The organism is Streptomyces sp. AM25 (assembly GCF_058146165.1).
This window is the reverse complement of the sequence record NZ_JBKIWN010000026.1, coordinates 1-56,701: the sequence shown is the minus strand read 5'-3', so window position 1 is coordinate 56,701 and position 56,701 is coordinate 1. Positions and strand designations below refer to the sequence as shown.

The 56,701-nt window shown below is 71.0% G+C and carries 54 protein-coding genes and 2 pseudogenes (1 of these 56 cut by a window edge); 27 read left to right on the top strand and 29 right to left on the bottom strand.

The window, feature by feature from the left end; genetic code table 11:
- From ACLHRZ_RS29260 to ACLHRZ_RS29245, 4 genes are all read left to right on the top strand, one after another.
- A protein-coding gene (locus tag ACLHRZ_RS29260; RefSeq protein ID WP_490421562.1) for a lanthionine synthetase C family protein crosses the window boundary here: on the top strand, positions 1-1,203 show its 3' portion. The gene continues 36 nt to the left of window position 1, outside the view; the window shows 1,203 of its 1,239 coding nt (coding positions 37-1,239); its start codon lies beyond the left edge, outside the window; it ends in the stop codon at positions 1,201-1,203.
- A 216-nt stretch (positions 1,204-1,419) separates the two neighbouring features.
- Positions 1,420-2,502, top strand: coding sequence for an alpha/beta hydrolase (locus ACLHRZ_RS29255; RefSeq protein ID WP_490421561.1), 1,083 nt, complete (start codon positions 1,420-1,422; stop codon positions 2,500-2,502).
- 64 nt (positions 2,503-2,566) lie between these two features.
- Positions 2,567-3,223: an NADPH-dependent FMN reductase gene (locus ACLHRZ_RS29250; protein ID WP_490421560.1), complete on the top strand. Its 657-nt coding sequence runs from the start codon at positions 2,567-2,569 to the stop codon at positions 3,221-3,223.
- 133 nt (positions 3,224-3,356) lie between these two features.
- Complete coding sequence (locus ACLHRZ_RS29245; RefSeq protein ID WP_490421559.1) at positions 3,357-4,736, top strand: cytochrome P450; 1,380 nt, start codon at positions 3,357-3,359, stop codon at positions 4,734-4,736.
- Here the strand turns inward: ACLHRZ_RS29245 and ACLHRZ_RS29240 are convergent.
- Positions 4,733-6,313, bottom strand: coding sequence for a trypsin-like peptidase domain-containing protein (locus ACLHRZ_RS29240; RefSeq protein ID WP_490421558.1), 1,581 nt, complete (start codon positions 6,311-6,313; stop codon positions 4,733-4,735). The genes ACLHRZ_RS29245 and ACLHRZ_RS29240 overlap by 4 nt on opposite strands.
- 195 nt (positions 6,314-6,508) lie before the next feature.
- On the opposite strand from ACLHRZ_RS29240, the gene ACLHRZ_RS29235 reads away from it, so the two are divergent.
- The 5 genes from ACLHRZ_RS29235 (at position 6,509) to ACLHRZ_RS29215 (ending at position 13,431) form a co-directional block, all read left to right on the top strand.
- Complete coding sequence (locus ACLHRZ_RS29235; protein WP_490421557.1) at positions 6,509-7,039, top strand: SRPBCC family protein; 531 nt, start codon at positions 6,509-6,511, stop codon at positions 7,037-7,039.
- A gap of 442 nt (positions 7,040-7,481) precedes the next feature.
- Entirely contained in the window at positions 7,482-8,291 is an 810-nt protein-coding gene (locus ACLHRZ_RS29230) for a Tellurium resistance (protein ID WP_490421556.1), read from the top strand.
- Positions 8,292-8,347: 56 nt separating this feature from the next.
- On the top strand, positions 8,348-9,664 hold the full coding sequence (locus ACLHRZ_RS29225) for an NRAMP family divalent metal transporter (protein ID WP_490421555.1): 1,317 nt from the start codon (positions 8,348-8,350) through the stop codon (positions 9,662-9,664).
- A 61-nt stretch (positions 9,665-9,725) separates the two neighbouring features.
- Positions 9,726-10,043 (top strand): hypothetical protein, encoded by a 318-nt coding sequence (locus ACLHRZ_RS29220; protein ID WP_490421554.1) that lies wholly within the window; start codon positions 9,726-9,728, stop codon positions 10,041-10,043.
- 130 nt (positions 10,044-10,173) lie between these two features.
- On the top strand, positions 10,174-13,431 hold the full coding sequence (locus ACLHRZ_RS29215; protein ID WP_490421553.1) for a tetratricopeptide repeat protein: 3,258 nt from the start codon (positions 10,174-10,176) through the stop codon (positions 13,429-13,431).
- A gap of 72 nt (positions 13,432-13,503) precedes the next feature.
- Here ACLHRZ_RS29215 and ACLHRZ_RS29210 read toward each other — a convergent pair whose 3' ends face one another.
- A complete protein-coding gene (locus ACLHRZ_RS29210) occupies positions 13,504-14,946 on the bottom strand; it encodes a glycoside hydrolase family 47 protein (RefSeq protein ID WP_490421552.1) in 1,443 nt (480 codons plus the stop codon).
- A 149-nt stretch (positions 14,947-15,095) separates the two neighbouring features.
- On the opposite strand from ACLHRZ_RS29210, the gene ACLHRZ_RS29205 reads away from it, so the two are divergent.
- Positions 15,096-15,947 carry a class I SAM-dependent methyltransferase gene (locus ACLHRZ_RS29205; protein WP_490421551.1) on the top strand — a complete coding sequence of 284 codons (852 nt, stop codon included), beginning with the start codon at positions 15,096-15,098 and terminating at the stop codon, positions 15,945-15,947.
- 30 nt (positions 15,948-15,977) lie between these two features.
- Here ACLHRZ_RS29205 and ACLHRZ_RS29200 read toward each other — a convergent pair whose 3' ends face one another.
- The 7 genes from ACLHRZ_RS29200 to ACLHRZ_RS29170 all read right to left on the bottom strand — a co-directional run bounded on the left by ACLHRZ_RS29200 (position 15,978) and on the right by ACLHRZ_RS29170 (position 23,035).
- Positions 15,978-17,726 (bottom strand): TIGR03767 family metallophosphoesterase, encoded by a 1,749-nt coding sequence (locus ACLHRZ_RS29200; protein ID WP_490421550.1) that lies wholly within the window; start codon positions 17,724-17,726, stop codon positions 15,978-15,980.
- A gap of 200 nt (positions 17,727-17,926) precedes the next feature.
- Positions 17,927-19,045: an SMP-30/gluconolactonase/LRE family protein gene (locus ACLHRZ_RS29195; RefSeq protein ID WP_490421549.1), complete on the bottom strand. Its 1,119-nt coding sequence runs from the start codon at positions 19,043-19,045 to the stop codon at positions 17,927-17,929.
- 48 nt (positions 19,046-19,093) lie between these two features.
- Positions 19,094-19,204, bottom strand: a complete 111-nt coding sequence (locus tag ACLHRZ_RS29190; RefSeq protein ID WP_490421548.1) for an MFS transporter small subunit — start codon at positions 19,202-19,204, stop codon at positions 19,094-19,096.
- The gene (locus ACLHRZ_RS29185) at positions 19,201-20,556 is read right to left on the bottom strand and encodes an OFA family MFS transporter (RefSeq protein ID WP_490421547.1); all 1,356 of its coding nucleotides are present in this window, start codon (positions 20,554-20,556) and stop codon (positions 19,201-19,203) included. Before ACLHRZ_RS29185 ends, ACLHRZ_RS29190 begins: the two co-directional genes overlap by 4 nt.
- Positions 20,557-20,617: 61 nt before the next feature.
- Positions 20,618-20,806: a hypothetical protein gene (locus tag ACLHRZ_RS29180; RefSeq protein ID WP_490421546.1), complete on the bottom strand. Its 189-nt coding sequence runs from the start codon at positions 20,804-20,806 to the stop codon at positions 20,618-20,620.
- Between the two features lie 559 nt (positions 20,807-21,365).
- Positions 21,366-22,457, bottom strand: coding sequence for an AI-2E family transporter (locus ACLHRZ_RS29175; protein WP_490421545.1), 1,092 nt, complete (start codon positions 22,455-22,457; stop codon positions 21,366-21,368).
- A gap of 113 nt (positions 22,458-22,570) precedes the next feature.
- The gene (locus tag ACLHRZ_RS29170) at positions 22,571-23,035 is read right to left on the bottom strand and encodes a MarR family winged helix-turn-helix transcriptional regulator (RefSeq protein ID WP_490421544.1); all 465 of its coding nucleotides are present in this window, start codon (positions 23,033-23,035) and stop codon (positions 22,571-22,573) included.
- 78 nt (positions 23,036-23,113) lie between these two features.
- Between ACLHRZ_RS29170 and ACLHRZ_RS29165 the strand changes: the two genes are divergently transcribed.
- Complete coding sequence (locus ACLHRZ_RS29165; protein ID WP_490421543.1) at positions 23,114-23,959, top strand: SDR family NAD(P)-dependent oxidoreductase; 846 nt, start codon at positions 23,114-23,116, stop codon at positions 23,957-23,959.
- Between the two features lie 300 nt (positions 23,960-24,259).
- Here the strand turns inward: ACLHRZ_RS29165 and ACLHRZ_RS29160 are convergent.
- Both ACLHRZ_RS29160 and ACLHRZ_RS29155 read right to left on the bottom strand, forming a co-directional pair.
- Positions 24,260-24,355, bottom strand: a pseudogene (locus tag ACLHRZ_RS29160) (TraM recognition domain-containing protein); the annotation flags it as partial.
- 255 nt (positions 24,356-24,610) lie between these two features.
- Positions 24,611-24,886 (bottom strand): helix-turn-helix domain-containing protein, encoded by a 276-nt coding sequence (locus ACLHRZ_RS29155; protein ID WP_078870876.1) that lies wholly within the window; start codon positions 24,884-24,886, stop codon positions 24,611-24,613.
- A 634-nt stretch (positions 24,887-25,520) separates the two neighbouring features.
- On the opposite strand from ACLHRZ_RS29155, the gene ACLHRZ_RS29150 reads away from it, so the two are divergent.
- Positions 25,521-26,408: an endonuclease NucS domain-containing protein gene (locus tag ACLHRZ_RS29150; RefSeq protein WP_490421542.1), complete on the top strand. Its 888-nt coding sequence runs from the start codon at positions 25,521-25,523 to the stop codon at positions 26,406-26,408.
- Positions 26,409-26,564: 156 nt separating this feature from the next.
- Here the strand turns inward: ACLHRZ_RS29150 and ACLHRZ_RS29145 are convergent, their stop codons facing one another.
- From ACLHRZ_RS29145 to ACLHRZ_RS29060, 18 genes are all read right to left on the bottom strand, one after another.
- Positions 26,565-27,035, bottom strand: a complete 471-nt coding sequence (locus ACLHRZ_RS29145; protein WP_490421541.1) for a hypothetical protein — start codon at positions 27,033-27,035, stop codon at positions 26,565-26,567.
- 75 nt (positions 27,036-27,110) lie between these two features.
- A complete protein-coding gene (locus ACLHRZ_RS29140; RefSeq protein ID WP_490421540.1) occupies positions 27,111-28,292 on the bottom strand; it encodes a DnaB-like helicase N-terminal domain-containing protein in 1,182 nt (393 codons plus the stop codon).
- Positions 28,292-29,500: a DNA cytosine methyltransferase gene (locus ACLHRZ_RS29135; protein WP_490421539.1), complete on the bottom strand. Its 1,209-nt coding sequence runs from the start codon at positions 29,498-29,500 to the stop codon at positions 28,292-28,294. The genes ACLHRZ_RS29140 and ACLHRZ_RS29135 overlap by 1 nt, the downstream gene beginning before the upstream one ends.
- Complete coding sequence (locus ACLHRZ_RS29130; RefSeq protein WP_490421538.1) at positions 29,497-31,305, bottom strand: type IV secretory system conjugative DNA transfer family protein; 1,809 nt, start codon at positions 31,303-31,305, stop codon at positions 29,497-29,499. The genes ACLHRZ_RS29135 and ACLHRZ_RS29130 overlap by 4 nt, the downstream gene beginning before the upstream one ends.
- 651 nt (positions 31,306-31,956) lie before the next feature.
- Entirely contained in the window at positions 31,957-32,373 is a 417-nt protein-coding gene (locus ACLHRZ_RS29125) for a hypothetical protein (protein ID WP_358345598.1), read from the bottom strand.
- Positions 32,374-32,477: 104 nt separating this feature from the next.
- Positions 32,478-32,975 carry a hypothetical protein gene (locus ACLHRZ_RS29120; RefSeq protein WP_049714160.1) on the bottom strand — a complete coding sequence of 166 codons (498 nt, stop codon included), beginning with the start codon at positions 32,973-32,975 and terminating at the stop codon, positions 32,478-32,480.
- Between the two features lie 37 nt (positions 32,976-33,012).
- On the bottom strand, positions 33,013-33,390 hold the full coding sequence (locus ACLHRZ_RS29115; RefSeq protein WP_358345600.1) for a hypothetical protein: 378 nt from the start codon (positions 33,388-33,390) through the stop codon (positions 33,013-33,015).
- Between the two features lie 7 nt (positions 33,391-33,397).
- Entirely contained in the window at positions 33,398-33,850 is a 453-nt protein-coding gene (locus ACLHRZ_RS29110; protein WP_490421537.1) for a hypothetical protein, read from the bottom strand.
- Positions 33,851-33,940: 90 nt separating this feature from the next.
- Positions 33,941-35,059 carry a hypothetical protein gene (locus tag ACLHRZ_RS29105; protein ID WP_490421536.1) on the bottom strand — a complete coding sequence of 373 codons (1,119 nt, stop codon included), beginning with the start codon at positions 35,057-35,059 and terminating at the stop codon, positions 33,941-33,943.
- Positions 35,060-35,099: 40 nt separating this feature from the next.
- A complete protein-coding gene (locus ACLHRZ_RS29100) occupies positions 35,100-35,666 on the bottom strand; it encodes a hypothetical protein (RefSeq protein ID WP_490421535.1) in 567 nt (188 codons plus the stop codon).
- 207 nt (positions 35,667-35,873) lie between these two features.
- Entirely contained in the window at positions 35,874-36,437 is a 564-nt protein-coding gene (locus tag ACLHRZ_RS29095) for a hypothetical protein (RefSeq protein ID WP_490421534.1), read from the bottom strand.
- A gap of 18 nt (positions 36,438-36,455) precedes the next feature.
- The gene (locus tag ACLHRZ_RS29090; RefSeq protein ID WP_490421533.1) at positions 36,456-37,970 is read right to left on the bottom strand and encodes an ATP-binding protein; all 1,515 of its coding nucleotides are present in this window, start codon (positions 37,968-37,970) and stop codon (positions 36,456-36,458) included.
- Positions 37,971-38,003: 33 nt separating this feature from the next.
- Complete coding sequence (locus tag ACLHRZ_RS29085; RefSeq protein ID WP_490421532.1) at positions 38,004-38,486, bottom strand: DUF6238 family protein; 483 nt, start codon at positions 38,484-38,486, stop codon at positions 38,004-38,006.
- Positions 38,487-38,518: 32 nt separating this feature from the next.
- The gene (locus ACLHRZ_RS29080; RefSeq protein WP_490421531.1) at positions 38,519-39,988 is read right to left on the bottom strand and encodes an SCO6880 family protein; all 1,470 of its coding nucleotides are present in this window, start codon (positions 39,986-39,988) and stop codon (positions 38,519-38,521) included.
- 130 nt (positions 39,989-40,118) lie between these two features.
- Positions 40,119-41,582, bottom strand: a complete 1,464-nt coding sequence (locus tag ACLHRZ_RS29075; RefSeq protein WP_490421530.1) for an SCO6881 family protein — start codon at positions 41,580-41,582, stop codon at positions 40,119-40,121.
- 31 nt (positions 41,583-41,613) lie between these two features.
- On the bottom strand, positions 41,614-42,318 hold the full coding sequence (locus ACLHRZ_RS29070; RefSeq protein ID WP_490421529.1) for a hypothetical protein: 705 nt from the start codon (positions 42,316-42,318) through the stop codon (positions 41,614-41,616).
- A gap of 1 nt (position 42,319) precedes the next feature.
- Positions 42,320-42,628: a DUF6112 family protein gene (locus ACLHRZ_RS29065; RefSeq protein ID WP_049714171.1), complete on the bottom strand. Its 309-nt coding sequence runs from the start codon at positions 42,626-42,628 to the stop codon at positions 42,320-42,322.
- Positions 42,629-42,881: 253 nt separating this feature from the next.
- A complete protein-coding gene (locus ACLHRZ_RS29060; protein WP_490421584.1) occupies positions 42,882-44,045 on the bottom strand; it encodes a C40 family peptidase in 1,164 nt (387 codons plus the stop codon).
- Positions 44,046-44,543: 498 nt separating this feature from the next.
- Here ACLHRZ_RS29060 and ACLHRZ_RS29055 point away from each other — a divergent pair, with 498 nt between their 5' ends.
- The 15 genes and pseudogenes from ACLHRZ_RS29055 (at position 44,544) to ACLHRZ_RS28985 (ending at position 56,698) form a co-directional block, all read left to right on the top strand.
- Positions 44,544-45,305 (top strand): DNA-methyltransferase, encoded by a 762-nt coding sequence (locus tag ACLHRZ_RS29055; RefSeq protein ID WP_490421528.1) that lies wholly within the window; start codon positions 44,544-44,546, stop codon positions 45,303-45,305.
- Positions 45,306-45,511: 206 nt separating this feature from the next.
- Positions 45,512-46,081: a DUF4913 domain-containing protein gene (locus ACLHRZ_RS29050; RefSeq protein WP_490421527.1), complete on the top strand. Its 570-nt coding sequence runs from the start codon at positions 45,512-45,514 to the stop codon at positions 46,079-46,081.
- Positions 46,082-46,088: 7 nt separating this feature from the next.
- The gene (locus tag ACLHRZ_RS29045) at positions 46,089-46,580 is read left to right on the top strand and encodes a hypothetical protein (RefSeq protein WP_358345632.1); all 492 of its coding nucleotides are present in this window, start codon (positions 46,089-46,091) and stop codon (positions 46,578-46,580) included.
- Positions 46,577-47,191 (top strand): DUF3631 domain-containing protein, encoded by a 615-nt coding sequence (locus tag ACLHRZ_RS29040; protein ID WP_358345635.1) that lies wholly within the window; start codon positions 46,577-46,579, stop codon positions 47,189-47,191. Before ACLHRZ_RS29045 ends, ACLHRZ_RS29040 begins: the two co-directional genes overlap by 4 nt.
- On the top strand, positions 47,188-47,877 hold the full coding sequence (locus tag ACLHRZ_RS29035; RefSeq protein WP_358345638.1) for a hypothetical protein: 690 nt from the start codon (positions 47,188-47,190) through the stop codon (positions 47,875-47,877). The genes ACLHRZ_RS29040 and ACLHRZ_RS29035 overlap by 4 nt, the downstream gene beginning before the upstream one ends.
- Before the next feature lie 48 nt (positions 47,878-47,925).
- The gene (locus tag ACLHRZ_RS29030; protein ID WP_490421526.1) at positions 47,926-48,717 is read left to right on the top strand and encodes a hypothetical protein; all 792 of its coding nucleotides are present in this window, start codon (positions 47,926-47,928) and stop codon (positions 48,715-48,717) included.
- Positions 48,718-48,842: 125 nt separating this feature from the next.
- On the top strand, positions 48,843-49,334 hold the full coding sequence (locus ACLHRZ_RS29025) for a hypothetical protein (RefSeq protein ID WP_490421525.1): 492 nt from the start codon (positions 48,843-48,845) through the stop codon (positions 49,332-49,334).
- A 39-nt stretch (positions 49,335-49,373) separates the two neighbouring features.
- Entirely contained in the window at positions 49,374-49,796 is a 423-nt protein-coding gene (locus ACLHRZ_RS29020; protein WP_490421524.1) for a hypothetical protein, read from the top strand.
- A gap of 87 nt (positions 49,797-49,883) precedes the next feature.
- Positions 49,884-50,744, top strand: coding sequence for a winged helix-turn-helix transcriptional regulator (locus ACLHRZ_RS29015; protein ID WP_490421523.1), 861 nt, complete (start codon positions 49,884-49,886; stop codon positions 50,742-50,744).
- Positions 50,745-50,946: 202 nt separating this feature from the next.
- Positions 50,947-52,713 carry a SpaA isopeptide-forming pilin-related protein gene (locus ACLHRZ_RS29010; RefSeq protein WP_490421522.1) on the top strand — a complete coding sequence of 589 codons (1,767 nt, stop codon included), beginning with the start codon at positions 50,947-50,949 and terminating at the stop codon, positions 52,711-52,713.
- Positions 52,714-52,740: 27 nt separating this feature from the next.
- Positions 52,741-53,703 carry an SPDY domain-containing protein gene (locus tag ACLHRZ_RS29005; protein ID WP_490421583.1) on the top strand — a complete coding sequence of 321 codons (963 nt, stop codon included), beginning with the start codon at positions 52,741-52,743 and terminating at the stop codon, positions 53,701-53,703.
- A 245-nt stretch (positions 53,704-53,948) separates the two neighbouring features.
- Positions 53,949-54,293 (top strand): annotated as a pseudogene (locus ACLHRZ_RS29000) (SPDY domain-containing protein); the annotation flags it as partial.
- Positions 54,294-54,396: 103 nt separating this feature from the next.
- On the top strand, positions 54,397-54,657 hold the full coding sequence (locus ACLHRZ_RS28995) for a hypothetical protein (RefSeq protein ID WP_490421521.1): 261 nt from the start codon (positions 54,397-54,399) through the stop codon (positions 54,655-54,657).
- A gap of 31 nt (positions 54,658-54,688) precedes the next feature.
- A complete protein-coding gene (locus ACLHRZ_RS28990) occupies positions 54,689-55,453 on the top strand; it encodes an SPDY domain-containing protein (RefSeq protein ID WP_490421520.1) in 765 nt (254 codons plus the stop codon).
- 333 nt (positions 55,454-55,786) lie between these two features.
- A complete protein-coding gene (locus ACLHRZ_RS28985; RefSeq protein ID WP_490421519.1) occupies positions 55,787-56,698 on the top strand; it encodes a hypothetical protein in 912 nt (303 codons plus the stop codon).
- The last annotated feature ends 3 nt before the right edge of the window (positions 56,699-56,701 follow it).

The window sequence follows — 56,701 nt, the reverse complement described above, 5'->3', positions numbered from 1 at the left end:
GCGGTCGCGGGCCGGCTCGGCGACCCCGGCCGCATCCCCGGAGCCGTCTCGCTGGGCGAGGGCCACCCCGGGGTGGCCCTGCTGCACGCCAGGCTCGGGCGCGAGGACCCTGCCCGGCGCCCGGTGGCGCACGCCCACCTGGCCGCCGCGGTGTCCCGCCTCGGGAGCCCGCAGCCGGCTGTCGGGCTCTACTACGGTGTACCGGCCCTGGCCTTCGCCGTGCGCTCCGCGGTCGCGCGGCCGCAGGACTACGCCCGGCTCCTCCCGGCGCTGGACGAGCGCGTCGCCGGGCACGTGCGCTCCGTCCTGGCCCGGGAACGGGCCCGGCTGGCGGCCGGGACGGCCGGGCCCGCCATGGCCGACTACGACGTGATCGGCGGACTCGCGGGAATCGGCCGCTACTTGCTCGCCTGCGGCGCCGAGCAGAGGCAACTGCTCCGCGAAGTCCTCGCCCATTTCGTCGAGTTGAGCCGTCCATTGCGGAACGACGGCCGGACGGTCCCGGGTTGGCTGGTGTCCGGACCGCCGTCCCCGGCCGCGGCGGACAGTTACCCGCGCGGACACCTCAACCTCGGCCTCGCGCACGGCATTCCGGGCCCGCTGGCCCTGCTGGCCCTCGCCCAACGGGAGGGCGTCGTCGTGCCGGGGGCGGACGACGCCATGCGGCACATCGCGGGCTGGCTGCGGGAGCACCGCCTGCAGGACGGCGGGACCGCCTCCTCGTGGCCGGCCTGCCTGGACCCGGACCACCGCCACGGGCGCGACGGCGTCCATGCACCCCGGTCCCGCTCCGCGTGGTGCTACGGCACACCGGGCGTCGCCCGTGCCCTGCAGCTGGCGGGCCTGGCGCTGGGCGAGCCCGGGTGGCAGCGGGAGGCCGTCGACGCGGTGCTCGCCGTGCTGGAGCGACCGCGCCGGGAGTGGGGGCTCCCGGACGGCATGATCTGCCACGGGACCGCAGGGCTGCTCCAGGTCGTCACCCGGATGGCCCAGGACAGCGGTGACGTCCGGCTGCACGCCGCGCTCGGTCCGCTGGCCGCGGAGGTCATGGTGCACCGCGATCCGGCGCGGGAGTTCGTCTTCTCCTCCCTGTACGGCTTCCTGGAAGGGGCGGCGGGCACCGCCCTCGCGCTGGCCGACCACCTGGCGGGGCCGGTGCCGGACGGGGGGCTGCCCTGGGACGCGGCGCTGCTGATCGCCTAGGGCCTGTCCGATGGGTCAGTGCGGGCCCCGCGGCGTCTGGTGCGGTGCATCGCAAGGCGGAGCATCATCCGCGTACTGGGCATACTCGGGTGATGCGACAACGCGGCGAGGTGCCGTGCCGGGCGTCGTGGGGTCTGTGCTGACCCATCGGACAGGCCCTAGGGCCGCGGGTGCGCGCCGGGGGGCCGGCGGCGAGAATCCTCTTGGAGTATTGCGATGTCCTACTCGCCCGGCAGCACTCACCGATCGAAGGCGCGTGATCGAATATCACGCGCCAAGAAGTGGTGCGTGGTGCTGGCCTCCCTGGTGGTGCTCGGGCTCATCGCCTGGCCGGTGCTCGACCACTTCGGCGTCTTCCCGGACAAGGGCGAAACCATCCGGTTCGGCAGGAAGCCCAGTGGCGTTCAGGCCACGCAGAGCACCGACCCCCGGACGCTGATGCCCACCGGGCCCGAGGCGGACTTCCGGGAGGAGAGCACCCTGGACGACGGCACGAAGATCGCAGTGACGACCCTGCACGGAGCCAAGTCGGGTTTCACCGGCCCGGTGTGGGTGTGGGCCCCCAAGCAGTACGACGACCCGGCGTACGCGAAGAGCGGCTTCCCCGTGATGATCGCCCTGCCCGGGGGCGCGGGCTTCCCGAAGAACTACTGGATGGGCACCGACCTGCATCTGCAGACCTCCATCACCACGTGGGCCGAGGAGGGCAAGAGCCTCCCGTTCATCGTGGTCATGCCGGTGCTGAACCCGGTCCCCGAGAACAAGGGCGTGTACTACGACGCCAGCGACATCCCCGGCCAGCCGAAAATGGGCACCTGGCTCACCGAGGACGTCCCCGACCTGGTCAAGGCCAACTTCCGTACGCTGAAGGCGCGGGACGGCTGGTGCTTCATGGGCTCGTCCACCGGCGGCTTCGCGGGGCTGAAGTCCGTGCTGCAGAAGCCGGACAAGTTCAAGACCGTCATCGCCTCCGGCCCCGACATCGTGCCCGACTCCCGGCTGTGGGCCGGCCACGAGCAGGAGCGGCAGCAGAACAACCCGCAGGTGCTGGCGCGGGAGCTGATCGCCCGCGGCGGGCCGGACGTCTACATCGCCTTCCAGATCGGCACCAGGGAGAAGAAGGCCATGGCGGACGTGAAGCAGTTCATCGCCACCTACGGCAACACGGGCCCCGTCCACACGATGCTGCGCGAGATACCCAACGGCTCGCACAATGCACGGACGTACGTGCCCAGCATGGGGGACGGGCCCATCCAGTGGATCAGCTCGCACATGGAGGCACCGGTCCCGCACCCGTGACGGACTCACCGGACCGGCGTCCGCCGGGTCGCCGGGAGCCCCCGGCGGCGCCATGATGGGCCCCATGGCCACCGATGCGGCACCCGCCCCGATCCGGGTCCTGGTCCTGAGCGCCTCGCTGCGCGCCGACGCCCTCAACACCCGCCTCGCCGCGCTCCTGGCGCGCCTCGTCGAGGACACGGGCGCCGTGGCCGACACGGCCCGGCTGGCGGACTTCCCCATGCCCCTCTACGACGGCGACGTGGAGACGGCCGACGGCATCCCGCAGGGGGCCCGCGCCCTGTGCGAACGGCTGGACGCCTGCGACGCCTTCGTCATCTCCTCGCCGGAGTACAACGCCTCGGTGCCCGGGGTGCTGAAGAACGCCGTCGACTGGATCTCTCGGGTCCGGCCGCAGCCGTTCAAGGACAAACAGGCCCTGCTGGCCTCGGCCTCCCCCTCCATGGTCGGCGGCAACCGCGGGCTGTGGGCCCTGCGGGTCCCGCTCGAACACCTCGGCACACGCGTGTACCCCGACATGTTCAGCCTGGCCAAGGCGCACGAGATGCTCCAGGACGGGCAGTTGTCCGACAGCGGGCTGCAGGACCGGCTCGCGGAGACCGTGTCCTCGTTCCTGAGCCTGGTCGAGGCGGACACCCGCTACGTGTGCCTGCAGCGGCGCTGGTACGAGTTCCTCGGTGACCGCACGGACGCCCCGCTGACCCAGCGCGCCCAGGACTGACGAGCCGAGCGCTGCCCGCACTCCTGTGCCCGTATCACCCGATCTGCGTCTTTTGCCTGCGCCAACGGCACGCCACCATCAGGGGATCCACTGTCTGCCAGGGCGGCCACGCCGCCGCCCGGAGGTTCCCGCCATGGCCGCCGCCGCGCCCGCCGTCCTTCCGCTCCGTCCCGTCGCCGGCCCGCGCGGCCTGCCGCTGCTCGGAAACCTCCCCGCCTTCGGCCGGGACCCGCTGACCTTCCTCACCCGGCTGCGCGATGAGTACGGCGACGGCGTGACCTGGTCGCTGGGGCCCCTGCGCAGCCTGTTCGTCTCGCACCCCGAGCACATCGGCGAACTGCTGGGAGCGGTGGAGCAGACCTTCGACATCCTCGACGTGGGCTGGGCGTTCCGGCGCGTCGCCGGGCAGAGCGTCATCCTCAGCAAGGGCGCCGAGTGGCGCCGCAAACGCTCCCTGGTCCAGCCGACCGTCCGCCCCCGCCAAGTGCGCCTCTACGCGTCCACCATGGTCGACTGCGCGCAGGCCACTGCCGGCCGCTGGCGCGACGGCCAACGCATCGACGTGCTGCGGGAGATGGCGCTGCTCACCCAGCGCGTGGTGGTCCGCACCCTGTTCGGCAACGACATCGGCGACCAGAGCAGCGCGCTCGGCGACGCCATGATCGTGGCCCAGCACGAGGTCGGCGCCGAACTGCGGAGCATCAGCCTCTTCCTGCCCGGCTGGGTGCGCACCCCCGCACGCCGCCGCGTGGAGACCGCCGTGGCGGCCATCGATGCCGAGGTCCACCGGCTGATCGCCGAGCGCCGGTCCGCCGGAGCGGCCGCCGAGGACCGCGACGACCTGCTCAGCCGGCTGCTCGCGGCCCGGGACGAGGACGGCCGGCCGCTCTCCGCCCAGGAGGTGCGGGACGAGGCCGTCACGCTCTGGGCGGCCGGCCACGAGACCACGTCCACGGCCCTGACCTGGACCTGGTACCTGCTGGCCGGCGCCCCGCAGGTGCGGGCCCGGCTCGATGACGAACTGCGGCGGGTCCTCGGCGGCCGGCCGCCGGGCATCGACGACTACGAACGCCTGCCCTGGACCCAGCAGATCGTCAAGGAGTCGTTGCGGCTCTACCCGCCCGTCTGGCTGCACTCCGCCGTCGCCCGCAAGGGCGCCAGACTCGGCGGCCTGCCCGTCGCGGCCGGCACGAAGGTGTGGTGCAGCCAGTGGACCGCGCACCGCGACCCGCGCTGGTTCCCCGACCCGGGCGCCTTCCGCCCCGAGCGCTGGGACGCCCGCGCCGCCGAGGCGGTGCCCGCCCACGCCTGGTTCCCCTTCGGCGGGGGCCAGCGCACCTGCCTCGGGGCACGCTTCGCCCAGGTCGAGGCCGCGTTGCTGCTGGCCACGCTCGCCCAGCGCTTCCACGTGGACGTCGACCCCGGCCCGGTACGGCCGAAGGCCGCCCTGCTGATCCAGCCGGACGGCCCTCTGCGCGCCACGCTGCGCGCGGCGACGTCACCTGTGGATTAGGGGAGTTCGACGGTCTTCGGCGGCGTCGGGTTGTCCGCGTTGTCGTAGCCGATGGCGCAGTACGTCCACGGCCCCTCGGAAACCTTCAACGAGGCGGGTATGCCCAGGAAGTAGCGGTAGCCGTCGGGGTCGGCGCAGTGTGTCGTCGCCTTCGGGCCGTACTTGATCTTGTAACTGGTGATCTCGAAGGGGGCATAGACGGGGCGCACCCAGTACGTACTGGCGCCCGACTCGTCGTCGAAGCGCTGGACGTCCACCGCGGGGGCCACGGTCGGGGGAGTGTTGTCCACGCGCGCGTAGGTGTACGACGGGTACGCGAAGGACTTCGCCCAGGCGGGGCCCTGCGCGGTGGCGTCCGGGCCGCCGACGGCGCACAGCACGTACAGGTTGTCGTGCCTGGGCAGGAGTTCGGAGTAGTCGAGGCCCTTCGACGGCAGCTTCTGCGGGCGGGAGTAGCCCTCGGGCCGGGTGCAGTCGGTGGCGCCGAACGGGCCGCTCTTGAAGGCGACGTACGCGTGGCGCCCGCCGTCGGCCGGGGTGACGTGCGCGTCCCAGCGGGCCGGGCCGTGCGGCGTGGTGCTCTGGGTCTGCTGCCCGGACGAGGTCACCTCGACCTGCTCGCCCCGGTCCAGCCGGCAGCCCGGCCGGTCCAGCTGCAGGCCGGCGCCGTCCAGGCAGGAGGCGACGGCGTCGACCGGGGTGACGTAGACGGTGTCGTCCGCGGGCACGACCAGCCCCGCGGCGCTGCCCTCGCAGGGACGGCCCAGCCCGCAGCCGAAGTAGCCGGGCGTGGACACGGTGTTGAGCATGCCGACGATCTGCGTGCCGTCGGCGGTGGTGACGGCGCCGCCCGAGGAGCCGCCGCTGATGCCCCGGCAGTCGGTGCGCACGAAGTCCCGCCACAGCCAGGTGTATTCGTGCAGGGCCACCGAGGTGCCCGTGACCGCGCACTCGGACAGCCGCAGGAAGCGCTTCCCCTCCTCGACGCCGTCGGTCGGGGCGTGGGCGGCCTGCAGACGGACGCCCTGCGCGGGGCGGTGCGCGGCGGGCGTGCGGGGCGTCACGCCCAGCTTCGCCAGGTCGCCGTAGGTGGCGGAGACCCGGAGCACCGAGACGTCGATGCCCTTCATCGTCGCGTACACCACGCGCTCGACGGAGAACGTCTTCTGCTCCGCGGTGTTGTCGTGGAAGTAGGCGGGCGTGAAGGTCCAGCCCTCGGGAGCGGCCCGGTCGACGACGACCTCGTTGGTCTTCATCGAATCGCTCACGCAGTGCCCGTTGCTGAGGATCAGCGCCTTCTGCGCGGGGTCGGGCCGTGCGGAGGAGTGGATGACGGTGGCGGTGCAGGTCGTGCCGTCGCCCCCGACGAGGCGCCCGGTGGACCGGAACTTCTTGCCGGCGGCGGACCCGGAATCGATCAACGGCGCCGCCTGTGCGGCCCGTTCACGCCCCGGCTCCGCGGCGTGCGCCGTACCTCCCCATGACAGCCCGGCGACCACGAGCCCGGCCGCGCCTGCGGCAAGGGTGCTGCGGATGCCTGTGCGTATGCCTCTGCGGCGGGGAACGATGTCCCTCACGGCACTCTCCCTTGATCGTCTGCGGAATGGACGGCCCGACTGTGGCAGAGCAGTGTGGTCGGTTTCGACCGGCAGTGTCCGTTTTTGGTCAGCCGGGGAGGCGGGGTGTCCGGTGGAGTCGGCCAAAAAGGGCCGCAGGTGTGCCGAGTAGGGTCCGTGGTGACATGGTGTTCCTTGTGTGAAGGGGGAGATGGGATGCGCTATTCCGACGGCCCGGGCGTCGAGTGCGAGGTCTTCGTGGCGGCGGCCCCGCGCGTGGTGTGGGAGTTGGTGAGCGACATCGGTCTGCCGGCCCGGACAAGCCCCGAGCTGCAGCGGGTCGAATGGCTCGGCGGGGCCACGGGGCCCGTCGTGGGGGCGCGGTTCGCCGGGTACAACAGCCATCCGAAAGCGGGCGACTGGCGGACCGTCTCGCAGATCGTGGAGTGCGCCGAGGAGCGCGCCCTCGCCTGGGAGGTGATCGACGGGGAGGGCCGCTTCGGTGACGTCGTCGGCGACCCCGAACGGCCACTGGCCACCTGGCGGTTCACGCTGGAGCCGGAGGGCGGCGGGACGCGGCTGCGGCACTCCATGCGTGTCGGGCCCGGGAATTCCGGGCTCAGCGCGATCATTGCGCGGATGCCGGAACGGGAGGAGGAGCTGATCGCCGCCAGGCTGGCCGACCTGCGGACGGGGATCGAGGCCACGCTGAACGGTGTCAAGGCACTGGCAGAGACGGGTCGTTGACCCCGGTCCGGCGCGCTCGTGGCCGGAAGTGGCAGCGCGCGGGGTGCGGGCGGGCGCCGGTCGCCCGCACCCCGCGCCGGTGAATCACCCGCGTACGTGATCCCGGTGCATTGACAATTCCCGGATTTTAACCGCGGATTGCCGTCGGGGCCGCCGCAAGGGAATGCCCATTCGATAAATCCCGTGCCGGGACGGTGAATTCGGATTCCCATGTAAGTAGCGCCTTGCATGCGCTGCTGCGTATTCTTATACTCTCAGCTGTTCGCATGGTGGCCCCCTGTCACCGGGCGGTAATCAGCCGTTTTCGCCCCGGCCGGTTCTCCGGCGATTCCCGTATCGCCCCGCCCTCCCCTTTCCCGTCATGGACCGTCCCGCTCGCCGTGTCCGTCCCCGATCTGCCGTCCGGAGGCCATTGCCGTACGGGCAGAAAGGACAGTGGAAGATGACCTGGGAATACTGGCGCAGGACCAGGCCGGAACCCTCCGGCGCGCCCCTGCCCGCGCCGTCGCCGGAGGCGGGCGGCGGAAGCCTGTGGAGCTATCTCGTCCGCACAAGTCGCAGCAGTCCCCACGCCGGCACCTTCGGGGACCAGATGCACAACCGGCTGACCAAGGGACACCCGGTGGTCTCCCTCGCCGACCACGGGGCCACCGCCGGCACCCTGCGCGTGAACCTCACCTGGCAGACCCCGTCCGCCGACTTCCGCCCGGGGCGGGACGGTCTGCTGCCGCGCTGGTCCAAGCGCACCGGCCGGTGGGAGCAGCGGCAGGGCCCCGCCATGGTGACCGTCGACCTGGACCTGGCCTGCATGTACGAACTGGCCGACGGGCGGCGGGGCGTGGTGCAGCCGCTCGGCGACCTGAGCGGCGACCTGTACCACCCCCCGTACATCACACTCGGCGACGACAACCGCTTCGGCGCCGCATCGGGGGAGACCCTGTACATCAACCTGGACAAGGCCAGTCACTTCCGCCGTCTGCTGATCTTCGCCTACATCTACAGCGGTGCCCCCGCCTTCAGCCGCGTACACGCCGCCGTCAGCTTCCATCCGCCCACCGGGCAGCGCCTCGTCGTCGAACTCCGCGAACAGGCCCAGCACGCCCGCTCCTGCGCCGTGGCGCTCATCGAGAACCGCAACGGCCAGCTGACCATGCGCCGCGAGGCCCGGTACGTCTACGGATACCAGGCCGACCTCGACCGGCTCTACGGGTGGGGGCTGCAGTGGGCCCGCGGCCGCAAGGCCGCGCAGTAGCCATCGCATCACACGCAACAGGTCCTCGTCCCCCAGCGGTTGGGAGAGAACAGCCCATGTCGACCACGCCCGGATCGAGGACCAAGTCGTCCTCCTTCCTGTCCGGCATACAGAACCGGAGCCCGCGGGCCCAGAAGCAGCGGGCCTGGCCCGTCACCTGGCGCACCTACCTGCGCGCCCTCGGGCCCGGCCTGATAGCCGGCGCCTCCGACACCGACCCGACCACCGTCGCCACCCTAGCCGTCATCGGCGCCGGCACCGTCTACGACATGGGCTGGTGCGTCCTGCTGCTCTTCCCGCTCATCGGCGTCATCCAGTCGATCGCCACCCGCGTCGGCGTGGCCGGACGGCTCGATCTGCAGGAAGCCGTCTCCATGATGTACCGCCCGGCCGTCGGGCGGCTGCTCCTGGGGTCGATCCTGGCGGTCAACATCGTCACCATCGCCGCGGACCTGGAGGCCGGCTCCACCGCACTGGGCCTGCTCACCGGCCAGGACTGGCGCTGGTTCGCCGCCCCGCTCTCCCTCGTGCTGCTCGCGGCGGTGATGCTGCTCGGGTACCACGTGCTCCAACGCGCCCTGAAGTACCTGCTGCTCGTGCTCTTCGCCTACGCCGCCGCCGCGGTCCTCGCGCACCCCGACTGGGGCGCGGTCGCCCGCGGCAGCCTCATACCGCACGTGCACTGGAACAAGACATTCCTCTTCGACCTGCTGTCCCTCATCGGCACCACCGCCACCAGCTACGTCTACGTGTGGCAGACCATCTCCCAGTCCGAGGAGAAGGTCCCCTGGCACTGGCACCGCGTGCGGCAGTTCGACGCCCTGGCGGGAAGCCTCTTCGCCACGCTGGTCTTCTGGTTCATCCTCATCGCCACCGGGGCCACCCTGGGCGTCCACGGCCTGAGCGTCGACACCGCCCAGGACGCGGCCCAGTCCCTGCGGCCCGTGGCCGGGGCCTGGGCCAGTGAGCTCTTCGGCCTCGGCCTGCTGGCCTCCGCCCTGGTCGCCCTGCCCGTCATCACGGCCACCACCGCCTACGTCACCGGCGCCCACCTCAACTGGCGGCGCGGGCTGTCCCTGCGCCCGCGCGAGGCCCCCAAGTTCTTCGCCGCGATGGCCGCGTCCGTCCTGGTCGGCCTCGCGGCCACCTACGCGGAGATCCCGCCCATCCAGCTCCTGTACTGGGCCGGTGTGGTCGGCGCCATCGGCACCCCCATCGGCCTGTTCTTCCTCCTGCGGGCCGCCTCGCACCGCGAGCTGATGGACGGACACACCATCGGTCCCTGGACGAAGACCGCAGGCTGGGCCATCACCGTGCTGATCACCGTCGTCAGCGCGCTGGGCCTGTACCAGCTCGTCCTCACCGGCCCCTGAGCACCGGCCGGCACCGTCAACAGGCCGCTCCGGCAGGCCGGATGCGAAAGGGGCACCATCAGTGCCGCAAGGAGAGACGCCGAAGGCGGACGCCCCCGCCACGGGCATCGGCGCCGCCGTGTCCGAGATCGTGGGCCTGTACGCCGACCTGAGCGTGAGCGGGCACGGAGCCCGCAGAACACGGCTCCTCACCGAACTCGCCCGCGCCGGGCGCCGCCTGGCGGGCCTGGCAATCGTCTGCTCCGACGGGGGGAAGACCGCCCGGCGCAGCTCGCGCTGGCAGCGCAGGCGCATCCTGGCGGCGCGCGGAGCAGCCTGGATCATCTCCTCCACCAACCGTGCGCGCCCCCGCAAAGAAGACGAATCCGCAGGTGAATGAGGTGGGCCCGGGACACACCGGGCCTGCCCCGCCGACGAGTTGCCCGTAGCCCCGCCGTAGAGTCCTCCGACACGGAACACTTGGCAGTGGGAACAGCAGCGGGAAGAACACGCCGTCGGAGGGGGACCACATGCAGGGCTCAGTGACCGCGGTGCGGACGGACCACCGCAGGGACGTCGAAGAGCTGTTGGAACGCGCCGTCGAGGAGGAGGTGCGCCGCTCCGGCGGACGCACGGAAGGCGAGGCGCTGCTGCGCCGGGGGCGCGCCGAACTGGACTCCCTTGCCGCCGCGGCCGCGGAGGAGTACGCCGCCTACATCCGTGCCCTGGACGAGGAGGCCGCCTCCGTACGGCCGTTGGGATCCCGCCTCTCGCGGGCCTCGCTCGGCACCCCGGCCCTGGTCACCGCCGTGGCGGCGGTCGCCGCAGGCGCAGCCGACCTCGGCCTCGGGACCTCCGGCGGCACCGCGGTCGGCGCGGGGGCCGCCGCCGCCGTCGCGGGCGCCGCGGCCACCGTCCTCCGGCTCACCTCCGGGCACTGGTCGGCCGCGCACGGGCGCGCCGCACGGCGCGGACAGCCCGGCGGCGCCGAGCAGTTGCGGCTGCAGTGGCTGACGGCCGTCGAAGTCCGCGGCATCCGCCCCTTCCTGGACCACCAGCGCATGGTCACCGGCTCCACCCGCGGCCGCACCGCACGCCCCGACCGGACCGCGGCCGCCACCGGCCGCGGGCCGGCGCTGCGCGGCGTGGACCGCAGCGCGGCGGCCCAGCGGCGCAACGTCCTGGGCCGGACCTTCGACCATCTGCCCGAAGCCGTCGGCCCGTTCGCAGGCCGCCTCAAGGAGCTCAACAGCATCGGCCAGTGGGTGCAGCAGGCCCGCGCGAACACCGAGACCAAACCCACGGTCGTGGTGCTGTACGGCCTGCCCGGCTCCGGCCGCTCCACACTCGCCCTCCGGGCCGCCCACCACCTGCGCGACCAGTTCCGCGGCGTCGGCGTGGCCGACCTGCGGGGCGAGAGCCCCGACGAGCAGCCGCTGCCCGCCCGTGACGCACTGATGCAGCTGCTCAACCAGCTCGGCGCCCCTCGCGATCAACTCCTCTTCCGCGAGCGCTCCTCGCAGGAGCAGCACCTGCAGCGCCTGACCGAGCTGTACGACCAGCACCTCGCCGGCCTGCCCGCCGTGATCGTGCTCAACGACGCCTCCGACGCCGAGCAGGTGCGCCGGCTGATCCCGCAGCGCTCCGAGAGCCTGGTCCTGGTCACCGCCCGCACCCCGCTCTCCCTGCCGGAGAGCACCGCCGCCTGGACCTACGAACTGCCGCTCGGCCCGCTGGACGCGGCCGGCACCGAGGAACTGCTGCGCGCCGTCGCCGAGGAGCCCCCGCAGGACCCGTTCGAGGCGGACGCACTGGCCCGGGTGCGCGAGCTGTGCGGCGGCCTGCCGCTGGCCCTGCGGGTGGCCGGCTCCGCCCTGGGCCCGCGCACCCTGCACGTCCTCGGCGCCGAACTGGCCGCCTCCGGACAGCAGGACCCGGTGGAACGGGCCCTGTGGCTGCGCTACCTCGACCAGGGCGACGGATCCCGCAAGCTGCTGCGCCGGCTGTCCCTGGCCGGACGGGCCTCGCTGGGCCCGGCCGCCGCGGCCGCCCTGCTCGGCGAGGACGAGCAGGAGGCCGCGCACGGACTGGCCGCCCTGGCCCGCACCGGACTGATCGAGCCCGTCCGCGCCAACCGCTACCGCATGCACGACCTGGTGCGCACCTTCGCCCAGGCGCGGCTGGACGAGGAGGACACGCCGGCCGAGCGCGCCGCCGCCCAGGAACGGCTGTTCCGCAGCTACGCCGAACTGGCCGACTCGGTCATCCGCATGGTGGACGGCAAGACCTCCACCCGCGCCGACATGTTCGCCCGCGGCCCCGGCGGCGTCCACGGCTTCACCTCGCTGGACGCGGCACTGCGCTGGCTGGACGAGGAGTCCGGCTTCATCACGGCGGCCCTGCGGCACGCGGAGGGCGTGGAGCAGGCCGTGGTGCTGCACCTGCTGGGCGCGCTGTGCGACTACTGCCTGCTCCGCGGCGACCTGCACCGCCTCGGCGAACTGAGCGAGCTGACCCAGGCCATGGACCGGGGCCTGCTGATGCGCTCCGTGCAGTGGCGCACCGGTGTCGCCGCCCGCCAGCTCGGCGAGCTCGACAAGTCCCGCGCGACCCTGACCTCGGTGGTCGACCTGTACCTCGAGGCCCAGAACCAGGCCGGGGCCGCCCGGGCCCTGCGCGACCTGGGCGTCACCCTGCACCACCAGGGCCAGCTGCGCGAGGCGGGCGAAAAGCTGTGCGAGGCGCTGGAACTGCAGGCGTCCCCCGAGCTGAGCGGTGACCGGGCCTGGACGCTGCACGCGCTGGCGGCCGTCGAACGGGACCGCGGACGGCTCGCCGAGGCGGCGAAGATGCTGACCGACTCCCTGGAGCTGCACCGCGACAGCGAGAGCGTGCACGGCCAGGCATGGGCACATTTCCAGCTCGGCCAGGTGCAGTTGTGCCGCGGCCGCACCGAGCAGGGGCGGGAGGAGCTCGGCCAGGCGCTGGAGCTCTACCGGCGCACCCAGGACGCCCGCGGCGAGGCCTGGGCCCTGACCCAGCTCGCCCGCACCGCCCTGCTCGACGGGGACGCGGCCTCCGCCGCGGAGCAGTTCCGCCAGGCCGCGGCCCGGCACCGGCGGAACGAGGACGCCCGCGGCGAGGCCTGGACGCTGTACTACCTGGGCCAGTCCCTGGAGGAGCTCGGCGACCTGGCGTCCGCCGTGCGCGAACTGGAGCGGGCCCGCGTGATGTTCAACCGGATGCGGGACCAGTACGGGCTGGCCTGCACCCGGCACCACTCCGGCCGCGTCACCCGCGATCAGCGGGCGGCCCAGACGGGCTCGCTGCGCAACAGCGGCTTCGCACGGCAGCTGCTGCAGGAGGCCCGGTCGGACTTCCAGCGCGTCGGCGTCCCGCACGGCGAGGCCTGGTCCTGCGTGGAGCTCGCCGTCATCGACGCGGGCAACGACCGCACCGGCCCGGCACTGGAACTGGCCGACGAGGCAGTCCGGTTGTTCGCGGGCTACGGCGACCGGCGGGGGGCGGGCTGGGCGGGCTTCCTGCGCTGCACACTGCTCCCGTTCGCCTCGCCGGGCGGCACGGTGGTGGGGGCGGCGGTGGCCGAGGAGGAACTGGCGCAGCTGCGCCGGGAGCCGTCGCCGGACCCGGCTCTGGCCGAGGCCGCTGCGTCCTTCGCCCTGCTGTTGCAGCAGGGCATCGAGCCGGAACGCGGGTGGCAGGCCTGGCAGTTGGGGATGACGCCGGGGCGCAGGGCGCGGGATGTGATGGGGGTGGACGACGACTAGTCCGTCTGCGGGTCCGTCGCGGCTGGTCGCGCCCACGCGGCGGAGTCGTACAAGGACACAGCCCCGCGCCCCTTACGGGGCGCGGCGGAGGCCCCGTAGGATCTTGCCCTCCGTGCTGAGGTAGCCCCGCGCGTAGTCGAAGCGCGGGGCGTCGGCGAAGGTGAGGTAGAGCCACTTGAAGTTCTCGGCGAAGACGTACGCCGGGCAGTGGTCGCCCTTGGGCATGGGGTTGCGGGTGACGTCGGTGACGACCGTGTAGCCCCCGGGGACACGGTGGTGGGTGCGCAGGTTCTTGAAGTAGCGCCATGCCGCGGTGCGGTAGAAGGGGTCGCCGGTCTGCCAGTACAGCTCGAAGGCGCAGTTGGCGTACTCGGGGCGCAGCTGGTTGTGGGGGTCGACGACCTCGAGGTGCGCGTAGTCGATGAGTTCGGGGATGACGGCGTACTTGTCGAGGACCGCGGTCCAGGAGCGGAAGTAGTCCGCGGCCAGGGTGTTGTCCCCGCCGACCGGGAGGATGGCGACGGCCAGGGACGACTGGCGCCTGCTGAGCAGGTTTCCGGTGCGGTAGTCGACGTTCTTGAACCACAGCAGCTCGCCCACGCGTTCGGCCTGGTGCTTCTTGACCGCGGGTTCCAGGGTGCGGAACCAGTTCAGGCAGTCCTCGTCGCGGAACATCGCCCAGCCGCCCCACAGGTACTCGAAGAAGGAGTCCACCGGCGGGTTGAAGGAGACGGCCTCCCGGTCGGCCCAGCGGCCGGTCTCGACGTTGATGCTGGTGGCCAGCAGGTCGAGCGACGAGCGCCGCTGGTAGACCGCGCGCAGTGCCCGCTTGGCGGCCTTGCGGTAGCGGGAGTCGTGGGTGAGGTCGGACAGCACCCCGAATTCGAGGAGGTTGGTGCCGACCTCCGCGAGCGGCAGCACGGGCCCGGAGACCTCGCCCGTACGGAGGTTGACGTAGCGGTAGGGCATACCGGTCGGCGAGGTGGTGAAGGCGGGGAGCAGCCGGTCGGCCAGGTCGGTGCAGAGGTCGAGCAGGCCCTTCTCGCCGGTGGCCAGATGGCCGGCGAGCAGGCCCCCGACCATGCGGATGACCGTCTCGAAGACCTGGAAGTCGGCGTCGATGTCGAAGTCCAGGTGGCCGGTGATCCACCGCACGCACCGGTCGGCCTCCGCGTCCAGTTCCATCACGTAGTGCGTGTCGAGCGCCTCGACGATCGACAGCCCCACGGGGTGCCCGTGGGCGAAGAAGTCGCTGTGGCCCCCCGAGACCGGCCGCAGCTCGTCGTGCCCCCAGGCGAACCGCTTGTACCCCTCCCAGGCGTGGACGAACTCGGAGCGGATCTCGTGCGCCTTGTCCGGGTCCGGCTTGTGCCGGCGCGCCGCGCGGGGCAGCGGGTGGCGGGCCGAGGCCGCCGGCACGGGACGCAGGCCGCCTGCGACGGCACCGCCCGTGGCCGCGAGCGCCCGCAGCAGGCCGCGACGGGTGGCACTGGCGGTGAACGATCTGCTGATCACAACGGAGACCCTTCCTGACCACCGGTACCGGGCCCGGATCGTGATCGCAGTATGCGGGTGGCCGGGCCCGGTCCGCGGCAAGGCACGACGGGGCGGCCGGGTGCACCTGGCCTGTACCGCGCGGTCCCCGTTCGCAGTAGAAAGGGCGCATGACGACGGAAGAGCACGAGCCGACGACCGAGGACATGCTGCGGGCGAACGCCCGGAACTGGGACGCCCGCACCCCTGTGCACGTCGCCAGCGACTTCTACGGGCTGGACGGGTCCCGCTCCCCGGACGGCTGGTTCGCGCCCTTCGAGTGGGACGACCTCGGCGACCTGCACGGACGGGACGTGCTGCACCTGCAGTGCCACCTGGGCGTGGAGACTCAGGCGTTCGCCGGCCGCGGCGCCGCGAGCACCGTCGGGCTGGACTTCTCGGGGGCGTCCGTGGCCGAGGCGCGCAGGCTGGCCGCGGAGGCGGGGCGGGCGGTGGAGTACGTCCGGGCGGATGTCCACCGGGCCGTCGAGGCCGTCGGCGGGCGGCGGTTCGACGTGGTCTACACGGGCAAGGGCGCCCTGTGCTACCTGCCCGACCTGCACCGGTGGGCGGAGGTGGTCCGGGCCCTGCTGCGGCCGGGCGGGATGCTGTACGTGGCGGAGTTCCACCCGCTGCTCAACGCCCTGGGCCCGGTGCCCGTCCCCGGCGAGCACGAACTGCTGCTGCGCCACGACTACCTGGAGGGCCGGGGCCCGGACCGCCACGACTCCGTGCACACCTACACCGACGGCCCGCCCCTGCACGGGGACACGGTCAGCTACGAGTGGCGGCACGGCCTCGGCGAGGTCGTCGGCGCCGCGACCGCCGCGGGACTGACGGTGGACGTGCTGCGGGAGACGGACCTGCTGCCGTGGCGTCGCTTCCCCGCCATGGAGCCCGCCGGGAACGGCTGGTGGCGGCTGCCGGACGCCGCGCCGAGGATCCCGCTGCTGTTCGCGCTGCGTGCGGTGCTGCGCGGCTGATGCGGCTCCTCCCCGGCGCGGGGCCCCGGGTCAGCGGCCGGGCCTGGCCAGCAGCAGTTCGGTGTTGTGGTCGGCCGCGGCACCGAGCTTCTGCGCCGGGGTGGCGTACGGGTCGTTGAAGGAGAGCTCCCGGTACAGCGCGGCGAGGCCCGCGTCGGAGGTGTCGCCGAAGTCGGTCGCGTAGGGGGCGGCCGACTCCACCAGCGTGGTGAACAGCGACAGGGTGCCGTCGCCGTTGTCGGTGATCTCGATGATGCGGGCGTGCTGCGGGAAGTCGACGTGGGACGCCGTGTTGACCTCCCAGAAGGCACGTTCGGGCGTCGCGTGGCCGTGGGCGAGGATCTGGTTCTCGTGGGTGTGGCCGTTGACCCATGCGACGACGTTCGGGTAGCGCTGCAGCAGCGCCACCAGTTCGTTGCCGTCGTGCCGCTTCTCGAAGAGGTGGTGCGGGTCGGGCAGCAGGTTGCCCATGGTGCTGCTGGTGTGGTGGCTGAAGATCACGACCAACTGGTCGGACCGACCGCCGCGTACGACGCCGCCGTCGGTGTCGTACCAGCGGCTGCTGTGGGACCGCAGCACGGACTCCAGCCACGACAGCTGTGCCGTCCCGATCGAACCGTCCGCCCAGCCGGCCGGGTTGGTGGTGTCCAGGCTGATGCCCAGGACGCCGTCGGATATGGGGAAGGTGTAGTAGAGGTGCCCGCTGTCGACCGCGGAGTCGGTGAAGCCGTGCCCCACCGGGCCGGGGCCGGTGCGGGCGGGGTCCAGGTGGGCCTTGGCGAACTCGGCCGGGGTGAAGGGGGTGCGCCGCGGGTCGGGGGTGACGTGCCGGACGGGGCCGCCGCTCTTGAGCAGCTTGGTGAGGTGGAGGACGGCAGCGGCGGGGTCGTTGCGCAGGGCGTCGGCCAGCTTGGCCGCCTCGGTGTCGTCGATCCCCTCCAGCTTGCGGCCGCCGGTGTAGAGGGAGTGCAGCAGGCCGACGTCGGGCAGGGTGCCCTCGATGCTGTCGTCGTGGTTGCCGACGGTGCTGTACCACGGGGTGCGCAGGCCGGGCGCCTTGAAGGAACGTCCCGCCGCGGAGAGGAAGCCGGGTATCTCCGGGAAGCCCTTGGCCTTGTAGGAGTCCTGGAAGGACGCCTCGGGGTTCCAGTAGAGCGCGCTGCCGGAGTTCTGCACGCCCTCGTAGCGGCGGGGGTCGCCGCTGTTGGGGGTGATCTCGCCGCCGCTCATCACGGTGAGGTACCAGTCGAGTTCGATCTGCTCGTGGTTGTCGGTGTTGTCACCGGTCGCCATCACGAGCGAGAACGGGCTTCCCGTGAACGGGCCGCCGGGCAGCGCGTTGACCCGCTCGACGAGGGAGGAGGCCCCGCGCACGGTCAGCGACTCCTGCGGGCGGTGCGCGCTGTCCATGTACTTGGCCAGGTACTCGAAGCGCACCGGGGACTCGGTGTCCGCCAGGTGCAGGTCGGTGAACTGCACGAAGGACGCCAGCGCGGTGCGCTTCCCGTCGCGCGCCGCGGCCGCCGGGGCGAGCTCGGTGCGCACCACCAGCGGCCAGCCCGGCCCGGCCTGGAGGCGCTTGTACGGTCCGCCGCCGGTCGCCGTGGCGGCCTGTTCGAGGGTGGTGCCCGCGGTGCGGACGGCGCGGGCGGCGGTCGCGGCCATGGCGCGGTCGAGGGCGGCCGCAGACGCGAACCGGCTGCTGCCCAGCGACAGGGCCGTGGCGGCCGCCGCGGCCGCGGTGCCGGTGAGGAAGTGGCGTCTGCTGTATGCGGGCATGCCGCGTCTCCTGACGATCGGTCAGCAACGTGGCGTGCCGCAACGACGGTGGTCCGGCACGCATTTACTGGTGCGTAATGGTCGCCGGACAGCATGCTGAGCGGTGCTGGACGTTCCGTGAACGGTTCGCGAAGGAACGGTGAGGTGATCGTTGAGCGATGGTGACGCGGCAGCGTGAACGTCCAGAAGGGCCCGGCTTGTCAGGACTGCGGCACCGGTCCGGCGACGCCCAGGGACGACTCGACCAGGCTCCCCAGGTACAGCACGCCGTCGTGTTCGCACACGCTGGTGACGAAGCGGTAGCCGTCCGCCGGGCGCTGCAGGTCGTGCACCACGCGCCCGTCCGCGTCCAGGGCCATGACCCACGCCGTGCGCCTGGGCCCGGGGAACAGGGCGGTCGGCAGCTTCCAGAGCGCGCGACGCAGACCGGGAGGGGTGCGGTGCAGCAGGTCGAGCATCGGCTCCCGCGGACCGGTCATGGCCACCCAGATCAGACCGCCGGGCCCGGTGGAGATGTTGTCCGGGAACCCCGGAAGTTCGGCGAACAGTTCGCGCCGTCCCGCCTGGGGGCCCGTCAGCCACAGCCGCGTCAGCCGGTAGGCGCCGGTCTCGGCGACCACGACGAACGAGCCGTCGAGGGCCAGCGCCACGCCGTTCGCGAACTGCAGCCCGTCGAGCACCACGTCCGCGGTGCCCGCACCCGGCTCGTACCGGATCAGCCGCCCACTGCCCGTGTGCTCCAGCAGATCGCCCATCCAGTGCTCCAGCGGCAGACGGCTGGCGTCGCTGACGTACAGGGCGCCGTCCGGGGCCGCCACGACGTTGCTGCACACCGTCAGCGGCCGCCCGGCCGCCTCGCGCAGCAGGGTCTCGGTGCGCCCCGAGGCGGGGTCCGTGCGCAGCAGCCCCCGCTCCGCGTCGCACACCAGCAGCCGCCCGTCGGGCAGCGGGCACAGGCCCAGCGGACGGCCGCCGGTGTCGGTGACCGTGGACACCCGCCCGCTGACCGGGTCGACGCTCAGCACCCGCCCGTCCTCCACTCCGGTCAGCACCCGGCCCGCGGAGTCGACCCGGACGTCCTCCGGCGCTTTGCCGCCCAGCGGCAGCCGGCGCACGCGCGGCAGCGGCGGCCGGCTGACCTTGACGCGCGACCGCGGGGGACGGCCCGGCGGCTGCCAGACGACCGGGCGCAGGGCGGGCTTCTGCGGGAGCATGAGCGGGCCTTCCGTGGGCCGTGCGGGGGCGGACAGGCCGAACATACCCGCGCCGCGGTCCCGCTTCTTCCGGTTCGCCTCCGACGGCGCGTCAAGAACGTGCAAGCGCTCAGGGCAGCGGACGGGCTCACTCCCGCCATGCGGCGACGGCCGTCAGGCGAACAATTGCCGCAGCTTGAGGGTGAGTTCGTACACTCCGTACGCGAACGGGGCGCCCACCCACAGCCAGGCGAACACCAGCAGCACCTTGCGGGCGGCCGTCACGGTGCCACCCCCTCGTCCTCCAGGGCAGCAGGCCGGCCGCCGTCGTCGGGCGGTTCGTGGTGGCGCGGGTGGACCGGGCGGATGCACTCGTTGGCGGCGAAGCCCACGGCCAGCAGTCCGATCATGACGGCGAACGACGGGGCGTAGAGGGCGGGCCCGGTGCGGCCTGCGGACTTCCCCGCGTCGGCAATGGCGTTGACGATGAGCGGGCCGAGGATCCCCGCGGTGGACCAGGCGGTGAGCAGCCGTCCGTGGATCGCGCCGACCTGGTGTGTGCCGAAGAGGTCCCTGAGATAGGCGGGGACGGTGGCGAAGCCGCCGCCGTAGAAGGAGAGGACGACGGCGGTGCAGGCGATGAACAGGGGCTTGGAGGAGCCGCCGGACAGGGCGAGGAGCAGGTACATCAGGGCTCCTGCGCCCAGGTAGAGGCGGTAGGCGTTCTTGCGGCCGGTCAGGTCGGAGGCGGAGGACCAGCCGATCCGGCCCAGCATGTTGGCAAGTGAGAGCAGGCCGACGAAGCCGGCGGCAGCGGCGGTGCCGACCGGTGCGGAGGATGCGGCGAAGAAGTCCGTGATCATCGGTGCGGCCTTCTCGAGGATGCCGATGCCCGCGGTCACGTTCGTGCACAGCACGACCCACAGGCACCAGAACTGCGGGGTGCGCAGGGCGTTGCGGGCCGACACCTGCGCGGTGGTGACCAGAGGCCGCGGCGCGGCCGCGGCCCCCGGCGGCTGCCAGGAGCCGGGCGGGGTGCGGACCAGCAGGACGCCGAGGGTCATGAAGACGGCGTAGGCGAGGCCCATGACGAGGAAGGTCCGCGCGATCCCCGGTGCGTCCGCGCCGAACGCCGACAGCAGCGCGACCGACCAGGGGGAGGCGATGAGGGCGCCGCCGCCGAAGCCCATGATGGCGATGCCGGTGGCCATGCCGGGGCGGTCGGGGAACCACCGGATGAGTGTCGAGACCGGCGAGATGTAGCCGATGCCCAGCCCGATGCCACCGAGGAGGCCGTAGCCGGCCACGACGAGCGCGTACTGGCGGGTGGCCGCGCCGAGGGCGGCGACCAGGAAGCCGGAGGAGAAGTAGCCGGCCGAGACGAGCATCGACCGGCGCGGTCCGTGCCGTTCGACGAGGGTGCCGCCGAAGGCGGCGGAGAGGCCGAGCATCACGATCGCCACCTGGAACGGCAGCGCGGAGGCGGTGCCGGAGAGGCCGAGCGAGGACTCCAGCGGCGGTTTGAAGACGCTCCAGGCGTAGACCTGGCCGATGGCGAGATGGACGGACAGTGCGGCGGGCGGCACGAGCCAGCGGCTCCACCCCGGCGGCGCGGCAACGGGCGATCGGGCGGGCACGTTTCGGACGTTACTGTGCCCGGTCACGGCTGGGAAGAGCGCCCGATCCGCCGGACCCGCCCTAGATCTCCCCGCGCCACGCTGCCTTCAGTCGCTGCCACAGCCCTTGCTGAGGGCCGGAGGTGCTGCGGCCGACGTCCCCGGAGTCGTCCCGTGCCGGGCGGGGCACGGGTGTCGCGGTGTCGCCCTGCATGTCCTGTGCCGGCTGGGCGTGGGGCAGAGCAGGGCCGGTGTCGCCGTGGTCCGTCATGAGTGGACCGTACTGGATCCGTAGGCGGTACCGGGCGGTCCTGGTGATTCGGTAGTGCGGTGGCGCCGGGGCCGGTACGCTGGCCGGGCATGCTCTCGGGTGCGTATCAGAGGCCGCCCAGGGCATGAAGAAGGGCCCCCGCCCGGCCGGTATCCGAGCGAGGACCCAAGCGGATCAGTGACCCGCGCGTCCGCCCTCAGCTTGTCGGAGGGCGGACCAGGTCACTTCCGCAGAATCCACCTCCACAGTTCCCGGATCACCGCAGCGATCCGTTCCCACAGAGGCTTCTTCCTGTGGCGACCCCCCCATAGGGGCACCTCCTTGAAACGGGCCGCCGAAAATCCCGGTCGGTCGGCCGTCATCAGAGGCTCGGGCCGGGCCCCGAAGGAGTGGGGCCCGGAGGTTGCCTCTGATGGGAGGTGCACCAGCGAGGTGCGCCGTCGGCGATCCTACAGCTTCAGCAGCAGTGCGTGGTCCTCAACTCGACTGGTTGCAATGCTCACTTGACCCTCCGAATCCTCGAATTCGGTCCCTTTGCGTCCAGTTGTACGGACGTGCCTCACGCCGCATCGATCCGCGGGAACACCGAGTCGTCCAGCACGATGCCGATGCCGACGGCGACCGGGATGGCGATCAGCGCCCCGACGATGCCGAGCAGGGCGCCGCCGACCACCACCGCGACGACCGTGACGATGGGGTGCACGTTGACGGCGTAGCGCATCGCCTTCGGCATGATCAGGTAGTCCTCGGCGAGCCGGAAGCCGATGTAGAAGCACGCCGTGCCCACGGCGATCGGGAAGGACACCGAGAGGGCCACGAGGCTGACGACGATGCCGCCGATGGTCGATCCGATGACGGGGATCATGTCCATCAGCGCGACGAAGACGCCGAGTGCCGCCGCGTACGGCACGTCGAAGCCGATGCACCAGAAGAACGTGGCGAGTCCGGCGATGGCCGAGGTGACGGCGTTGCCGAGCATGTACCGCCCGACGCGCAGCAGGATCTCCTCGGTGAGCTGCACCGCCCCGGCCCGGCGGCTGAGCGGGACGAACCGGTAGGCGAACCGCTTGAGTTGCTCCATGCCGACCATGAAGTAGACGGTCAGCACGATGACCAGTGCGGTGCCGGTGACGGCGTTGATGACGACGTGGCCGGCTCCCAGGAGTCCGCCGACGACGGCCTTGCCCAGGTCGGAGCCGAACTGGCGGCGGGCCTTGGAGACGAGGTGGTAGCGGTCCTCCAGGCGGCCGAGGAAGGAGTGGTGGTCGTGCAGCTGGTCGAGCCACTGGGGCGCGGTGTGGACGAGCGAGGCGACCTCGCCGGAGACCGGGGGGATGACCAGCGCGAGGAACCCGGCCAGGACCGCCAGCAGGGCGAGGACGACCAGGGTCACCGCCCACCCCCGGCTCATCCGGCGCCGGGCCAGCCCGGCCACCACCGGCTCCAGGCTGATCGCCACGAACAGCGCCAGCAGCAGGAGCGTGAGGATGCCGCTGATGCGCAGCACGGTCTGCACGGCCAGGTAGGCCAGCGTCAGGCCCAGTCCGGCGCTGAAGCCGGCCGCGCACCACGAGGACACCGGCCGCACCCGCAGCCCGCGCTCCGAGCGGGGTTCCCGGCCCGGGCCTTGCGGGGCGTTGCTTGCCGGCATGCCGTCCTCTTCGATCACCGTCTGCGGGGAGTCGGGCCTCTACGTACCCTGCGGACGGCGCGGTGCACCGCCCGCCCGGCAAGACCACCTGCTGGGACGAGTGCCGGCGCCGGTCAGGGCGCGGGCGGCTGCTGCTTGAGCTTGGCCCAGACGGTCTCCAGCGCCTGGATGTCGCCGTCGTCGAGGCGGTCGTCGAACACCTCGGCCAGGGCCTCCCGGCGCGTGGCGTCCGCCGCGGCGAAGGCCTGCCGGCCGGACTCGGTGAGGGCGATCTGCACGGAGCGGGCGTCGGTGGGGGAGGGGATGCGGGCGACCAGGCCGCGTGCCTGCAGGGCGTCCACGACGCGGGAGACCTGGCTGCGGCTGAGCAGGGTCTTGGCGCCCAGGGCGGAGGCGGCCACGGGTTCGGGCTGCCGGCGCAGCCACAGCATGACCTCGAACCAGGACAGCGGGAGGTCGTGGGCCCGCATCAGCGCCTGGTCGACCCGGGCACTGAGAGTCGTGCCGGCCCACACCAGGCCGTAGAACGCGTGGTCGCGGGCGGGGAGTTCTCCCAGGGTGATGTCGGTGTGCGCCATGGGGCCAGTCTACGGGTTGCGTGCGTGCACACATAACTCTAGTGTGTGCGCACACACCTTGCTTCGTGAAGGAGACCCATGCCCCCCGTCAAGACCGTCCTGATCACCGGCACCTCCTCGGGCATCGGGCTGGCCGCCGCCGTGGCCGCCGCCCGCGCCGGGTGGACCGTGGTCGCCACCATGCGCGACACCGCCAAGGCGGGTGCGCTGCGCGCCGCCGCCACCGAGGCCGGGGTGGACGGCCGCGTCCACGTCGAGCGCCTCGACGTGACCGACCCCGCCTCCGTCGCCGCCTGCGTGGAGGCGGCCGTCGCCGCGCACGGCCGCCTGGACGCCGTCGTCAACAATGCAGGCGCCGGGCAGCTCGGCACCGTCGAGCAGAGCACCGTCGACGCCGTGCGGGCCGCAATGGAGGTCAACTTCTTCGGCGTCGTGGAGGTCACCCGGGCCGCCATGCCGCACCTGCGCGCCTCCGGCGGCCGCGTCGTCACCGTGACGAGCGTCGGCGGCGTCGTCGGGCAGCCCTTCAACGAGGCCTACTGCGCGGCCAAGTTCGCCGTCGAGGGCTTCATGGAGTCGCTGGCCCCCGTCGCCGTCACCGTCGGCGTCGGCGTCTCGGTGGTCGAACCGGGCGCGGTGGCCAGCGAGTTCGTGGCGAACGTGGGCGTCGACATGCCCGCGATGCTGGAGGAGGCGGGCCCGTACGCCCCCGCCCTGCAGGCCTACCTCGACCGCGCCCGCACGTCCTTCGGCGCCGCGCAGACCCCCGACGAGGCGGCCGCGGCCGTCGTGGACGTCCTCACCGCGGAGCGGCCGCCCTTCCGGGTGCAGACCTCCGACCGGGCCCGCGAGTTCGTCGGCACCAAGCTCTCCGACCTCGACGGCTCCGCGGTGCAGACCCTCACCGTGGGCTGGACGTCCTGACCGGCTGCGGCGCCGGACTCTCGGGGACGAGCCGGGCGAGCCCGGTGACCTTGTTCATCAAGGTGTCCAGCTAGCGGCGTTGACCTGCGGTGATGTGGCTGCATCTGTGGCTGGCCTGGGCAGATGAGCCTTTCAGAGTCTTTCGCGGGCGTGCCCTCTTATGCGGCCGATCCTCCCCACGCGCTCCCCGGCGGCGCGGAAACTCTCCAGATTCTCCCCAGGAAGGACGGCGCACTGGCAGCGGCACGCCGCGAACCATCATCGCCGTAGACACGCTGTGTGACTGCCATGGAGGGGGTTGGAGCCGATGACCTTGATGGTGGAGGCGGACCACGTGGTGTCCATCCCGGCGTCGCCCCACACTTGCTGGCCCTGGCGGTAGGACTGCAGGTGAGATGTGGGAGCGCTGTGACGGGCCAGAAGACGCCCCGGTACTGGTCTCGGGACCTGCCCTCGGTACCACCTGGCACAGGTCGTATAGACCGTCCACGGGCGTCCAGCAGGTCCATGAGAGGTGCTTAAAGCCAAGTTAGGACCCTTTTGTCTCGGGAGCTCTGCGCAGTTGGTGACACGCCTGTGACTGCTGTGATTGCTGGTGATACGACGAACCCCCGCCGAGTGGCCTACGGCGGGGGTTCGTCGCACTGCGGACTACGACGGCGCGCAGTGTTCGGTGCGGGCGCCGCTGTACTCCGGCTCTCCGCTGTCGAGTACACGGAGCAGGGAGGCGGTGACGACGCGCGTCTTACGGCCGATGCGTATCACGCGGCAGGGGAACTCCCCGTGACGAACCAAGTCGTAGCCCTTCGCCCGCGAGAACCCGAGGGCCTTGGACGCGTCCTCCACGCTTCCCGTACCGCTCCAGGTGGCGCGGATGTGCGTAGGGCTGTACTGGGCACCGTGCAGCTCGTCTGCCTGCCTGTGCATTGTGGATTCTCCAGTCGCTTTCAAAGTGGCGCTGCCTATGCGGCGTCAGTAGGTTTCAAAACTGCGGGGCGAACGACCTGTGGCTGCTCAGTGGGCCACGGTGCCGGGCATCGTGGTGACTGACGTAGGCGAGGTCATGCCCGCGTTGCCCTGGGGGTGATGCGCGGACCGAGGCCCAATGCTCTCGACTGCGCATTGGGTTTCACCCAGGGCGTGAGGCGGTTCTCCGTAACAGCACTGATGCCCAGAACGTCATGCTCGCTCTGTGGGAATTGGAGCGTGGCTGCGGACCTGTTCCGCGTGAACTAGGTGGACGGCGTGAAGCGCTGACGGAGGGTGTCAGGTGGCTGTTTTGGCGATGCCTTCCGACGTGTGGGCAGATAGTGGCGGTGGACTATCAATGATGCGCGGGATCACCGGTTTGGCTAACCGGTGATCCCGCGCTATGTTCCACCACTTCGAGGTAGCCTGCACGGTTCAACCTGGTGGGGCCACTTGCGTGGCCTGCCCTGGCTGGCATCTCCCGAGGCGGGCTCGATGCCGTGCATCACGAGGTGACAGCATCCCGGTAGGTGGTTAGCGGAAATACATCTCCCTTTGCTGACGTTGCGCTTATGCAGTTGAGGAGGGGGAGGTGTCGGGACTGAAGCTGTTCCACACGAAAGGTGCCGTGGCGGAGGTGACGTCGCGTCTTGCCGAGGTTGAGGCGGAGGTGCAGGCCCTCGTCGAGGGCAATCTCGAGGCGATACTCGGCGTGCGGTTTCTGGCGAGCGAGTACAGCACGGGCCCTGTACACGGAGGCCGGATCGACACCCTGGGTATTGACGAAAACGGTGCTCCGGTAATTATTGAGTTCAAGCGTGCGACTGACGCAGGTGTGGTCAACCAGGGTCTCTTCTACCTGTCGTGGCTCGTGGACCACAGGGCGGAGTTCGGGCACCTGGTGCGCGGCCGGTTCGGGGCAGCGGTCGCGGACCAGGTGCTGTGGAGCGCGCCCAGGCTGATCTGCGTTGCTGGCAACTTCACCCGCTACGACGTGCACGCCATCCGCGAGCACCGGCGCAGTATCGACCTGGTCCGCTACCGCTTCTTCGGCGAGGACCACTTCGGCCTGGAGACGGTCGCCTCCGTCGCTGCCCAGACGGCGCCCCCGGGTGTCCGGCGGGCGAGCGAGGCCGGAGTACCCAGTGCTCGCGTGGACAAGGGGGCGATGCAGGAGCTGTTCGCGGAGGTCGACCAGGCCCTGCTGGGCCTCGGTGGCGACATCACCACGGTGCAGCGCAAGACCTACCGCGCGTACCAGCGGCTGCGGAACTTCGCCTGTGTCTGCCCGCCGCAGCGGGACAAACTGCTCGTCTACCTCAAGGTCAACCCCAAGGAGGTCGACCTCGTCCCGGGATTCACCCGGGACGTGACGGGACTCGGCCACCACGGGACCGGCGACCTGGAGGTTCAACTGCGCACGGACCGGGACCTGGAGCGAGCCCAGGACCTGTTCCGCCTCAGCTACACCGCGGTATAGCTGAGGCGCCTCGGCCCTTCGAGCTTGGGACAGCCGGCGTATACCCTGACGCCGTGAAGTCGGAGCTGACACGGATGCGTGCGATCGTGTGGGGGCTGGCGGTCGGCACTGCCATCGGCCTTGCCGCGTTCTTGCCCGCTGCCCTCCGCTGATCCCCTAGACGAACCCGTCGCCGCGGGCTGCTTCCTGGGCGGCCAGGGCCTGCACGTCGAGTGCGTCGGCCAGCTCTTCCAGGTCCTGTGTGACGCCCCTGTGCAGGGGCGCGCGGTAGGAGGCGCTCAGTGCGCGCAGCATGCGCGAGACCTCGCTGGAGTCGAGCAGAACGACTTGGCTGTTCGCGGCGTGGAAGGTGCGGAGCTGGACGCTCCTCGGCCGGAACACGAAGCCGTTCGGCTGGTCCGCCGTCAAGTGGAGCAGCAAGGTCGCCGTATCGTCGCTGAGCGGGATTACCCTCTGGGCTCGCCGTTGTGCTCGGCGTTCGGCTACGTACTTGGTCAACGACGACACGATGACATCAGTGATCGTCCGGTCCTCCTTCTTGGCCTCCTTCTTCGCGTCCTGCCAGAGCGACTCCTTGATGCGGACGTTCCGCTTGGGAGTTTCACCGTCGCCCTTCGGCCTGCCCATGGCTGCCTCCCCGTTTATGTAGGGACAGTGTAGGTACAGATTCGGAACCAATCCACGCAGCACGGGGGTGCTGGTCTACCGCCTGCGGGTCGGCTGGGCGTTGGCGGTGAGGGGCGGCAGCGGGCGGCTGGTTGTGGCCGACCGGGGGCTTCGGTACACGCTGACGGAGGCCGGTGGCCCGGCGCGGGCGGCTGCCGGTGGGCGTGGCGCGTGGCGGGGTGCCGGTGAGTGATGTGGTGGGGTGGTGCGTTGCCAGCGGGCGCGGATGGTGGTGAGGTCGGCGAGAGCGCGGCGGCTGCCGGTGACGAGCTGGTGAGGGGTGTTGGCCGGGTCGTCGGTGAATGCCTGGATCCGCAGGGCGATGGTGTGCGCCCGGGCGAGCAGGGAGCGCTGGAGGACGCGTTCGCCCCAGTGTTCCGGTGAGCCGACGGGCGTGGAGAGCAAGGCGATCAGGTCGGCTGGGGTGATGTCCGTGGTGAGCAGGCCGCGGTGCTGAGCTTCCCAGAGCACGGTGACGGCGTCGACGGGATCGTCCCGGCGGGCCAGGGCGGTCAGGCACTGGAAGAGGGCGCCGTGCAGGGGCAGGACGAAGTCGTCAGGCTGCAGCCATCGCATGGTCTTGAGGCCGGAGGGGTGGGCGGTGGCGGACGCCAGCAACAGCCGTTCTTCCTCCACCGCATCCTCGCCGGCATGGTAGGGCCGGGTCGTGGGGGTCGGCGTGCGGGGGAGCGAGCCGGGGTGCGGGGCGAACTGGTCGGCGAGTTCGTCCAGGAACCGGGCTAGGGCATCGGCCTGGTCCAGGACAGCGGCGGCCGGGTCGGGGCCCGTGGTGTCGGTGGCCGACTGGGCCAGGCGCTGGGCACGTATGTGCAGGCTCCGGCGGGCGTGGTCGGCTCGGACTAGCCGCGCGTACGCGGCCGCGTGCCCGGCCCAGGGGCATGCGTGGACCAGGCTGTGCAGGTAGGCGGCGGTCAGGCCAGGGGCTTCGGGCCGGGCGGCGTGCAGAACGGCGTTCAGCCAGACCGGTTCCCTGGCATGCGCCTCGGCGGCGGGCGGGGGGATGGTGCGCATGGCCGCGAAGAGGACGGCGTGGGAGTGGTTGCCGAAGTGGCTGGGCTCCAGGGCGCCAACGGTCTTCAGCTGTTGCGGGTCGAGAAGGAGAGCGCCAAGCAGTGCCTGCTCGGCGTAGTACACCGGCTGCGGCGGAACCGGCTCGTCCAGGCCGCGGTCCTGCTGAGGGAGGGTGGAGTTGGGCATCAGGCCGCCAGGGCGAAGTCGTCGGGGCCCAGGGTTCTACCGAGGTGCGGGGCCAGGAGATGGGCCGCGAGTCGCGGGGGAACCGCGTTGCCGATCTGGGAGAACCGCTGGCCTTTATTGCCCTGCCACGGGTAGTCGGCGGGGAACGTCTGCAGCAGGCCGGCCTCGGCCGCGGTGATCCGGATCGGGTCCGGCATCGGACCGTCCTTGTGGATCTGCCCGTCGACGGGGTCGGCGACCCAGAGGCACTCGTTGGCGCGGTGACCGAAGAACAACGTCCCGGCCGGCTCGTCCAGACCCCGGACAGTGGCGTTGGCCTGGTTGTTGCTGCGCAGCGACCAGGCCCAGCGCGCCCCGGAAGGGCTCGCGACCGGCGCACGGGCGGAGGGCTTCTGCCCGGTGCTGCACGGGTGGCGTTTCCAGGTGCCGCGGTCGCGGGCGTCGGCGAGGGCCTTGCGGGAGCCAGAAGGGAACGGCTCGGGCCCTCCGCCAGGACCGCCGCCGGCACACACAGTCGGCACGGGACGGTCGGTGGCACCCCAGCCGAGCGCCTGGGCCATCGACACCCACCGAGCACGCCCCGGACCGAACAGCGACTCCGGCTCGGCGACCTTCGCGTGCGTGGGAACCGGTGGTTCGGCGGTGCGCGTGCGGGAGGCGAGCAGGATCGCCCGCCGTCTCGTCTGTGGCACACCGTAGTCGGCCGCATTAAGGATCCCCGTCCACACCGAGAAGCCCCAGCTGCGCAGGATCGCGGCGTACTGCCTCCATAGCGGAAGGACGTCCGGGACCTCTTCCATGGCCACCCACTCCGGTTCGCCTGCCTGGTTGAGGGCGTACAGGTAGCGCATTGGTTCGGCGGCCATCAGGGACCGCTCGTCCCGGCACGCGCCCAGGAGTCGGGTCCGGGTGTCGCGGCCCTGCGCGAGGTCGGTGACGGCCTGGTGCACGAGGGGCTGGTCCATCAGACCGAGGCGCATTCCAGCCATCGACCACGCCTGACACGGCGGGCTCGCGATTAGCCCTGTGGTCTTCCCGGTGAACGGCCACGTCGGATACTGCGCCACATCGGTTCGGATGGTGGTGTGCCCGGCGGCTGCCCGGGTCTTGCACGCCCACTCGTCCCATTCCAGGCCGACGTCGTGGGCGCCGAGGACGGTCAGGGCGTGCGACCAGCCGCCGGGGCCGGCGAACAGGTCCAGGATCATGCGGCCTGCCCGAAGTTGTCCTGCTTCGGTGCAGCCTTCGCGACGGCACGGGCGGTGATGGCCTGCGAGGTGCGCTGGGAGGCTGCGGAGAGTTCGGTGGCGCCGGGCTCCTTGTACCAGGGGCGCAGGGTGAGCATGGCGGCGCGCATGCCGGTGGCCAGGCAGATGGCGGTGCCCTTGGCGAGGGCCCGGATGGCGTCGGCGGGCAGGATCCTCTCCTGCCGCATGGAGACCGACTTGGAAGTGCCGGAGTCCGAGGTGGAGGTGGAGACGGTCTCGACGTCGTGGTCGCCGATCATCCGGGAGAGCTTGTCGGCGAAGTCCGGATCGTCGATGCCGGAGCCGATGACCTTGATGGTGGCCGCGCTCCACATCGCGTCCATGCCCGAGTCGCCCCAGACCTTCTGGCCCTGGCGGTAGGACTGCAGGATGGTGATCGGGATGATGCCGCGCGATCCCAAGTGGCTGTACAGGTCGGGTAGATCGCTGATCTTGCAGACGTTGGCTGCCTCGTCGAGGACCGCGAGCATCGGCGGGTCCAGGCGGCCTCCGGAACGTTCGGCGTGCGCGGTCGCCGTGCGCATCACCGAGTCCGCGCACGCGGCGATCAGCGCGCTCGCTCCGCCACCGCCGTCCTTCGACAGCAGGTACAAGGTGTCGCGTCCCTGGACGAACTCGGCGGGCCGGAATTCCGCGACGTCGTCCTGCGGGGTGATCCAGGCGGCGATATCGGCCGAGAGCAGGCAGGCCGCGTACTGGCGGGCGGTCTCGTAGATGCCGTCGCGGGTCTCGGGCGGGCCCTCGACGGTGCCCTTGAGCTGAGCGGCGACAGCGTCGAAACCGTGGTCACGCAGCAGGTCCAGCGGGGTGCGGTCGGCAGGGAAGGCCAGCCACTGCATCACGTCGGTGATCGGGCGCCGGTCCAGAGCGGCGGCCAGGAAGAGCTGGGCGAGGATGTTCTGCGCGGCCTTGGACCAGAAGTCGCCGGCATTGCTGCTGTCGACGGAGGCGGCGACGAAGTGGCCGGCCAGACGGCCGGCGCCTTCGAGGCTGGTGGCGTCAGCGAGGGGGTTCCACCACATCTCCCGCGGGGCGTGCGCGATCTGCTGAGGATCCATCGACCATGTCCGGCCCACCTTCCCCCGGGCCTCCAGCGTGGCCGTATAGGCGTCGCCCGCTGCCTTGTTGGACGTCAGCAGGACAGCACCCGGGGCGCCGAGAATCGCGGGGATGGCCAGGCAGGTCGTCTTGCCGGAGCGGGGGGCCATGATGGCCACAGCCACGTCCTCGTAGCCCATGCGGACTTCGTGGCGGGTGCCGGCGAGATCCCCGAGCAGCACTCCGGTCTGCTGCGGATCGATCTTCTTTGTCTCGCTCTTGGCCAGACTCGGCCGCAGCTCCTTGGCCTTGGCGGTGATCTGTCGGGCGAGCAGCGGCTCGACGTCCCGCCGGGTGGCCATCCCCTTGACGGCCTTGCCGCCCTTCGTGCCGTTCTTGTGGCGCATGTAGAGCCGCGCGGCGACGGCGGCGATGGTCACGAGGACGACGCTGGGGAAGACGAGGGTGCCGAGGTTCAGGGCGGTGTCGCCGGTCTCGGGCCAGAGGTCATGAGGGTGGAGGAGCGCGTCGGCGGGGCGGAAGGGGGCACGGGAGTCGGTGTCGGTGGTGAGGAAGGCGACGGCGTTGCCGCCGATCCAGGAGGCGGTGGCGAAGGGGACGAAAACGGCGATGGCGCCGATCAGGATCCGGAAGAGGAGGTCCGTGGCCGGGGAGGAGGACGCGGACGGGGACGTGCGAGGAGGCAAAGCGGATGGTCCTGTGGTGGTGTGGAAGGGGAGGGGGAGCGCGAGAGACGCGGGGGAATGCGCTGGGTTCAGCGGCCTCGGCGGCTGGGCGTGGGAGATACGGCGGCCGAGGCCGGGGGCGGGAGCGCCGTGAGAAAGGGCGAGCGGCGGTGAGCCGCTCCAGCACGCCGGTTCTGAGATGGACGGGGGCCGCAGCCCGGGGCTCGTTCGTGATGCGCAGACGTTGGTCGAGCAGGTGGATCAGACCGGCGGCGAGCCGATCCACCTCCTCGATCGCTACCGGGACGGGACCGTCAACATCGGCTGCTCACAACCCGGTTCGGAGGCCAGGAGGAGGTGTCGTGCCGGACGTTCGACTGGTCTCGTCGAGCGTGCCGAAGCCGGTGGCCAGAGGGATGCCCGTATGTCGGCGGCGCGTCGTGCATGCGGAGGCACAGCGGCTGATGCAGCGCTGGAGCAGTCGGCGCAGGCGGTAGAAGAGGTGGCACGTTAGCCGAGCTGCAGGTCCGGCGATCGTGGCGGAGCTGGGGAACATGTGAGGCGGGGGGAATCTGTGCGGCAGGGACGAGCGGGTGGGGTGTCGGGCTCCGCGGTCTGCAAGACGTCCTGCACAACGGTGTCGGCATCACCATCGCGGCTCCAGAGGGGGGATCAGGCCGCTAGGCCGTAGTCATCGCGATGCACGAGCTGGTCGAGCGCGGTGAAGCGGTACCAATCCCCTTCCGTACACCCGCGCTTGGGCAGTTGCGGCAGCAGCTCGGCGGCCAGGGCACGGAAGAACGCGACACAGTCGGGGCAGTGCCGCTCGACGTGGACCAGATAGCGCGGGTGCGCGGTGGTGAAGGTGTGGGCGCCGCCATGGGGATTGCGGGTGCGCCAGCCGTCCTGGCCGGTGGGCGTGTGCCAGGACGGCGCGACGACGGTCAGGTCGTCGCCATGGAGATCGCCACCCAGGCTGCCCCGGATGACCACGACGCGATCGCCGGGGGCGAAGTGGTCGTGCCGGACTTGCCGGCGGGGAGTGACGGTGTCGGTGGCGTGGACGGGAAGGGGAGCGGAGTCGGGCATCGACGGGTCCTCAGCGGTGGAACGGTGAGAAGGGGAACGCACGTCGGGGGTCGTGCGGCGAAGCCGGTTTCTTGAACCGGCCATAAGGGGCTATGTCTGCTCTGCTACACGTAAGGGTTCTCGGTCGGGCGGTCGGCGTCGGTCGCCGCCTCGAGCAGCTCCGGCAGATCGGCGCCGTCGGCATCGCGCTGATCGATCCACCACCCGGCCCGCGTGACCGTACGAACCTTCTCCTCGATCTCCGACCAGTCCGCGTCGTCGAGTTCACCTTCGACGGCCAGAGCGGTGTACGCGGCGGTCACCAGCTGGTGCCGGCACCGCACCGCCCAGCCCACCGCCTTTTCCGGTCCCTCCAGCGGCGGCATTGCGTAGCGCTGCTCCCACTCGGCGGCTGCTTCCTGCTCTTCGGCGCGCCGGGCGGCAAGCCACTGCTGCTTCTCGTCCGGGCTGCTTGCGCGGGCGGCTTTCCAGCAGTCGGAGCAGTCGCGGACCTCAAGCCAGCGGGCGAAGCCGGCGCGGCGGTCGGCAGCCCGATCGGACAGGTCATGGTCGACCTGGTGGCCGCACGTGTGGTCGATGGTCCAGTGAGTACGGACAGCCATGAAGTTCTCCAACTCGGTCGCGGTTTGAAGGGGATGGTCAGCGGCGGGGACGGTGGCCGGGCGGTGTGGCAGCACGCGGTGGCAGGCTGGGGCCGGGCGGGCCGAAGGGGTGCACGGTGTGCGGCCGAGACCCCGTCCCGCGGGGTGTGGGCGCGGGGGAGTGGGTGAGATCTTCGGTGAGCCGGACGACGTCGTCCCCGATCGCGTCCAGTGCGGCAGCGGCGTCGCGCAGCCGCCGGACGGCATTGCCGGGGGTGGGGCCGGGGTGCTCGTCGAACCAGATACTGGCTCGCTCCAACAGGTCATGGAGGCTGGCCAGATGGCCGTGCGGATCTTCGAGCGCTTCCTGGAGTATGCGTGCCGCTTCTGCTGTGGAGCGTGCGCCGGCGACACGGTCGGCTGGTGTCAGGTCCATTGAGGCCTCAACGTCGTATCTGGCTGCGGGGAGCCCACAGCGGAGGGTTCTTCGGTTTGGGCGGAATGGGCTGGAGATCGGTACGGCTCTGCCAGGCAGCGGACTTCACGACCGCCGCCTGAGCAGTCGGCGTTGTCCGCTGCGCCCTGCCCTGCGTCGTGGTCTGCTGGTGCTCGTTGGCGAGGCGCGGGGTGGCGGCCTGCTGGGGTGGTGCGGGGTCGAGGCTGATGTCGGCGGCGACCTGGTAGCGGGCGGCGCGCAGGGAGGCGATGGCCTGCCGGGTGCGGCGTTCGCCGTCGTGCTCGGGGTTGGCCAGGGCGTAGAGCTTGCTGTCGGGGACGGGCTGAAAGCCCAGGAGCTTGAGCACGTGGTCGGCGACGAACAAGTCCTGGGTGTTCAGGGCGACGTAGCCGAATTCGGGGTGGCGGCCGACGACGACATGAGGGTCTGGGTTATCCACAGGGCTGTGCTCCGTGCTGGGGAAAAGTGTGAAGGGCTCACCGGTGGCGGCAACGAGGGCACGGCGGTGACCGGCGGCACGTGGCTACGCTCAACGCCCGCGCGGGACACCGATGGTGGCGGTGGTCCTGGCTGGCGTCGGGGATACGGCTGTCGCAGTGGGGGTGGCGCGTGTGGTGTGGCGCTGGTCGAGGAGATCGGACCAGATGTGCTCGCCGTGGGCGTGGGTGAGAGCAGCGATCTCTCCCACGCCGAGCCGAAGTTCGGCGAGATCGCGATGGAGCTGCTGGATGCGTGCGGCGATGGCGTCGAAGGAGGCGGTGAACTCACTGCGCAGCGGGGCCGGTCCGGTCTGGGCGGCGCGTACGGCGCTGTGACGGACCACTGCTTCCAGACCGGCAAGCGGGCCGGTCCTCGGGTCGAGTGCTTCGTCGAGGACCGCGGCTACATCGTGCAGGTCCTCGGCGGAGGCAGCGCGGTGGACCAGCTCCGTCAGGACCGCCGACCCCGGGGGCGCGGGTGCGGGCGGCGCGGGGGCACTGCGGAGGGAGACATGGGCCCCGAGAGCTCCGAGTTCAAGAACGACGGTGCGCAGCCTCTGGTCCCGTTCGGTTGGGCTGAGGGCGACGGGGAGGGCGAAGGTGTTGCCGTCGCGGGGGTCGGCATGGAATCCGGCGCGGTGTAGGTGATCGATGGTCGCTGGGTGGTCGGTGGTGGCGGTCAGGGAGCCGTCTGCCTGCCAGGCGAAATCCACCCGGGCCGTGCGCTTCACCGAAAGGTTCTGCTCCACGGCGGCTCTGCGGTGTACTTCGGCGAGTGCCTTGTTGTAGCGGGGCAGCAGGCGCCGGGCGACGGTGGCCGCGGCCCGGGCGGGATCAGCGCCCACCGTGATCCCGTTGGGCTCGGGTACGCCGCGGAAGAGGTGGTCGTCCAGTCCTGGCGGCGCGAGGGCGGCCACGATGAACTCGTTCTGGTTGAGGGGCCGGTCGATGACGTACAGGCGCTTGCCGTCGGGGCCGGTGAGTACGGCGTCGTGGTTCAGGACGAACTCGGAGACAGCCCAATGGGCATGGGCCATGTCCCATAGCTCTTCAGCGATGGGGAACTGGGCGGGGTAGTCGGGGTGCGGGTGGTACTGGCTGGTCCATGTGCCGGGCAGCCGCAGGGCGAGTGCGTCGGCGAACGCGGACAGATCAGCTCGGTGAGGCAAGAGGGAAGTTCTTTCCGGTGACGGGTGGTCGGTGGTGCGGTCAGGGGACCGGTCGGCGCAGAGGGGTGGTGGGAACAGACACCGGCGTGGGCGGCCGCTGGGCCTGCGCGATCGGGACGGTTCTGCGCGGGGTGGGCCGCCGTGGCGGCTGGGTGAGGTGACGGGTGTCGGATTCCAGCTGAGTGGCGGTGTCTTCCAGCGCTGTACGGGCTTCGTCCAGGCGGTCACCGATGACGTTCCATGCGGCCTGCTGGGCGTCGGCGAGGTCCGGCCCTGGCCGGCGCGTGGCGTGTTCCTGGAGGAAGGCGACCTGCTGGAGCGCTTCAGCCAGGTGACCCATGGCCTGTGACGTACCGGCTGCCGCGGTGGCGAGGGCGCCGGCACCGCGACGCTCGGCGCGGTCGGCGGAGGGCTCGCCGCTGAGGTTGTACAGCAGGGTGTTGGAGAGCATCTCCGTCATGCCGCCGAGGGCCTTCATCCGGGCACCGGCGGTGAAGGCCGCTGTCTCCGGCGTGTTGTGGGTGAACAGCGTGAGCCCGTTGGCCAGTTCGCGTATTTCCTGGGCGATAGTGTTGAGGTGGGCGGGGCTGCGAGGGTCAATGCGCAACAGGATCGCTCCGGATGTCTGTACTGCCGTGGGTTCGTTTGGGGCTCAGCTGGGCCGACGATCTGGGGATCCAGGCAGCCAGGGGCCCGCTCGAGGGTGCGGAGAAGTCGCCGTATCGTCGGGGATCTCGATGCTGCAGCGACATTTGTGGTGTACCGGGCCCCTGGCCCGACCGCACCATCGAGGGTGCGGGTCCGCGTTGCGATGTCAGCGGGACCGGTGGGACGCCTGCTCGGCAGACGGTGCCACGGCGGTGGGCACCACGTGTGACGGCGCGGTCAGGGCTCGGGCGGCAAGCGGGCGTGAGAGCTGGGTGGCGTTGCTGCGCAGCTGCCCGGCGGCCGTACGCAGGGTGCTGCCGGCTTGGTCGAGGTGGCTCTGGAGGGAAAGCTGCACGTCGTCTGGGGCGGGAGTGCGCGGGCCGGTGGCGGAGTGCCGAGTGTTCTCGTGGAGGAAGCCGAGATGGCCGATTACCTGGCTGAGGTGGGCGAGGGCGGTTCCGAGAGGTACTGCGCACTGGGTGAGTGCTGCTGTGCCGGAGCGCTCGGCGTGGCTGTACGCCGAGGGAGCCTCGGCCTCGTGGCGGCTACTGGTGGCCAGTTCTTCGCTGATCTCGGTCAGGACGTGGCCGGTGTTGGTGACCACTGTGTGGACGGCCGCGCTGATGTCGTCGCCTCGCCGCACACGCTCGGCCTGCGGAAGGTCGTCGAAGATCCTGTCGAGGCTCCGTGCGAGTCGCAGGAAGTAGCCGGGGCTGGTGATGTCAGGCATGGTGAACTTGCGGACCTTTCAGTGCATGCGGGCGTCGGTGTCGAAGAGGGCCAGTTCCTGTGGGTGGAGCAGGTGCTGGACGATGAAGGAGCGGCCGGCGACTTTCCATAGGCCGCGTCCGCGGTTGAGGTGGGCGATGGCCTGGGATTCGACGGAGGTCAGGCCCAGGAGTCCGGCTGCGGCGAGGACTTGGTCGGCTTCCTGGCGGTAGACGATGCGGGTGGAGCAGTCGGCGAGCAGGCCCTCGGCGAGTGCGCGTCCGCGCGAGCCGGCATCGCCGGCGGTGAGCAGGTCGGACAGGCGGTGGATGACTATGAGATTGGCGATGCCCAGGCCGCGGGAGAGCTTCCACTGGGACTGCATGCGCTCCAGCAGGCCCGCGTGGCGCATGAGTCGCCAGGCTTCGTCGTAGACGACCCAACGTCTGCCGCCGCCTGGGTCGGCGAGTGCGGACTCCATCCAGGCGGAGGCGCAGGTCATGGCGAGGACGAGGCCGGTGTCGTCGCCGGAGCCGCCGAGGCGGGAGAGGTCGATGGTGAGCATCGGGCTGCGCGGGTCGAAGACGACGGTGGAGGGGGCGTCGAACATGCCGGCCAGGTCGCCGTGGACGAGGCGGCGCATGGCGTGGGCGAGGTCGCGGGCGGCGTCGCCGAGGCGGCCGGAGAGTTCGCCGCCGGCGATGTCGAGCAGGCCCGGGTTGTTGAGGGTGGCGGCGATGTCGCCGAGGAGCGGGGTGCGGCCGGTCTGGGCGGCGTGGGTGACGACGCAGTCGAGGGCGACGTCGAGGGCGGTGTGCTCCATCGGCAGCAGGTCCCGGCCGAGGACGGTGCGGGCCAGCGAACCGAGCAGCATCAGCCGCCGCTTGCGGACCTCGCCGGCCCAGTCCCCGGCGGTCACGCCGTCGGGCTGCGGGGGTGCGTCCAGGGGGTTGAGCTTGCCGGGCAGGCCGGGGCCGAGCGCGATGGTCATGCCGCCCAGCGCGGCCGAAACGGCCGTCCACTCGCCTTTCGGGTCGCAGGGGACGTAGATCCGGTATCCGAAGGCCACGCTGCGCAGGGCGAAGCTCTTGGCCAGCGCGGACTTGCCCATGCCGATGACGCCGGCGAGCAGCACGTTGGGGTTGGTGAACCCGTCGAGCTTCCCGTACAGCGCGAACGGGTCGAAGGTGAAGCTCGCTTCGGCGTGGACGTCGCGGCCGATGTAGGTGCCTTCGGCGCCGAGGCCGCCTTCGGCGAGGAAGGGGTAGGCGCCGGCGACGGTGGCGGTGGTCATGCGGTGGGCGGGCAGGGAGAGTTTCCCCCCGCGGGCGGAGGCCGGCCCCGGTCGGCCGTTGGCCGGGTACAGCGGTATCGGTCCCTGGTCGTCCGTCCGGCCGCGGCGGCGGGCAGGGGTGGGGACGGCCTTGCGGGCCTTGTCGCGGGCGGCGTGCAGCTGCTGGCGGTCGGCGCGGCGCCGGGCCCGGTCGCGGGTGTGGGGAGTGAAGAGCGGGGAGGCGCTGGCGCGGCGTGCCGTGCGGGCGGGCCGGTGGTTCATCGGTGGGAGTGCTCGGCTTTCAGCGGGGGACGGTCAGCTGGTGCGGTGGCAGGCGTGACCGTGGAGGGGCGAGTGCAGGTCGGCCGGGGTGGTCTGCTGCCGGACGACGGTGCTGGTGCGCAGATGGCGCAGGCAGATCGTCAGGAACGGCGGCCCGGTGGGGTCGATGTCCTGCTCGCAGGTCTCGCCCTGCGGCACGTCCGGGTCGGACACGGGGGTGCGGGGAGCCTGGTGGAAGGCGTCGTGGAGGTGCTCGCCGGCCTGCCACAGACGGGTGCGTGCTGCCGCGAAATGGCCACTCTGGGCGGGATGTTCGTCGCGGGTCTGCTCGGTGAGCCGGCCGAGGAGGGCGTGGAGGGCGGTGAGGTGGGCGTGGAGGGCGTCCACGTGGCCCCGGGGCGCCGGACGGCCTCCGGGGGGTGAGGTGGTGGTGCGGGTGTGGTGGCGGATGCCGGCGGTCGCCGCGGTGACGTAGGCGAGCGGCTCGCGCTCGGCGAGCGGGGACGAAGTCGTCACGGAAATGGGGTCCTTCCTGCGGCTTGCGGGTGTTACAGGGCGGTGCGGGCGAGCGGCAGGGCGGCGGTGGCGAACGCGTCGGGCTGCTGGCACAGCAGGCGGCGCAGGTCGACCTGGGCGGAGACGGCGGCGGTCTCGATCTGTGCGCAGGCGGCGTCGAGTTGGTCGTCGCTGTCGGCGGAGACGGTGAGCAGGCCGGTGAGGGCGACGTCGGCGTGGCCGGCGATCAGCTGCCGCTCGCGCTGCTTGACGTCCGCGTACTCGACGGAGTCCTCTTCGTTGTCGACCTGGCCCTTGCGCTGGCGCTCGGCCGCGTCCGCGATGATCGTCGCCTTGCGCCGCTGGACGTCCTTCAGCGCGGCCTCCAGCTGCTGCGGCACATAGATCAGGGAGAAGGAGCGGCGCACCCCGGCGGAGAACAGCACCGTGTGCAGGAACCCGGCGCCGACTTCGGTGCGGGGCCAGTTCTCGACCCAGTAGGTGGCGTGGTGCGCGCTGTCGGTGATGACCCGGTCGGCTTCCTCGACCTGGACGACGGGGCCGGCGGCGGCCGGGTCGGCTTCGGCGCGGCCGGTGGGTGACCACTGCTGGAGGGCGGAGAGGGCCCTGGGGTCGTAGGCGGTGCGGATGACCGCGGCGATCTCCCGGGCCTCCAGCCAGCCGGTGACCGTCAGCCCGGCGTTGCGGGCGGCCTGGGTGAGGGTCGCGGTGGTCTGCTGCAGCACGGTGAAACCACCCGGCAGTCCGCCGCCGGCCTGGGAGATGAGCCGTCGGGCGGCCTTCATGTCGAGGGAGACCGCGAGGTACGCCTCGTGAGGTGCGGCGGCGGGTCCGGCTGCGGTGACGAGTTCGGCGTAGACGGTGCCGGCGACGGGTGCCTGGGGGTGGCCGTGTTCGGTCCAGTGTCGGGTGAGGGCGTCACCGGAGTCGGGGACGGTGCGTTCGAGGACCTGGATGGTCTTGATGTGTCCGGTGCGGGCGAGTCCGGCGAGGGTGCGGCCCCAGCCGTTGACGTTGGCGTTCTGGGTGGCCGGGTCGAGGAGGGCGAAGGCCCGGCTGGAAATGCGGGCGACGGCGGTCATGGTGCCCGCGCGCGGGTCGTGGACGGCGGCGAGCTGCCGGTCGGGTGAGGTGAACACCCGCAACGAGGCGTCGGTGCCCGGCAGATGGAGCAGGCCCTCGGTGCAGGGGTGGGTGGAGGGACGGGAGAACCACATGTGCTGTCCTCGGGCGCGGCGGATGGAGTAGCGGGTGATGACCGGGGCCCAGTCGATGAGCGAGCGGCCGCCTCGACGGACGAAGACCAGCGCGGCGATGGCTGCCCACAGCGGGGCGAGGGCGAAGGCGCCGGTCAGGCCGGTGCTCACGACGGTGAGCATCAGCACCGCGAGCGTGGAGGCGGTCAGGACGAGCTGGGGCAGGGAGAGCCCGAGCAGGATGCCGCGGCGACTTCGGTGCGGGAACTTCACCGTCACCGGCACGGCGGCGGAGTGATCAGACATACAGGTGGGGCCGTTCTGGAAGTGCATGGGCCACGACGAAGCGAGGGGGTTCGTGGCCGGGTGGGGCCCGGGGCACCCGTCGGCGCAGTGGGCTGGGCCGGCGGGTGCCCCAGAGACGGGGGAGGGCGGATCAGCTGCCGGTCGCGGGAGGCGACGGCGGGGCGGCCGTCTCGCCGGACCGGGTGGCGGGCTGTGGCCTGGGCGTGGAGACCGCGGGGCCCTGCGGAGTCGGGGCCGGCGGTCCCTGCCCGATCAGACCGGAGCCGGAGGCAAGTCCCGCACCCGGCTGGCTACCCGCGGCCATGAGTCCGGACTGCTGCGCCGGCATGCCGTTGCCCTGGCCCGTCAGCCGGCCGGACTGCGGGGATGAGGATCCGCTGTCGTCGGTGACGAACCGAGGAGGAGGCGTGGGCGTCGGCTCGTCGCCCGAGCCGCCCTCGCCGTGGCTCCCGGAAGATCTCGACCCGGGGCCGGAAGTTCTGCCGCTCGTTCCCGAACCGGAGTCGTTATCCGAATCCGAGTTGGAACCTGAGCCGGAGCTGGAGGGAGCTGCCTTGGCCAGCAGCTGGCCGGGGACCTGCGGCGGGCCCTGCGGGGCTGCCGCGGCCAGAGCGGCACCGCCGCCGCCTCCGGCCGACATGGCCATGGCCTTGCGGCCGACACCCTGGGCGGTACGGGACGCAGCCGCCATACCGGCGCCGCCGGAGCGGTGGAGGTCCTCGCCGTGACCATCGGCGGCCCAGTGCACGAACCGGTACGTGATGTACGGGCACAGCAGCACCATGACCATCACGACGATGCCGGCCATCGCATCGGAGACGGCGGCGAGCCCGTCCTTCGCCTCGGTCTTGCCCATGGCGGAGACACCCAGCAGGAAGACGATCGTCATCAAGAGCTTCGAGACCACGAGCGTCGCGGTGGCTTCGATCCAGCCCTTGCGCCACCGCTTGGCGACCTCCCAGCCACCGCCCGCACCGGCGAAGCAGGCGAGCGTGACCAGGACGAGGATGCCGACCTTGCGGACCATCATCACGCACCAGTAGAGGAACGCTCCGATGGCGGCGCCGATCGCCACGAACGTCGGTACCAGCCACCCCAGTTCGTACATGCCGCCGTACTGGGAGACCTTGATCATGCGGCGGACGGAGTCCGCGATCGAGGAGTGCCCGGCCTTGAACAGGCCGTCCGATAGTGCGTCGACGACGGTGAGGGCGACGGTGGTGAACGCGATGGCGCCGAAGGCGAACATCACGCCGACCAGCGTGCCGCTGAGCGCCTGGCTCAACGCCTGGCCGTCTCGTTTCCAGGCGGCTCGTACCAGCTGCATACAGAACGTGCCGACGATCACCAGGAGGGCAATCGGCAGGATCAGTTCGTAGTTGTCTCTGAACCATCCTGCGTTGAGATCGACCTTGGTGGTGGTGGCGACGGCCTTGGCGGCCAGGTCGGCTGCCGAGGCGGCGAGCTCGCCGACGCTCTTGGCGATCCACGCGCCGAGGCCCTCGGTGATGGACTTGCCGGGGTCGGCGACGAAATCGATCGCGTCGACCGCCTTGCAGACGTTGTCCACCAGCGGGAGATTGCAGAAGCCCACAGGTATTTACCTCCTTCCTGCTGGGCGTGGGTCAGGGGGCGACGCGGGGGGAGACCCCGGACAGGGCGCAGTTGCGGTCGGGGCGGCACTGGACGGCGAGCATGATCGCCCGGCCCTCGGCGCCGGCTCCGCCGCCGCGCCAGGAGATGGACTGCTTGCCGCTGACGGTGACCACGTAGACGTACGCCTCGGTGATGGCGCCGGGGTTGTCGCCGAGCGCCTTCGTAAACGCCTGCGGCATATGGCCTTCGGCGATCTTCGCGGTGGCGTACTGGCCGTTGTCGTGCATCCGTGACCACAGCGTCGGGTCGGGGACCTGCGAGGCCACCGAGTCCCAGTCGGTGTACTTCGCCTCGGTCGTCATCCACGCCTTCAGCCTGGCCAGGTGCTGCGGCTGGGTGGCCTGGCGGGTGTCGTAGGACCACAGGGCACCGGCAGCGGCCTTGGCGAACTCCACCGGGTCATGGGTGGACGGCGGCTTCGGCACGGCGCCGCTGCCCTCACCGTCGGCCGAGGCTGTCGGTGAGGGGCTGCTGCTCGTGGAGGCCGCAGGGGGTGAACCGGCGGGCTTGTCGGTGTCGGTGGTGAGGTAGGCGGTCAGCCCCGCGGCACCGGCCAGGACCGTCATGGCCGCGATGCCGGCGGCCAGGCGCCGGTTCATCGACCACGAGGCTGTCCGCGAGGTCAGTGCGGCGAAGCGTGGTGTGCGCGGGCGCTTGGAGTGACGTTTCAGCATCTCAGTGGACCTGCGTTCCGAGCGTGCTGAAGAACGACACGATGCCGTTGGCGGCGCCGAGGCCGAGCGCGCAACCTGCGCTGACGACCGCGCCCTTTTTCCCGTTGGCTTCGGCCTGGTGGCCGCCGGTGTAGTGGCCCCAGGCCCACACGGCCAGGCTCACGGCCAGGGCGCCGACGATCGCGATGATTGCGAAGAGGTTGATCGAGGAGATGACGTCCTTCAGGACGGACAGGCCCGGAAGCCCGCCCTCCTTCGGGCTGATGCCCGGGTTGTAGGCGAGGTAGCGGACGTGGTCGAGCGTGGGCACAGACGAGCTCCTTGCAGGCACGCCGAAACGGCGTGCGAAAGCGACGAAAGAAGGGGGAGGGGAGGCAAGCGCCTCGGGGAGGGGGAGAAATGCTGCAGAGCGGGCTCAGGCGCAGGTCTCGGCCTGCTTGCCGGAAGGGGCGGTCGTGGGCGAAGGCGTGAGCCGTGTCGACGTGAGCTGCTTCACCGGGGCCGGGGGTGTGCCCCTGGCCAGGGGAGGGGAGTGGCTTCGGTGAAGCTGGCGGTCATTCCGGTCAGTTGAGGATGCGGCGCGCGGCGAGGATCTGGGGTTTCCAGTTCGCGAGCGTGGTGATGCGCACGACGTCACCGGTCTTCGGCGCATTGATGATCAAGCCGCTGCCGATGTACATCCCCACGTGCTCGGGCACCGCCGCGGTGCCCCGGGTGAAGAGCAGGTCCCCGGGCTTGAGTGAGCTGATCGAGACGGCCTTGCCCTCGTTCACCTGGGTGTAGGTAGTGCGGGAGATGTTCACGCCGGCGGCGTGGTAGGCCATCTGCATCAGCGAGCTGCAGTCGCACCGGCCCATCGGGTCCGGACCGTGCGAGTTCTCGCAGGTGCCGCCCCACTGGTACGGGGTGTCCAGTTGGCCGAGCGCCCATCGGATCGCGGTCTGGATCTTCTTCGGGGCGTCCTTGGGAATCGTGTAGCCCTTGGGTACCGCGCCCGGCGGGATCGTGCCGAAGTTGCTCCCGTCCGCTCCGGTGGCGCAACCACCCTTGCCGGTCGTGGAGTTGTTCTTGTCCTTCTTGTCCTTGTCGGCGGTCTTGCCGTCCTCGGGCTTGGACTTGCCGCCGTCCGGCAGCGTCTTGATGATCGCGGACTGCAGGGCACGGGCCAGCGGCTCCCACTGCGCGTACGCATCAGGGAATGCCGAACGCTGGACGGCCTGCGCGGCCTGGGTGACCGTCATCGACTCCCACCCGCGCACTTCCAGCAGCGCCTTGTAGAACTTCGTGGACGCATATACCGGGTCGCGTACCTGGGCGGGGGTTCCCCAGCCCGCGGACGGCCGCTGCTGGAACAGCCCGAGGCTGTCCAAGTCGCCGTAGTTGAGGTTGCGGAGCCGGGATTCCTGCATGGCGGTGGCCAGGGCGACGATCTGTCCGCGCTCGGGAATGTGCATGGCCACGCCCGTGGCCACGATCGTCTTGGCGTTGGGGATCTGCTCGGCGGGCAGCTCGAGCCCCTCGACGGAGACCTTCCCGCCGCTCTTCCCGCCAAGGATGTCCTTGACCTGTTTGGCGACCGCTTCGGCGTCGACCGATCCGGCCTCGCCTCCGCAATCACCGTGGGCGGCGCTGGCTGCGCCGCCGCCGGCTGCGGCGACTGCGGCGGTGCCGGCCAGCAGCAGCGGGCTGAGGACCGCGACACCGATGGTCGCGACGACGGCCTTCAATGCCACCTGCCCGGCCGGTCAGAAAGGGCCCGGGGCGGCGGAAGGGCTGGATGAGGGCATGGGTGTGCCAAGGCAGTGTCTTTCGCGTGGAGCCGTCCGGGCGTGCGCTTGGTCCAAAGGGGCCCGGAACAGGTCTGGTTGCTGGTGGTGCGACAAGCCGGCGCGGGGGAGTTGCAGCTCCCGGGCCGCGTCCGGGGCATGTGTCAGGTGCTCAGTGGCATGACGAAGAGACCTCTCCTGAAGGGAGCCGGGAATTGAGGGGTGCCGTCCGGTGTGGCCGGGGCGGGCATGACCAGAACTGTAGGGAGGGAATCCCGGTTGACCAAAGGATTCGGCGACCGGAAATGAATTCAGGGAAGTTTTCCCTCTGCCCGGGGTCAACCGGGTTTTTGGGCCTACAGTTTGGAGTCGCCTCGCAGCCACCGTCTGGATCACCAGGGCGTGCTTCTATGCGAGCGCTCTCAGTTCCCTCTCGCACCCTTTGAACGGGACCTCGTCATGTCTTTTTCCCTGCACCAGGGCGACGCTCTGTCCGTACTGGCCACGCTGCCCGACAACAGCGTGGACGCCGTGATCACCGACCCCCCGTACAACTCCGGTGGGCGCACGGCCAAGGAGCGCACCTCTCGCACGGCACGGCAGAAGTACACCTCGGTCGACGCCGAACATCAGCTGGCGGATTTTCCCGGCGAGAACATGGACCAGAGGTCCTTCACGTTCTGGCTGACGCAGATCCTCACCGAGGCGCACCGGGTGACGAAGCCGTCGGGCACGCTGCTGCTGTTCACCGACTGGCGCCAGGCAGGCTCGATGTCGGACGCCCTCCAGGCGGGCGGCTGGACGTGGCGGGGCACGCTGGCCTGGCACAAGCCCCAGGCCCGGCCGCAGAAGGGCCGCTTCAAGCAGTCCTGCGAGTTCATCCACTGGGCGTCCAAGGGTGCAGTGGACGCCGACCGCAACCCGGTGTACCTGCCTGGCCTTTACACCGGGTCCCAGCCGCGCAAGGGCCGCCAGCACATCACGCAGAAGCCCGTTGAGGTGATGCGGGAACTGGTGAAGATCTGCCCGCCCGGCGGCACCATCCTCGACTTCTGCGCAGGCTCCGGATCCACCGGCGTCGCCGCCCTGCTGGAAGGCTACGACTTCATCGGCATCGAGAAGACCAAGCACTACACGGACATCGCCGCAAACCGGCTCACCGAGGCTCTCCACGCGGTCTCTTCGCAGGACGATTACGCCCTCGCCGGCCCAACCGAGTAACCGACGATGCCCACCGGCGGAGCCACGGGCCCTGCCCTTAGCGGATACGGGCTGGCCGATACCGCCTGCTTATAGCGTCCGGATACCGGTTACCCAAACCAGCCGGAGTCCGGACGCTGGCCTTCACTGAACTCGCCCTGTTGGAAAGAAGCTTTGTGTCTGATTCCCCCGACCCCTCCACGGGAGAAATCCCGGAGCCGGTTCGTATGTCGGACCTTGACCTGGCTGATCTGTCCGCGAGCGTGCGTCGGCTGATCGACCAATCCCAGGAGCAAGCCCGCGTCCTGGACCACCTGGCCGCCGACCCGCCGCCGATACCCCTGCCAGGACCCGACTTCGGCGGCTTCGCTCCTGGCCCGGGACCGGCCGACGGTGGTGAACCGCTGTTCATCATGGCCATGGAGGGCCAGGCGTACGAGAGCGAGCTCGACGCGCTCACGGACTGGGTCGATGACCTGCTCCTGCCGGTCTACGGCCGGGAGATCACCTCCAGCGCCCCCTGGTGCCCCTGGTGGGACCAGCACCCCGAGGCCGTTGCCCGCCTCCACGCGCTGTGGCTGTCCTGGCAGCAGCACATCGACCCCGAGGCCGGACCGTCGGGCCCCTCGACGTGGCATCGCGACCACCTCGACCACACCATGGCCCAACTCCGCGCACCCGGTGGTCCGTTCGCTGCGTGCACTACGAATCCGGCCCGGCCCGCGCACCGCCTGCTGCCAGGTCCGAAGCCCACCACCGCCCCGGTCCCCACCACCGGACACACCCAGGTCACGTGACGCCGACGTGAGCTTCCCCAAGTTCGCGTTCGCCGCCGACCCCCGCGCCCTGGACGACCTGCGCGAGGCACCGACCGAGATCCGCGACCTTGCCCTCCTCTCCCTGCAGGACCTCGTCCACGGAGAACAACGCGGTCAGCGTCTCGACGACCGGCACGGCCAGGACCTGTCCGACTGCCGCAAGCTCTACGTCGACGCCAAGGTCGACTGGCGCATCGTCTACCAGGAACGCCCCGCCCCGGCCGGCTCCCTGCACAAGCGGGAGATCTTCCTGGTCGCCATGCGGCCCCGTGCCGGATTCGAGGCGTACAACACCGCCTTCCACCGGCTCGGCCGCACACGCACAACCTCGTCCCCCCGCGCCACCGCCGCCCGCGCCCGTTCACCCCGCACCGTGCCGGTGCGCACTTCTGCATCCCCCACGCCCCAGCGGCGCACTGTCCCCGCGGCCACCGCCGCTCCGACGGCGCCGCTCGCCCAGAAAGGCCCCTCCCGATGACGCCCTTCTTCGCCGACCTCCTGATAGACGCCTCCTGCTGCACACAGCATCGCCTCGACGGGGCCGACGCACGCCTGCCGTACCCGGCGCTCACCCTGGCCCTCCACGCTGACGAAGCCCTACAGGAGGAGCGCCGCGCCCGGTGTCGGCAGAAGGCAGTCGAGCTGCTGGAGCGTGCGGAAGAGCTCGTCCACCTGCTCAGCGCCACACCGCGCCGCACCGCAGCCCCCAGGGCAACTGCTGCGCATCCGTCCGCAGGCCGGCGCGCGCGTAACGCGGTGGAACACCGCCAGGGCGATACGGGCATTCTTCGGGCTTGTCGTGAGGTGTTCGCCGCCCACGGAGACCCTGGAACTCTGCCCACGGCGGACATCGTGGAGGCCCTGCGTTCGACGAAGGGGCCTGCCTTGGGCACCTGGCAGCGCGAAGAGCTCACCCCCCGACGCCTGGCCATGCTGCTGTCCCCGTACAGCATCCGCTCGCACAACATCCGCCTGTCCGACGGCACCCAGCGCAAGGGCTACCGGCGCTCCGAGTTCACCGCCGCGCTGCGCCGACACCGCCCGGACCTGCCGGCCAACCCCGCTGGCCATGACGAGCGCACCGCGTGAGCACCACAGGAACTCACCCGAAGGCGCTGACGTCCTTCGATGCTCGGGTGGAGAGCGCGACGGGGTGGAGCATCGACGCCCTGTGGGAGACCGGCGTCCATGCCGAGGAGGGGCTCGCGGACGTGGTGGCCGCGCATCGCGCGCTGGCGGACGCGGAGCGGGGCGTCACCTTCTATCGCACCTTGCTCCACCGGCTCTCCAGCGGCGAGTTCGAGGTCGAAGACGCCCTCTTCCGACGCATCGACCGCACCGTCGTCCAGCTGCAGGACGCCGTCGCCCAGCGTGACGAGCGCGCCGCTGAACTGCTGTGCACGCTCAAGCCCTTCGAAGAACACGACCGGCCCCGACCGGCACCTACCGGGGCCGATCTTCTCCGGGCCGACTATGCCGCGTTGGTGGCCATCGCTCCCGGTGGCGCGGTACTGCGCGAGCACCTGCTCACCCACCGCATGTCCGTGACCACCCCCTCCGGCAACCGCGTCACCTGGCCCGCTTTCCAACGGCTCGAAACCCAGGGCCTGGTGAACCGGGACACCACACGGCCTCTGCACACCGGGCAGCCCATCACGCTGACCGATGCCGGCCGTGCCTGCCTGACCCGCACCCGCCAGACCGCGCCCGCGGTACAGACCGTCCCGACCACGGCGCCCGTGGCTGCGCAGACGGCGCAGCACCGCCGACGCTGACGATGCCACGGTTGATCGCCGTGGATGACACCTGATCGAAGAACACCGTTGAACCATCCCGCACATGACCTGCCCGACCTGTCCGCCCTGGACTTCCGTCTCGACGGATACACCCTGGCTGACGGGAGCGATGAGTACCTCTTCCACGCTCTGACCACGAACCACGACTGCCTGGCTCCGCTAGCCACCCACCACACCGACGATGGCCGGCACAGTTACCTGCTCCTGCATGACACAGCGGCCACCTGGGACCTCCCCGGGAGCCCGCAGCTGCTGGCCATGACGCTGACCCGGGAACCGGACAAGCTGACCTTTCGCTTCGACGCCGAGCGCCATCCCCTGATCTCCCTGGCCCAGCGGTGGCTGATCGCCCGAGGGGCTGCACCGGATGCCGTCCGTGTGCCGCCGGAGCGTACGGGAGCGCGGCCGGCCGATGCACTTACCACCGTGCTGGAAGAACAGCTGGTGACCTCCGGCACCCGGTACGACGTCGTCGAGCACTACACCGACGACTGCACCGAGTACGAGACATCCGTGCTGGTCTACGACACCGATCCCGCCAGCGCCGAGAGGCCGTACCGCCTCTTTCTCGAAACGTGGTCACCCGACAGCCCGACCTACACCCTGCGAGAAGGAGCCTTCCGCAACGCCGAAGCAGCATGGGAGTGGATGGAGAACCGCGAGGGACCCCTTCCGGCGCCGCACCCCTCTGTCCCCGGCATGCTCACCACGCCCAGGGCCGAGGCCGCCCGCACCACCACCCGCAGGTCGCTTCAGCCACTCCCGGCCCTCCCGCCTGCCAAGCCGCCGACACCTCCTTCGACAGGACTCCGGCGCTGACCGGAAGCCGTACCAGCCGAGGGGTGGCGGTGCCTGCTTATAGCGCGGGATCACCGGTTATCCAAACCGGCCGTCATCCAGACCCTGGAAGCACTACCACCCGTATGCGCCCAGGGAGTTGATTGATGAGTGACGACGAGGTACTGGCACTGCTCGGTGCACGGATCGAGCAGTCCCTCGGCCGCACCCTCACCGACCTCCAGCAGCACACCGCGACCACAGAGCGTCCGGACGCGGGCCTCGTGGAGATCGTGGAGGCGTACGCCAGGCTCTCCGCATTGCAGCAGACGCTGGAAGGCCACCACGACGTGCTGCTCGAACGACTCGGCGCAGCGCAAGACGGCCTGAGTGAAGCCGACGGATGGGAACTGCTGGAGGCTGCGGGCGCGGTCACGGAAGCGATGGCCGCCCGTGACGCCCAGGCAACGGCCCTGCTCCACCTCGTCGACCGCCACGCCTCCCTTCCCGCAGCTGGCCCGGTGGCGGCGCAAGCCCGACGGGCGGCCGCAGCCACCGCCCACTCCCCGAACTACCCGCTCGCGACAGCACCAGTACCGGCCGCGAGCACCGCGCCGCCGACGGCCAGCCACACCGAGGCGTCGGCCCGCCGCCGGTGAACCACCCTTTTCCACCCTGTTGTTGATGTTGAGGTTTGTGTGAGCGTTGCTCTGCGCCCGTCCAGCAAGGACGGCGTCATCGAGGCCGCCTTCGGCCACAGCATGGAAGAACTGCACCAGCAGCAGGCCGCCGCGTCGGTCTCGCCGGCTGTGCAGCGCATGCTGGAGCTGCGGCGGTTTCTCACCGTGGCCGAAGGCCACCTGGACGAGGTCCGTGACCGCCTCCACACGGCCACCGCCCCCGGCCAGGAACCGGCGGCCGAGGACCTGGCCGTCGACATCCAGTGGCTGGCGGCAGCCACCACCGCCAAAGCCCAGTACGCCAGGGCCATCGACGAGCTGCTGCGCACCATGCCCACCAGCTCCTCCCGGCCTGCGCGTGCCCGCCCAGCGGCTACGGCCCTGCCGGTGCCGCCAGTGGCAGCCGCCTCCACCACACCCGCCGTACGCCGGAATCGCTGATGCGCTGATGCCTGTACTCAGCCTTCTCCCCGAGCATCGTGCGCAACCGCTGCCCGTACCCGCTGACCCTCTGCAAGGAGCCCTTCGATGACCGCCACCACCCCGACCTCCCGCGTCAACGATCTGCAGCACGTGGAGGAGTCCCTGGCGATGATCGCCCCGCGCTGGAGCGTATGGACGCTGCAGACCCTCCAGCAAGCCGGCCGCCTGCGCTACCACGAGGTGCGCGAGAAGCTGCCCTGGCTGAAAGATCCCGCTGTCTCCCAGCGACTGGCGGCCCTGGCCGACCACGGAATCCTCGACCGCACTGCCACCGACGGACGCCCGGTCTACTACTCTCTCACCGACCGCGGACGCGAACTCGCCCCCGTCCAGGACGCGCTGGCCTCATGGGCCGGCGCATGTCTGGAGGACACCGGCCCCACCGCCCGCGCCGAGCAGGTCGAGGACGCCCTCAAGCTGATCACCCCGCGCCACGCCACCGCCGTCCTGTGGGCGCTGCGGACCAACGGTCCAATGCGCAGCGGCGAGTTGGCCCGCGAAGTGGCCCCTGGCATGTCCCCGATGGTGATCACCTCCCGGCTGCGGCAGCTGGGCGCCGACGGTCTCGTCGAACGCGTCACCGACAACCACCGCTCGCCCTACCAACTCACCGCCGCCGCCCGCGCCCTGGGCCCGGCCTACACCGCGCTGTCCGCGTGGGCCGCGGGCCGACCGCCCACTACAGACCACCCCGTCTGGTCACCCGCCCAGGCCGCTGACCGTGCGCAGAACGGGCAGGTGCGACGGGCAGCGGCCGCGGCCGCCGTCGCCACCAGCCCCCGCACTACCCCGGCCATCACCGCACAGCGCATACCGCCCTCGTGGCGGCAGAACGACTTGTTCTCCCACACCACCCGCCGCGCGCCCATCGCCCCGGCCCCGGCGACGAGCGGGCGGTCACGATGACGATCGCCACGGCCCTCGGCCCTGGCCTTGGACGCACCGCACTGCTCACCGTCGTACGCCGTAGCCGCACTCCCTGACGGCCACGCCTCGCTGCTGTCCTTCCCCCGTCCTTCCGCCTCCAGCCTCGCTGGGCGGGGGCTTCACCCCACGGTCCCCGTATGCGGGGCTGGCACCTACCGCATTGCAGGAGCACCACCACCCCATGCGCACCCGCACCACCCCTTGCACCGTCCGGCTGCTGTCGACCGTCGTCGCCGCCGGCGTGGCCGGCACGCTCGCCTGGACGCCGACCGCCCAGGCCGCCGACGCCAAGCCGCTTGACTTGGGGCCCGGTTACACGATCCCGGACTCCGACGGCAACGCCGCCACCTCCCACATCGGCGCCTACGGACCGCCCGGCATCACGGTCTGGGGCGACAGCGAGACCTACTGCGCCGACCCCGAGCGCAAGGGCCCCCAGGCCGCCGGCGGCTACACCGGCCCGAAGACCGTCACCCACTGGACGTCCTCCGAGACCGGCCAGGCCGTCCCCGACTCCCACGTCGCCTACGCCTCCTACGTGATCGGCAAGTACGGCCAGACCCAGGCCAACGAGCAGGCCGCTGCCGTCGACGCCGCGACGTACGAGTTCCTGGCCGGCGGGAAGTACGCCATCAACGGATCCCGCGGCAAGCAGCGCCTGGGCTACCCGAACGTGTCGCCGACGGCCCGCACCCTGGCCGAGGGCTACATCGCCGAAGCGAAGAAGTACGCCGGCCCGTACACCCTGCACATCAAGCCGAGCGTCGAGACGACCACGGCGGGCAAGAAGGTCTCGGTGGCCGTCGAGGTCACCGCTTCCCTGTCCGGCGCCAAGGTCCCGGGCGTCACAATCGACCTGTCCGAGACCGGCTCCGGCACCGCCCGCGGCAGCGTCACCACCGGCAAGGACGGCACCGCCAGCTGGCAGTTCACCGCAGCCACGGCCGGTGAAGCCACGGTGAAGGCGACGGCGAGCGGGCTGCCGGGCTCCCAGCTGAAGGTCCTCGAACCCCGCGACGCCTCGGCCCAGCGCATGCTGCTGGCCGGCGATACCACCGCCGCCGAGGGCACCACGAAGGTCAAGGTCACCCCCGCCACCGGCGGCGTCGAGATCCACAAGACCGACCCGGGCAAGAACACGATGGCCGGCGCCGGCTTCCAGCTCATCGACCCAGCCACCGGAAAGACCGTCGCCGAAGGCACAACGAACGCCGACGGCATCCTCGCCTTCGACAACCTCGCACCGGGCACGTACCGCCTGCACGAGACCGACAGCGGCGACAAGATCCACGCCCTGGTGCCCGACCAGGACATCGTCATCACCGAGGGCCAGTCCGCCAAGGCCCATCCGATCGCCGTCGTCGACCCGTTCAAGAACGCCGACCTCCTGGTGAAGAAGATCGACAAGTCGACCGGCAAGACACTCGCGGGCGCGGTCATCGAGATCGACTCCGACACCGTCGACGCCGCGGGCAAGCACCAGCCGGGCAAGAAGATAGCCGAGCTGACCACCGGCGCGGACGGCACCGCGAAGCTCAAGCTCGACGTCGACCTCAAGCAGGGCACCCGCTACTGGGCCAAGGAGACCAAGGCCCCCGAGCACTACCAGCTGACCAAGACCCCGTCACCGTTCACGGCAAAGCCGGGGGAGCAGGTCGCCGTCACGGTGGAGAACATCCCCGTCCCGCCCACCACACCGCCGACGACCCCGCCCACCACGCCTCCCTCGACGCCGCCGACCACCCCGCCGCACCGGCCGGACAAGCCCAAAACCCCCGACACCCCGGACACCCCCGGCGGAGCACTCGCCCACACCGGTGCCGACACCACCGCATGGGCCCTGGGCGGAGCAGCAGCCCTGCTGCTGGCCGGAGGCGGCGCCCTGTGGGCCACCCGCCGCCGGCAGAAGACCGCCGCCGAGGACGAGACCACTGACCCGCAGGAGTAATCCCCGCTCGGTACCTGGCCGGGAACCCTGAAACCCCTCCCGGCCAGGGCCCAACTCCTGTGGCCTTCCGCCCCATCGCACTTTCCGCGGCGCCCGCCGGCTGGCGGGCGCCGCCCCGGTTTCCAGGAGCCAGCGCTGTCCCCCTCTGTCCGCGAGGACCCGTTCCAGGAGTACCGCGTCGCCCCACGCCATCTCGCAGGTTCCACCGCCATCGGTGACCCCGGCCTTCAGCCCCTGCACGACCTTGGCTGGGCCCTGCACGACGACGACCTCGGCAACGTCTATCTCTCCGCCCCGGACCACCGGATCCGCCTGGGCTACATTCCCGAAGGCGAAGATGACGCCCTGTGGCGCATCAACGCCCACACCGACGCCTTCGGCCCCACACACTGGGCCGCGACCTTCAACACCGCAGCCTCCACCGAGTTCGTCACCGCCTTCACCACCGCCCTCGCCAGCGCGTACACCCAAGGCCCCGACGCGTACCTGCACGGCGCCCGCGGACCGGTACACACCGCCGTCGAACCGCTGCTCGACCAGGGATGGACCACCACACCGACCCGCACCGCCCTCTTCGACGTCACAGCACCCGACGGCAAAGCCGGCCTCACCTACGACCGGCAGGAGCTGGACCACCACCGGGAAATGACCACCAACGACACCCGCTGGTACCTGTGGGGCGGCACCTCACCCAACCGGCCCCACTGGTACGCCACGTTCTCCACCCGCACCCCCGTCCACCTCATCACCGCCACCACCACAGCCCTGGCCGACCCCACCCCCGTCACCCGCTACACCAGCGAACTGAGCCGCTTCACCCGCACCCACGCCCAACTCACCCCCATCCCACCGCCCACCCCCACACCCCTGGACGTACGCCGCGCACAGGCCGCCCGCGCCCGCACCGCGACCACGCAACACCACCGAACTCCCGTATCCAGACCCGCATCGCCGTCAGCAACATCAACGGCCGGACGCCGCGTCCGCTGACCACACACCCATCCCGCACGAGGCCCTCACCCCACGGTGAGGGCCTTTGCCATGTCGCCCTTACGGAATATTTCGGGCCCCTTCTCGGGCGAAGAACACCATCCACTGATGGCTGAGATGACGATGCAGTTGGTCAATTCGCCCACGGCAGACGCGGAAGAGCCGTATCGGACTGGAGAGACGTCGCGGACCCATGTCAAAGTCACCCAGTCCGAAAAACCGCAGGCCAGAGAAGGGATGCCCGCATGGCCATCGAGACAACGGCACCGGGATTCCGCACCACCCTCGCCGCCCTGCGCCTGCGCGAGTGGCCGATCGGCCCCGGCCAGGCTACCCGTGTCCTGAACCAATTCGACGCCGAGGACTACCACTTCGTGGTAGACGACAGAGCCGACGTCCACGTCTCCTCGAAAGACGGCCGCCTCTACCTCGGATACTTCCCCGAAGGTCGACCCGGGACGGCCGGCGAGGGCTGGAAGATCGCCGTCACCGGCACTGCGGACGTGCCCGGCTGGGCGGCGAGCTTTGATCAGGAGACCCCAGCCGAACTCATCGCCGCCTTCGTCGCAGCAGTGATCTCCACCTCCCGACCCACCCATACACAACGAACGCAGCGACGATGGCCCTCTGACCCATTCCATCCCAGCATCGGCACACCTACCAAGGAGAACGATCTTGCCTCAGGACATCACCGTGCGAGAGCTCGTCCAGCGCCTGCAGACCTACGACGATGACGCCGTCGTCCGCCTCGCCGTCAACCCGGACTTCCCCTTTGCGCACTACCCCGGCGCGCTCACCGAGGGGTTCGACGACGACGGCCGTCGCGCCGTGTTCCTCGGCGACGGCGGACAGCAGAGCTACCTGCCCCGCCCCGTCGCAGTAGCCCTGCGATGGACCGCCGACACCACCGCGCCGCAAACGCGACGCCGCACGGTACGCGCCACGGCACGCTGACCCGGACGACCACCAACCACCTTATTGATCAGTGGAGTTCTTCCTGTCCTCGACCAACCCCGACCAGGCCCACGGCTACCAGCGCACCAGCACCCCGACCCCCGACGTCGGCCCGTTCCTCGTCTCCCCGCGCTACCTTGCCGGCAACGACGGTCTCCTCGGCGACCGCGTCACCGACGCCCTCGTTGACGTCGGATGGAGCTGCTGGACCACCCGTACCCAGACCCGCCACCTCCTGGACGCCGACCAACTCCGCGGTGCCGAATGGCTCCCCGGCCACCCGAACGTGCTCTTCGACGGGGACCCTGTGGTGTGGGAGTTCTTCGCCCGCACCGACGTCGCCGCGCCACCTGTGTGGAACGCCTACTTCACTGCCTGTGTCCCTCACGAGCTCGTCACCGCCTTCGCCGCCGCCCTGGCCACCGCCCCGGACGTCACCAGCGGCATCGAGCCCGGCCGTACACCGCTCGAGCCTCTCGCCGACGCCCACTGGTCCACGGATCCGACCGACGCCGACAACACCTACTACGCCCCGAAACTCCAGGCATGGGTGACCTACGGAGCCGTCTCCGAGGCCATCGAGGACGGCAACCCCATCCCCGGCCTGCCCGGATACCTCGCCTGGGCCCAGACCGACGACCACCTCCCTCACCAGTGGTGCGCGGCCTTCAGTCCCTCCACCCCCCAGGAGCTCGTCGCCGCGTTCACCACGGCCCTCGCCGACCCCGCCCCCGTGCTCCGCTCCGTCCTCCCGCAGGACCCCGGCGGCCACCTCACGATCCGCCTCTCTCGCTGAACTGCAGCAGTACGTCTCCCGAACCTGACCTTCTCATCGACATCCGAGGGCAACACTGTCTGCCAGGTGTGCGACCGCTCCCACGACGTCCTCGCTGCGTTCCTGCCCATCGTCCGCAAAATGGTGCTAAAACGAGCCTGGCACGGCGTGTACGGACGGCAGCGATCGGTGGACTGCTCCCTGTCAACCCACCGCTCCGTGACCGCGCCTAGGACACCCGAGCCCGATCCTTCATGACAGCATGTTCGTTCAGCTGATGAGTCGTGGTCAGAGGTTGAGGCCGATCGGCTCTTCCAGAGGGCAATGTCAGTGGGGGTGGCTACGGTCCCTCGCATGCCGAAGAAGCGGAAGAAGAAGCCACCGTCGCGTGCCCGACGGACCGGAGTGGTTCCCCCGCAGGGGCAACTGCCCGCCACGATCAACCTTGGTGGCCCGCGTGTGCCTTCGCGTGGCTGGGGCTTTCAGGCGTTGATCGACGGCCTGAGAGAAGCTGGCCTGCCGCCCTCGGAATTAACGGCGTACGTACCCGAGGGGTACTCATCCGATTTCTCACCGCAGATCGATGCTCCGCGTGCGCCGCTTCAGGCAGGTTGGTATCTGCAGTCCGACCTGGCTGTTCCGGTCTGCAACTGGGTGTTCTCTGAGCAGCAACTCTCCGAAGATCCCGGTGGTTTGGACCTGCGCCGACGGGGGTTCGCCCTGTATGTGGCGCATTCGGTGTGCACGCACGGCAAGGCGGACTGTGGTTACGCCAGTGCGGAGGTCATGGAGACGTGGACTCCGATCGTGGCGCCCGACCCCAGCATCGTTGCCGCCGACCGCTACGGCGGCCACGCGTCCGGCTACAGCACCCGGGCAGCCGGGCGGCTGCCGGCGGGAGCGCCCCGCACGGTAGGGGTGCTGGACGTGGATTATGCGCGGGTGGCGGGTCGCAGTCTGCCGGAGCGTTGGGACATCGACGTCGCGGGCCTCTTGGTGATGGAATGGCAGGAAGCCGCCGGCGTGCCTGGGCAGGCCATCTGGCGGCAGCGCGCCTTCCGCACGTTCCGAGATCACAATCTGTCGGAGCTCAACGCGGCCGCCGAAGACATCGACCTGATCATCGGCCACAATCTCTTCGACGGCGACTACCGATGCCTGCGCACCTATGGCGACTTGGTGGACGTTGGCGCACTGGCCGCGAAGACAGTGGACACGTTGTATGCCGCCCGACACCTGTCCCAGGGCGATTGCAAAGTTCGTTGATCG

Excerpts from the sequence above, each read along its gene's own strand:
- ACLHRZ_RS29095 (WP_490421534.1), bottom strand. The coding sequence starts at position 36,437 with ATGCCTGACATCACCAGCCCCGGCTACTTCCTGCGACTCGCACGGAGC.
- ACLHRZ_RS29165 (WP_490421543.1), top strand. The coding sequence starts at position 23,114 with ATGCCCCCCGTCAAGACCGTCCTGATCACCGGCACCTCCTCGGGCATC.
- ACLHRZ_RS29215 (WP_490421553.1), top strand. The coding sequence starts at position 10,174 with ATGCAGGGCTCAGTGACCGCGGTGCGGACGGACCACCGCAGGGACGTC.
- ACLHRZ_RS29250 (WP_490421560.1), top strand. The coding sequence starts at position 2,567 with ATGGCCACCGATGCGGCACCCGCCCCGATCCGGGTCCTGGTCCTGAGC.
- ACLHRZ_RS29090 (WP_490421533.1), bottom strand. The coding sequence starts at position 37,970 with ATGAACCACCGGCCCGCCCGCACGGCACGCCGCGCCAGCGCCTCCCCG.
- ACLHRZ_RS28985 (WP_490421519.1), top strand. The coding sequence starts at position 55,787 with ATGCCGAAGAAGCGGAAGAAGAAGCCACCGTCGCGTGCCCGACGGACC.
- ACLHRZ_RS29055 (WP_490421528.1), top strand. The coding sequence starts at position 44,544 with ATGTCTTTTTCCCTGCACCAGGGCGACGCTCTGTCCGTACTGGCCACG.
- ACLHRZ_RS29255 (WP_490421561.1), top strand. The coding sequence starts at position 1,420 with ATGTCCTACTCGCCCGGCAGCACTCACCGATCGAAGGCGCGTGATCGA.
- ACLHRZ_RS29205 (WP_490421551.1), top strand. The coding sequence starts at position 15,096 with ATGACGACGGAAGAGCACGAGCCGACGACCGAGGACATGCTGCGGGCG.
- ACLHRZ_RS29145 (WP_490421541.1), bottom strand. The coding sequence starts at position 27,035 with ATGGGCAGGCCGAAGGGCGACGGTGAAACTCCCAAGCGGAACGTCCGC.
- ACLHRZ_RS29170 (WP_490421544.1), bottom strand. The coding sequence starts at position 23,035 with ATGGCGCACACCGACATCACCCTGGGAGAACTCCCCGCCCGCGACCAC.
- ACLHRZ_RS29010 (WP_490421522.1), top strand. The coding sequence starts at position 50,947 with ATGCGCACCCGCACCACCCCTTGCACCGTCCGGCTGCTGTCGACCGTC.
- ACLHRZ_RS29235 (WP_490421557.1), top strand. The coding sequence starts at position 6,509 with ATGCGCTATTCCGACGGCCCGGGCGTCGAGTGCGAGGTCTTCGTGGCG.
- ACLHRZ_RS29040 (WP_358345635.1), top strand. The coding sequence starts at position 46,577 with ATGACGCCCTTCTTCGCCGACCTCCTGATAGACGCCTCCTGCTGCACA.
- ACLHRZ_RS29225 (WP_490421555.1), top strand. The coding sequence starts at position 8,348 with ATGTCGACCACGCCCGGATCGAGGACCAAGTCGTCCTCCTTCCTGTCC.
- ACLHRZ_RS29230 (WP_490421556.1), top strand. The coding sequence starts at position 7,482 with ATGACCTGGGAATACTGGCGCAGGACCAGGCCGGAACCCTCCGGCGCG.
- ACLHRZ_RS29115 (WP_358345600.1), bottom strand. The coding sequence starts at position 33,390 with ATGGACCTGACACCAGCCGACCGTGTCGCCGGCGCACGCTCCACAGCA.
- ACLHRZ_RS29070 (WP_490421529.1), bottom strand. The coding sequence starts at position 42,318 with ATGCTGAAACGTCACTCCAAGCGCCCGCGCACACCACGCTTCGCCGCA.
- ACLHRZ_RS29015 (WP_490421523.1), top strand. The coding sequence starts at position 49,884 with ATGACCGCCACCACCCCGACCTCCCGCGTCAACGATCTGCAGCACGTG.
- ACLHRZ_RS29175 (WP_490421545.1), bottom strand. The coding sequence starts at position 22,457 with ATGCCGGCAAGCAACGCCCCGCAAGGCCCGGGCCGGGAACCCCGCTCG.
- ACLHRZ_RS29155 (WP_078870876.1), bottom strand. The coding sequence starts at position 24,886 with ATGCACAGGCAGGCAGACGAGCTGCACGGTGCCCAGTACAGCCCTACG.
- ACLHRZ_RS29200 (WP_490421550.1), bottom strand. The coding sequence starts at position 17,726 with ATGCCCGCATACAGCAGACGCCACTTCCTCACCGGCACCGCGGCCGCG.
- ACLHRZ_RS29125 (WP_358345598.1), bottom strand. The coding sequence starts at position 32,373 with ATGCCCGACTCCGCTCCCCTTCCCGTCCACGCCACCGACACCGTCACT.
- ACLHRZ_RS29080 (WP_490421531.1), bottom strand. The coding sequence starts at position 39,988 with ATGTCTGATCACTCCGCCGCCGTGCCGGTGACGGTGAAGTTCCCGCAC.
- ACLHRZ_RS29025 (WP_490421525.1), top strand. The coding sequence starts at position 48,843 with ATGAGTGACGACGAGGTACTGGCACTGCTCGGTGCACGGATCGAGCAG.
- ACLHRZ_RS29050 (WP_490421527.1), top strand. The coding sequence starts at position 45,512 with ATGTCGGACCTTGACCTGGCTGATCTGTCCGCGAGCGTGCGTCGGCTG.
- ACLHRZ_RS29140 (WP_490421540.1), bottom strand. The coding sequence starts at position 28,292 with ATGCCCAACTCCACCCTCCCTCAGCAGGACCGCGGCCTGGACGAGCCG.
- ACLHRZ_RS29120 (WP_049714160.1), bottom strand. The coding sequence starts at position 32,975 with ATGGCTGTCCGTACTCACTGGACCATCGACCACACGTGCGGCCACCAG.
- ACLHRZ_RS29180 (WP_490421546.1), bottom strand. The coding sequence starts at position 20,806 with ATGACGGACCACGGCGACACCGGCCCTGCTCTGCCCCACGCCCAGCCG.
- ACLHRZ_RS29245 (WP_490421559.1), top strand. The coding sequence starts at position 3,357 with ATGGCCGCCGCCGCGCCCGCCGTCCTTCCGCTCCGTCCCGTCGCCGGC.
- ACLHRZ_RS29135 (WP_490421539.1), bottom strand. The coding sequence starts at position 29,500 with ATGATCCTGGACCTGTTCGCCGGCCCCGGCGGCTGGTCGCACGCCCTG.